This window comes from Planosporangium mesophilum, assembly GCF_016863255.1.
Classification (GTDB): domain Bacteria; phylum Actinomycetota; class Actinomycetes; order Mycobacteriales; family Micromonosporaceae; genus Planosporangium; species Planosporangium mesophilum.
The window spans coordinates 1-41,457 of the sequence record NZ_BOON01000067.1; the positions used below are offsets into that span (position 1 = coordinate 1).

The 41,457-nt window shown below is 71.0% G+C and carries 48 protein-coding genes; 17 read left to right on the forward strand and 31 right to left on the reverse strand.

Annotated elements, in window-relative coordinates; all coding sequences use genetic code 11:
• Positions 1–206: 206 nt before the first annotated feature.
• The 3 genes from rfaE2 (at position 207) to Pme01_RS28450 (ending at position 2,896) form a co-directional block, all read left to right on the forward strand.
• A complete protein-coding gene (gene rfaE2, locus Pme01_RS28440; RefSeq protein WP_168118006.1) occupies positions 207–1,739 on the forward strand; it encodes a D-glycero-beta-D-manno-heptose 1-phosphate adenylyltransferase in 1,533 nt (510 codons plus the stop codon).
• A gap of 63 nt (positions 1,740–1,802) precedes the next feature.
• On the forward strand, positions 1,803–1,973 hold the full coding sequence (locus Pme01_RS28445; protein ID WP_168118005.1) for a hypothetical protein: 171 nt from the start codon (positions 1,803–1,805) through the stop codon (positions 1,971–1,973).
• Entirely contained in the window at positions 1,970–2,896 is a 927-nt protein-coding gene (locus Pme01_RS28450) for a glycosyltransferase family 2 protein (protein WP_373315545.1), read from the forward strand. Before Pme01_RS28445 ends, Pme01_RS28450 begins: the two co-directional genes overlap by 4 nt.
• 58 nt (positions 2,897–2,954) lie before the next feature.
• Here Pme01_RS28450 and Pme01_RS28455 read toward each other — a convergent pair whose 3' ends face one another.
• Positions 2,955–4,079 (reverse strand): baeRF2 domain-containing protein, encoded by a 1,125-nt coding sequence (locus tag Pme01_RS28455; protein WP_168118004.1) that lies wholly within the window; start codon positions 4,077–4,079, stop codon positions 2,955–2,957.
• A 107-nt stretch (positions 4,080–4,186) separates the two neighbouring features.
• Here Pme01_RS28455 and Pme01_RS28460 point away from each other — a divergent pair, with 107 nt between their 5' ends.
• Positions 4,187–4,663, forward strand: coding sequence for a phosphatase domain-containing protein (locus tag Pme01_RS28460; protein ID WP_239088519.1), 477 nt, complete (start codon positions 4,187–4,189; stop codon positions 4,661–4,663).
• A 69-nt stretch (positions 4,664–4,732) separates the two neighbouring features.
• Here Pme01_RS28460 and Pme01_RS28465 read toward each other — a convergent pair whose 3' ends face one another.
• On the reverse strand, positions 4,733–5,131 hold the full coding sequence (locus Pme01_RS28465; RefSeq protein WP_168118002.1) for a DUF3140 domain-containing protein: 399 nt from the start codon (positions 5,129–5,131) through the stop codon (positions 4,733–4,735).
• Positions 5,132–5,330: 199 nt separating this feature from the next.
• On the opposite strand from Pme01_RS28465, the gene Pme01_RS28470 reads away from it, so the two are divergent.
• The 9 genes from Pme01_RS28470 (at position 5,331) to Pme01_RS28510 (ending at position 13,146) form a co-directional block, all read left to right on the forward strand.
• Positions 5,331–7,652: a chemotaxis protein CheW gene (locus tag Pme01_RS28470; RefSeq protein ID WP_168118001.1), complete on the forward strand. Its 2,322-nt coding sequence runs from the start codon at positions 5,331–5,333 to the stop codon at positions 7,650–7,652.
• A 3-nt stretch (positions 7,653–7,655) separates the two neighbouring features.
• Complete coding sequence (locus Pme01_RS28475; protein WP_168118000.1) at positions 7,656–8,102, forward strand: chemotaxis protein CheW; 447 nt, start codon at positions 7,656–7,658, stop codon at positions 8,100–8,102.
• 127 nt (positions 8,103–8,229) lie between these two features.
• Entirely contained in the window at positions 8,230–9,258 is a 1,029-nt protein-coding gene (locus Pme01_RS28480) for a hypothetical protein (RefSeq protein WP_168117999.1), read from the forward strand.
• Between the two features lie 154 nt (positions 9,259–9,412).
• The gene (locus tag Pme01_RS28485; RefSeq protein WP_168117998.1) at positions 9,413–10,573 is read left to right on the forward strand and encodes a protein-glutamate methylesterase/protein-glutamine glutaminase; all 1,161 of its coding nucleotides are present in this window, start codon (positions 9,413–9,415) and stop codon (positions 10,571–10,573) included.
• Entirely contained in the window at positions 10,570–11,424 is an 855-nt protein-coding gene (locus tag Pme01_RS28490) for a CheR family methyltransferase (protein ID WP_168117997.1), read from the forward strand. The genes Pme01_RS28485 and Pme01_RS28490 overlap by 4 nt, the downstream gene beginning before the upstream one ends.
• 6 nt (positions 11,425–11,430) lie before the next feature.
• Positions 11,431–11,817 (forward strand): response regulator, encoded by a 387-nt coding sequence (locus Pme01_RS28495; protein WP_168117996.1) that lies wholly within the window; start codon positions 11,431–11,433, stop codon positions 11,815–11,817.
• Complete coding sequence (locus Pme01_RS28500; protein ID WP_168117995.1) at positions 11,814–12,281, forward strand: chemotaxis protein CheX; 468 nt, start codon at positions 11,814–11,816, stop codon at positions 12,279–12,281. Before Pme01_RS28495 ends, Pme01_RS28500 begins: the two co-directional genes overlap by 4 nt.
• Positions 12,278–12,652: a response regulator gene (locus Pme01_RS28505; RefSeq protein ID WP_239088520.1), complete on the forward strand. Its 375-nt coding sequence runs from the start codon at positions 12,278–12,280 to the stop codon at positions 12,650–12,652. Before Pme01_RS28500 ends, Pme01_RS28505 begins: the two co-directional genes overlap by 4 nt.
• 8 nt (positions 12,653–12,660) lie before the next feature.
• Entirely contained in the window at positions 12,661–13,146 is a 486-nt protein-coding gene (locus Pme01_RS28510; RefSeq protein WP_168117994.1) for a hypothetical protein, read from the forward strand.
• Positions 13,147–13,470: 324 nt separating this feature from the next.
• On the opposite strand, the gene Pme01_RS28515 is transcribed toward Pme01_RS28510, so the two are convergent.
• From Pme01_RS28515 to flhA, 4 genes are read right to left on the reverse strand one after another with little or no spacing between them, the layout of a single operon-like run.
• The gene (locus Pme01_RS28515) at positions 13,471–13,818 is read right to left on the reverse strand and encodes a hypothetical protein (protein ID WP_168117993.1); all 348 of its coding nucleotides are present in this window, start codon (positions 13,816–13,818) and stop codon (positions 13,471–13,473) included.
• A 17-nt stretch (positions 13,819–13,835) separates the two neighbouring features.
• Complete coding sequence (locus Pme01_RS28520) at positions 13,836–14,501, reverse strand: PilZ domain-containing protein (RefSeq protein ID WP_168117992.1); 666 nt, start codon at positions 14,499–14,501, stop codon at positions 13,836–13,838.
• Positions 14,498–15,943 carry a hypothetical protein gene (locus tag Pme01_RS28525; protein ID WP_168117991.1) on the reverse strand — a complete coding sequence of 482 codons (1,446 nt, stop codon included), beginning with the start codon at positions 15,941–15,943 and terminating at the stop codon, positions 14,498–14,500. Before Pme01_RS28525 ends, Pme01_RS28520 begins: the two co-directional genes overlap by 4 nt.
• Positions 15,921–17,945 carry a flagellar biosynthesis protein FlhA gene (gene flhA, locus Pme01_RS28530; RefSeq protein ID WP_205864453.1) on the reverse strand — a complete coding sequence of 675 codons (2,025 nt, stop codon included), beginning with the start codon at positions 17,943–17,945 and terminating at the stop codon, positions 15,921–15,923. The genes Pme01_RS28525 and flhA overlap by 23 nt, the downstream gene beginning before the upstream one ends.
• Positions 17,946–18,104: 159 nt before the next feature.
• Between flhA and Pme01_RS28535 the strand changes: the two genes are divergently transcribed.
• The 4 genes from Pme01_RS28535 to Pme01_RS28550 all read left to right on the forward strand — a co-directional run bounded on the left by Pme01_RS28535 (position 18,105) and on the right by Pme01_RS28550 (position 22,151).
• Positions 18,105–19,385 carry an EAL and HDOD domain-containing protein gene (locus Pme01_RS28535; protein WP_168117989.1) on the forward strand — a complete coding sequence of 427 codons (1,281 nt, stop codon included), beginning with the start codon at positions 18,105–18,107 and terminating at the stop codon, positions 19,383–19,385.
• Positions 19,386–19,477: 92 nt separating this feature from the next.
• Entirely contained in the window at positions 19,478–20,074 is a 597-nt protein-coding gene (locus Pme01_RS28540; RefSeq protein ID WP_168117988.1) for an acyltransferase, read from the forward strand.
• A complete protein-coding gene (locus Pme01_RS28545; RefSeq protein ID WP_168117987.1) occupies positions 20,071–21,162 on the forward strand; it encodes a DegT/DnrJ/EryC1/StrS family aminotransferase in 1,092 nt (363 codons plus the stop codon). Before Pme01_RS28540 ends, Pme01_RS28545 begins: the two co-directional genes overlap by 4 nt.
• On the forward strand, positions 21,159–22,151 hold the full coding sequence (locus Pme01_RS28550) for a Gfo/Idh/MocA family protein (protein ID WP_168117986.1): 993 nt from the start codon (positions 21,159–21,161) through the stop codon (positions 22,149–22,151). Before Pme01_RS28545 ends, Pme01_RS28550 begins: the two co-directional genes overlap by 4 nt.
• Before the next feature lie 53 nt (positions 22,152–22,204).
• Here Pme01_RS28550 and Pme01_RS28555 read toward each other — a convergent pair whose 3' ends face one another.
• The 25 genes from Pme01_RS28555 to Pme01_RS28675 form a co-directional block, all read right to left on the reverse strand.
• Entirely contained in the window at positions 22,205–23,296 is a 1,092-nt protein-coding gene (locus tag Pme01_RS28555; RefSeq protein ID WP_168117985.1) for an EscU/YscU/HrcU family type III secretion system export apparatus switch protein, read from the reverse strand.
• Positions 23,297–23,378: 82 nt separating this feature from the next.
• Entirely contained in the window at positions 23,379–24,155 is a 777-nt protein-coding gene (locus Pme01_RS28560; RefSeq protein ID WP_168117984.1) for a flagellar biosynthetic protein FliR, read from the reverse strand.
• 67 nt (positions 24,156–24,222) lie between these two features.
• Positions 24,223–24,498, reverse strand: coding sequence for a flagellar biosynthesis protein FliQ (gene fliQ, locus Pme01_RS28565; RefSeq protein ID WP_168117983.1), 276 nt, complete (start codon positions 24,496–24,498; stop codon positions 24,223–24,225).
• Positions 24,499–24,511: 13 nt separating this feature from the next.
• Complete coding sequence (gene fliP / locus Pme01_RS28570) at positions 24,512–25,384, reverse strand: flagellar type III secretion system pore protein FliP (RefSeq protein ID WP_168117982.1); 873 nt, start codon at positions 25,382–25,384, stop codon at positions 24,512–24,514.
• Positions 25,381–25,800 (reverse strand): flagellar biosynthetic protein FliO, encoded by a 420-nt coding sequence (gene fliO / locus Pme01_RS28575; protein ID WP_168117981.1) that lies wholly within the window; start codon positions 25,798–25,800, stop codon positions 25,381–25,383. The genes fliP and fliO overlap by 4 nt, the downstream gene beginning before the upstream one ends.
• 12 nt (positions 25,801–25,812) lie before the next feature.
• A complete protein-coding gene (gene fliN, locus Pme01_RS28580) occupies positions 25,813–26,562 on the reverse strand; it encodes a flagellar motor switch protein FliN (RefSeq protein ID WP_168117980.1) in 750 nt (249 codons plus the stop codon).
• Positions 26,559–27,515, reverse strand: coding sequence for a flagellar motor switch protein FliM (locus Pme01_RS28585; RefSeq protein WP_239088521.1), 957 nt, complete (start codon positions 27,513–27,515; stop codon positions 26,559–26,561). The genes fliN and Pme01_RS28585 overlap by 4 nt, the downstream gene beginning before the upstream one ends.
• Before the next feature lie 107 nt (positions 27,516–27,622).
• Positions 27,623–28,060 (reverse strand): flagellar basal body-associated FliL family protein, encoded by a 438-nt coding sequence (locus Pme01_RS28590; RefSeq protein WP_168117979.1) that lies wholly within the window; start codon positions 28,058–28,060, stop codon positions 27,623–27,625.
• A 30-nt stretch (positions 28,061–28,090) separates the two neighbouring features.
• Entirely contained in the window at positions 28,091–28,993 is a 903-nt protein-coding gene (locus Pme01_RS28595) for an OmpA/MotB family protein (protein ID WP_168117978.1), read from the reverse strand.
• A 34-nt stretch (positions 28,994–29,027) separates the two neighbouring features.
• Positions 29,028–29,801 (reverse strand): motility protein A, encoded by a 774-nt coding sequence (locus Pme01_RS28600; protein WP_168117977.1) that lies wholly within the window; start codon positions 29,799–29,801, stop codon positions 29,028–29,030.
• The gene (locus Pme01_RS28605) at positions 29,801–30,097 is read right to left on the reverse strand and encodes a flagellar FlbD family protein (protein WP_168117976.1); all 297 of its coding nucleotides are present in this window, start codon (positions 30,095–30,097) and stop codon (positions 29,801–29,803) included. Before Pme01_RS28605 ends, Pme01_RS28600 begins: the two co-directional genes overlap by 1 nt.
• A 216-nt stretch (positions 30,098–30,313) precedes the next feature.
• On the reverse strand, positions 30,314–31,519 hold the full coding sequence (locus tag Pme01_RS28610) for a flagellar hook protein FlgE (RefSeq protein WP_168117975.1): 1,206 nt from the start codon (positions 31,517–31,519) through the stop codon (positions 30,314–30,316).
• A gap of 28 nt (positions 31,520–31,547) precedes the next feature.
• Positions 31,548–31,979, reverse strand: a complete 432-nt coding sequence (locus Pme01_RS28615; RefSeq protein ID WP_168117974.1) for a flagellar hook capping FlgD N-terminal domain-containing protein — start codon at positions 31,977–31,979, stop codon at positions 31,548–31,550.
• Between the two features lie 14 nt (positions 31,980–31,993).
• Positions 31,994–33,514, reverse strand: coding sequence for a flagellar hook-length control protein FliK (locus tag Pme01_RS28620; protein ID WP_168117973.1), 1,521 nt, complete (start codon positions 33,512–33,514; stop codon positions 31,994–31,996).
• The gene (locus Pme01_RS28625) at positions 33,511–34,473 is read right to left on the reverse strand and encodes a transglycosylase SLT domain-containing protein (protein ID WP_168117972.1); all 963 of its coding nucleotides are present in this window, start codon (positions 34,471–34,473) and stop codon (positions 33,511–33,513) included. Before Pme01_RS28625 ends, Pme01_RS28620 begins: the two co-directional genes overlap by 4 nt.
• Positions 34,470–34,895 carry a flagellar FliJ family protein gene (locus Pme01_RS28630; RefSeq protein WP_168117971.1) on the reverse strand — a complete coding sequence of 142 codons (426 nt, stop codon included), beginning with the start codon at positions 34,893–34,895 and terminating at the stop codon, positions 34,470–34,472. The genes Pme01_RS28625 and Pme01_RS28630 overlap by 4 nt, the downstream gene beginning before the upstream one ends.
• Complete coding sequence (locus Pme01_RS28635; protein ID WP_168117970.1) at positions 34,892–36,205, reverse strand: FliI/YscN family ATPase; 1,314 nt, start codon at positions 36,203–36,205, stop codon at positions 34,892–34,894. The genes Pme01_RS28630 and Pme01_RS28635 overlap by 4 nt, the downstream gene beginning before the upstream one ends.
• Positions 36,202–36,864 (reverse strand): FliH/SctL family protein, encoded by a 663-nt coding sequence (locus Pme01_RS28640; protein ID WP_203935937.1) that lies wholly within the window; start codon positions 36,862–36,864, stop codon positions 36,202–36,204. Before Pme01_RS28640 ends, Pme01_RS28635 begins: the two co-directional genes overlap by 4 nt.
• The gene (gene fliG / locus Pme01_RS28645; protein WP_168117968.1) at positions 36,845–37,861 is read right to left on the reverse strand and encodes a flagellar motor switch protein FliG; all 1,017 of its coding nucleotides are present in this window, start codon (positions 37,859–37,861) and stop codon (positions 36,845–36,847) included. The genes Pme01_RS28640 and fliG overlap by 20 nt, the downstream gene beginning before the upstream one ends.
• Positions 37,862–37,863: 2 nt before the next feature.
• A complete protein-coding gene (gene fliF / locus Pme01_RS28650; protein WP_168117967.1) occupies positions 37,864–39,486 on the reverse strand; it encodes a flagellar basal-body MS-ring/collar protein FliF in 1,623 nt (540 codons plus the stop codon).
• Complete coding sequence (gene fliE / locus Pme01_RS28655) at positions 39,486–39,797, reverse strand: flagellar hook-basal body complex protein FliE (RefSeq protein WP_168117966.1); 312 nt, start codon at positions 39,795–39,797, stop codon at positions 39,486–39,488. The genes fliF and fliE overlap by 1 nt, the downstream gene beginning before the upstream one ends.
• The gene (locus tag Pme01_RS28660) at positions 39,794–40,216 is read right to left on the reverse strand and encodes a flagellar basal body rod protein FlgC (protein ID WP_168117965.1); all 423 of its coding nucleotides are present in this window, start codon (positions 40,214–40,216) and stop codon (positions 39,794–39,796) included. Before Pme01_RS28660 ends, fliE begins: the two co-directional genes overlap by 4 nt.
• A gap of 1 nt (position 40,217) precedes the next feature.
• On the reverse strand, positions 40,218–40,568 hold the full coding sequence (locus tag Pme01_RS28665; RefSeq protein WP_168117964.1) for a flagellar basal body rod protein FlgB: 351 nt from the start codon (positions 40,566–40,568) through the stop codon (positions 40,218–40,220).
• A 149-nt stretch (positions 40,569–40,717) separates the two neighbouring features.
• Entirely contained in the window at positions 40,718–41,041 is a 324-nt protein-coding gene (locus Pme01_RS28670; protein ID WP_168117963.1) for a hypothetical protein, read from the reverse strand.
• A gap of 125 nt (positions 41,042–41,166) precedes the next feature.
• Positions 41,167–41,457, reverse strand: a 291-nt coding sequence (locus Pme01_RS28675; RefSeq protein WP_203935938.1) for a hypothetical protein, incomplete at its 5' end; no start/stop codon positions are given.

Sequence of the window (41,457 nt, forward strand, 5' to 3'; positions counted from 1 at the left end):
CTGGTACCGCCAGGAGCGCCTGTCCGGTTGTGAATCGGCCATATCGACGCCCCTGCTCGTAGGGCGGTGCATGGATGACGGGCGACCCCGAGCGAACGCGGCGAACGTTACCGCCGTCGCGGGCGGCGCGCACCCGGGGAACGCGACGGTTCACTGGATCTGTTCGGGGTATGCCCGGGTGGGACACCGACGACAGGAGGGCGTCGATGACGCTGACCGACCTACCCGACCGGTGGCGCGGCGCGACCGTACTCGTCGTGGGGGACGCGCTGCTCGACGGCTGGCTGACCGGGGTGCCGCGCCGTCTCTGCCGGGAGGCGCCGGCGCCGGTACTCGAGGTGCAGCACACCGTGTACTCGGGCGGCGGAGCCGCCAACGCGGCGGTCAACGTGGCCGCGTTGGGCGGGCGGGCCGTGTTGGTGGCCGCGACCGGCGAGGACCCCGACGGCGGCCGGTTACGCCGCCGCCTCGACGCCGCCGGGGTGGAGCACCGGCTGGTACCGGTACGGGGTAGGCGGACGTTGGCCAAGCGGCGGCTGGTCGCGGACGAGCAGATCATGCTGCGCTTCGACGAGGGCGACAGCGGCCCGCTGCCGGCGAAGGCCGTGACCGCCCTGGTCGAGACGGCCGCCGCCGTCCTGGACGAGGGGGTCGACGCGGTCGTCGTGTGCGACTACGGCGGGGGCGGGGTGGACGATGCCGTCCGTACCCTGCTGGTCCAGCGGCGTGACGACATCCCGCTGCTGGTCGTCGACGCGCACGACCCGAGGCCGTGGGCGGAGGTACGTCCGGACCTGGCCACGCCGAGCTTCGCGGAGGCGTGCCGGCTGCTGGAGTGCGACTCGGATGCGGTCGGCGCCCACCGGGCGGAGTGGGTCGCCGGCGCCGCCGACAAGCTCCTCGAACTGGCCGGTGCCCCGACCGTGGCGGTGACCCTCGACGCCGACGGGGCGGTGGTGCTGACCGGCCAGTTGGAGCCGATCCGCACGTACGCCCAGCCGGCGCTCGCCAGCCACACGGCCGGCGCCGGCGACGCCTACGCGGCGGCGTTCACCCTCGCTCTCGCCGCGCGGGTGCCGCTCGCCGACGCCGCCGGGATGGCGCAGTCAGCCGCGACGGCCGCCACCCGGGGCCGCGCCCCGGGTACCGCGGTCTGCGACGTGCGCGGGCTGCTGGAGACGGCAGGGGAGGCCGAACAGGCGGCGCTGTCCGTGGCCGACCTGGTCGCCGCGGTGTCGGAGCACCGCAAGCAGGGCCGGCGGATCGTGTTCACCAACGGCTGCTTCGACGTGCTGCACCGGGGCCACGTCGGCTACCTCAACCAGGCCAGGCGCCTCGGCGACGTGCTGATCGTCGCGGTGAACTCCGACGAGTCGGTGCGCCGACTGAAGGGCCCGGAGCGCCCGGTCAACCCGGCCTCCGATCGGGTCGCGGTGCTCGCGGCGCTGGCCTGCGTCGACCATGTCGTGGTCTTCGAGGAGGACAACCCCGCCAACCTCATCGCGCTGGTCCGGCCCGACCTGTACGTCAAGGGCGGTGACTACCGGCCGGAGATGATCCCGGAGGCGCCGCTGGTGCGCGAGCTGGGCGGTGAGGTGCTGACGCTGGACTACCTGCCCGACCGGTCGACCACGAAGCTGATCGGCCGCATCCGCTCCGGTGCGGCCCGCCCGGCCGCTCATCCGGCGAAGTCGGGTCACCAGTTGGACACGGCGCGCGGCCGGCGTACCCGCCCCTGACGAGGTTGCCCGGCACGACGGTGGGTAGGCGCTCCGGTAGATCCAGCTCAGCAAGGGGGAACCATGCCCAACGTCCAGCAGCCGGAGATGCGCCGCAGCGAGCATGACCCGCTGGTGACCGGCCACGCGGAGGAGACCGCACAGAGTTCGCTGCCGCAGAGCAGGGACGACCGGGCGCTGCACAAGGTGCCGGAGGACGAGCGGTCACCGTACGGTCCGCAGCCGACTAAGTGAGCGGACAGCACGGCACACCGGCCCACGGCCGGCGCTTACCCCTGCCGTCCGCCGGCTCGCGGGCACTGGACCCCGGCGACCCCGATGCGTTCGCCCGCCGCCGCGACCTGGACGTGCTGATCCCCACGCGCAACCGCCCGGTCGAGCTGACCGCCACGCTCGCCGGGCTGGCCGCCCAGGCTGCGCCGTTCGGGATCGCGGTCAGCGACCAGTCGGACGGGGACCCGTCGTGGCGGCACCCCGCGGCCGCCGGGCTGGTACGGGCGCTGCGCCACGCCGGACACCCCGTACTGCTGGAGCAGCACCTGCCCCGGCGCGGGCTGGCCGAGCAGCGCGGGTACCTGCTGTCGAGGTCACGGGCCCGCTACGTGCTCTTCCTCGACGACGACATCTGGCTCGAGCCGGGCAGCGTCTCCCGGCTGATGACCGCCATCCAGGAACTGGGCTGCGGATTCGTCGGCAACGCGCCGCACGGGCTGTCGTACGACCGCGAGCACCGGCCGCAGCAGGAGTCTTCGTTCGAGGAGTGGTCCGGCCCGGTGCTGCCGGAGCGGCTGACCGTACGGGGCCCGCAGTGGAACCGCCACACCGTGCACAACGCGGCCAACCTGCTGCACATCACCGACCGGCTGGGGCTGCGAGCGGGGGAGTGGCGGGCGTACAAGGTCGCGTGGATCGGCGCGTGCGTGCTGTACGACCGGGCGAAGCTGCTGGCCGCCGGCGGGTACGACTTCTGGCCCCGGGTACCGGCGGCGCACGCGGGCGAGGACGTGGTGGTCCAGTTGCGCATCCAGGCGGCGTACGGGGGAGCCGGGATCGTGCCCAGCGGCGCGTACCACCTGGAGTCGCCGACCACCGTCCCCGACCGCGACGTCCAGTGCTTCGACGTGATCGGAGTTACTCCCGCGGTCTTGGACACCTAGGCGACCTACGGCTCGCCCAGGTGTCCAAGATCGCGGAGACGTGAGCGGAGGACGCCGCTCAACGGTGCCTCGTGGAGGCGTCGGCGTATCGGAGCAACGCGCCCACCCCGCCGTCGAGGTCGATCTCATCGGGCGTGACGAGCACCAGGTCCGCGTCGCTCGCGGCGAGCGCGCGCAGCAGGGCCGCGTCGGCGCGTACCTGCTTCGGCTCCCGCGTACCCATCTGCCTGAGCTGGTCGGAGGTGATGGCGATCTCGTGCGGCGCCTCGCCGACCCACAGCTTCTGGGTGGACGACAGGTCGTTGATGAGCAGGGCGGTGTCGACCTGTTCGCGCTGCAGCGCGGCGACCATCGCCCCGAGCCCGATTCCGGCGGCCGCGTCGTGCCCCCGCTGGATCTTGAACTTCTCCAGTACGTCCTGGACGTGCTGGTCCGCCAGCCGCGCGATGGACTGGAGGGTGAAGTCGTCGAGCCGGTCCGGGTCGGCGCCGGGCGCGCGGGAGCCGGCTTCGCTCTCGACGTACCGCTTCTGCCACCATTCGGGCAGGTGGTCGATGAGCATGCGCCGGGCCTGTGGGTCACCCGCGATGATGAGGATCTCGGCGGCCATGGAGGTGGCCAGTTGGCCCACCGCCTCGGCGATCTCCTGGGCGTTGCGCTGCCAGGTCATCTGGGCCGAGCGCTGGAAGTGGTCCTGCGACCAGCCGCCCGCCTTGGCGCGGTGGAGCGGGTAGTCGTGGTGGCCGGCGATCTGGCCGTGCCGAGGGCTGCCGCCGATGGTCGCGCCCTCCAGGTCGGCGCCGATGCGGTTGACGACGATCCGCAGCCAGGCGACCTGCTCGCCGTAGCCGGCGATCATCGGCATGGCGTGCGGCAGCGGCCCCCAGGCCGCGACGTGGTCCCGCGGCGTGGTGACGATCGGCAGGGTCAGCGCCACCTCGCCGCGCGTGGCGAAGGCGGCCAGCCAGTACCGGCCGGGTACGGGCTGATGGTTGAGGACGGTGTTCTCCAGGGCATTGAGCGTCGGTTCGTCGGCGCCCTGCTGCGCCAGCTCCTCGCGGGCGGCCCGCCAACGCAGTTCGATGGCCTTGGCGGCGTCCTCGGTTTCGTGGCTGGCGTCGATCACGACCGACGCCCATGGGCCGGGGCGTGTGGCCAGTGGACGGAGTACGGAAAGGTGCATGGTGTACCTCCTGGTCGAGGTTCTTCGCACTTACCCTGTGCTGGCTTGTTGTCACGTGATTCGGGTATCGCCGACGGATGCCGGACACGGTCGGAGACGATGTGTCCGTGAAGCCGATAGCCGTATTCGATGTGGACGGCGTGGTGGCCGACGTCCGTCACCGCCTGCACCACGTGGCGCGCCGCCCGAAGAACTGGCGGCGGTTCTTCGCGGAGGCGGCCGGTGACACGCCGTTGGCGCCCGGGGTGGACCTCGCGAAGGAGTACGCCCGCGACCACCGCCTGGTCTGGTTGACCGGGCGGCCGGAGTATCTGCGTCCGGTCACTGAGCGGTGGCTGGCGCGGCAGGGTCTGCCGGTTGCCGAGCTGCGGATGCGGCCGACCGGAGATCACCGCCCGGCGCGCGAGTACAAGGCGGAGCAGTTGCGCCGCCTCGCGGAGACCGGTGAGGTCACGGTCGTGGTGGACGACGACCCCGCGGTCGTGTCCCGGCTGGAGCAGGACGGCTGGCCGGTGCGGCTGGCGGACTGGGTGCCGTACGCCGACTCGCTGCGGGAGGCGCAGGAGCGCGAGGGGCGTACGTGAGGCCGTGCGGTCTTTCCGGCTCCGGCGTGCCGCCGGTCCGCCGGAGCCGGAAAGACCGCGTACGTGGTGTCAGGGTGCGGTGGCGGTCGTGGCCGCGAGGATCACCTCGGCGTCGGGCCCGCGCGGTGAGTCCGGGCGCAGCGGGTCGTGGCCGAGGGTGAGCAGGGTGTCCCGCCACGGTTCGTTGACCGATTCTTCGGGTGGTGCGTTCACCAGCCGGCCCAGGACAAGCTCCGTGACGAGCTGCATGGTGGCCACGTCGTCGTCGGTGAGGTCGACGCGCCGCTTCTCCAGGATCCTCAGGACCCGCCCGCCCAGCTCGTGGACGTCGATGCCGGGCTCCGGCGCGTACGCGGCGGCTCCGTCCGGCGTCGACAGCAGCCAGTCGCGCAGCTCGGGGGACGGCATGTTGACCACTCGGTGGAAAACGTCCCACTTCTGATCGATCTCCGGGTTGCTACGAGTCATCTTTCGATCACCCCCTAGGCCGTTCTCATTACCCCGGGCCGTACCAGGTGAACCGCACCAGACGGGTGCGGGACGGTTGCGGCGCCCGCCACGCGGCGGCGGGCCCGAGGTGTGCCCAAATGAGCCAAATTCCCAGCGGGTCGTTCTCAGCTGGGTCGCGACCCTGCCGATGTGAGGGCTCGTAGAAAGGGAGGCGACCTTGGAGGAGCTCGGCGACATCGTCCAGGAATTCCTCGTGGAGAGCCACGAGAACCTGGATCAGTTGGACCGCGACCTGGTGGCGCTGGAGCAGGAGCCAGGGTCGCGGGAACTGCTGTCAAGCATTTTTCGCACCATTCACACGATCAAGGGTACGAGCGGGTTCCTGGCCTTCAACCGGCTGGAGCGCGTGACCCACGTGGGCGAGAACCTGCTCGCCCGGCTGCGTGACGGTACGCAGGTGATGACCCCGGAGACGACCAACACGCTGCTGCGCATGGTCGACGTCGTCCGGACCCTGCTGACGACGATCGAGGAGACCAGCGCCGAGGGCGAGGTGGACGTCGACGGCGTCATCGAGGCCGTCACGGCCTGCATCGAGGGCGGCAGCCCCGCTGCGCCGGCCGCGAAGGCGGAACCGGCCGCGAAGGCGGAATCGGCCGCGAAGGCGGAACCGGCCGCGAAGGCGGAGCCCGCCCCGGCGGCGAAGGCGGAGCCGGCCCCGGTGGCCGAGCCCGCCCCGGCCGTCGAGGTCGGGACGGTACCGGCGCCGGTCGCGCCGGCCGCGGCTGCGGAGGAGGACCACGCCGGCGCCGAGCCGGGCGTCGGCCAGACCCGCCGCAGCATCGCGGAGAGCTCGATCCGGGTCGACGTCGACCTGCTCGACAAGCTGATGAACCTCGTCGGCGAGCTGGTGCTCACCCGCAACCAGATGCTCCGCGCGGTGACGGCGTCGTCGGACCCGGCCCTCGCCCGGACCGGCCAGCGGCTCAACCTGATCACCAGTGAGTTGCAGGAGAGCGTCATGAAGACGCGGATGCAGGCGATCGACCATCTGTGGTCGAAGCTGCCCCGGGTCGTGCGTGACCTGTCGAGCTCGGTGGGTAAGCAGGTCCGGTTGGCGATGGAGGGTCGCGAGACCGAGTTGGACCGTAGCCTGTTGGAGGCGGTCAAGGACCCGTTGACGCACCTGGTGCGCAACGCCGTCGATCACGGTATCGAGTCTCCGGCCGACCGTCGGGCGGCGGGTAAGCCGGCCGAGGGTGTGTTGACGCTGCGCGCCTACCACGAGGGTGGGCACGTGATCGTCGAGGTAGCCGACGACGGCAAGGGTATCGACCCGGCCCGGATCGCCGAGGTGGCGATCAAGCGGGGGCTCCTGACCCGGGACCAGGTGGCGCACATGGAGCGCCGGGAGATTTTGAACCTGGTGTTCAAGGCCGGGTTCTCGACCGCGGAGAAGGTCACCAACGTCTCCGGCCGTGGGGTCGGGATGGATGTGGTGAAGACCAACATCGAGCGCATCGGTGGCGCGGTCGACGTGGAGTCGACCCTGGGTGAGGGGACGACCTGGCGGCTGACCATTCCGTTGACGTTGGCGATCATCCAGGCGTTGACGGTGGAGTGCGGCACCGAGCGGTACGCGATCCCGCAGGTCGCGGTGCACGAACTGGTGTACCTCGACGGGCAGAACGGCCGGGTCATCGAGCACGCGATGGGTGCGCAGGTGTACCGGCTGCGGGGCAAGTTGCTGCCGCTGGTGCGTCTGGACGAGACCCTGGGGCTGCCGGACTCCAGCGGTGACCGCGACGTCTATGTCGCGGTGCTGCAGGCCGAGGGCCGCAAGTTCGGCCTGGTGGTCGACCGGGTCTTGAACACCGAAGAGGTCGTGGTCAAGGCGTTGTCGTCGCGGTTCAAGGAGATCGGCATGTACGCCGGGGCGACCCTGCTCGGTGACGGTCGGGTCGCGTTGATCCTGGACGTGCCGTCGCTGGCGCGGCGCGCGCACCTCAACGTGGGCGCGGTCGACCGGGCGCAGGCCGAGATCGACGCCACCAAGGGCGGCAACGACAACGTCGACCGGCTGCTGATCGCCGGCGTGGGCGAGCGGCGGGTCGCGATCCCGCTGGACATGGTCACCCGGCTCGAGGAGTTCCCGCTGGAGCGCTTCGAGCGGGTCGGTGCCCGTGAGGTCGTGCAGTACCGCGACCAGATCCTGCCGGTGCTGCGCCTGGCCCAACTGCTGGGCGTGTACTCCGACACCGAGCAGGCGGCGTCGGTACCGGTGGTCGTGTACACCGAACGCGGCCGCAGCGTGGCGCTGGCGGTGGACCGCATCGTCGACATCGTCGAAGACGTCGTCGGCGCCCAGCGTGACTTCGGTGACGACGGGCTCATGGGCTCGGCGGTCATCCAGGCGCGGGTCACCGAACTGCTCGACGTGCGCCGCGCGATCATGGCCGCCGACCCACGGTTCGACGCCGAGGGCGTCGACACCGACGGCGGGCTCGACCTCGATCCGACGATGATGGTGGGAGCGTAGAAGATGGCAAGTCGTCAGTACGCCACGTTCGAGGTGGCCGACCAGCTGTTCGGGCTGGAGGTGGCGATGGTCCAGGAGGTGCTGTCGTTTCACGAGTACACGCCGGTGCCGCTGGCGCCGCGGTCGGTGGGCGGGCTGTTCAACCTGCGCGGCCAGGTCATCGCCGCGGTCGACCTGCGTGTGCAGCTCGGGCTGCAGCCCCGTGACTTCGAGGGCCCGGCGATGAACGTGATCGTGCGGACCCCCGACGAATCGGTCAGCCTGCTGGTGGACCGCATCGGCGAGGTCGTCGAACTCGACGACGAGACGTTCGAACCACCACCGGACACCCTCACCGGCCCCAGCCGGGAACTGATCACCGGTGCGTTCAAACTCGACGGTCGGCTCATGCTGGCCCTCGACACCGGGCGGGCGGTGCAGACCTCGATCGGGTCGGCCGTGGAGGACTGACCTGGACTCTCCGGAGGGAGGGTGTCGTGCAACAACACGACACCCTCCCTCCGGCGTTTTACGGAGAGTCACCTTGGTGGCCGATCGGGGGACGCAGCCGGTAGTGCCTCGGTTGCAGACTGGGTGCATGTACAGCCTCGTCAGCGCCCCGGTTCTCGGATTCGACCTGTCCCGCCTGCCTGGCGGATCGGCAACAGCCGATGTACTTCTCCGTGCGCTCTCGTTTACTGAGAGTGACATCGACGTCATCGCCAACTTCCGGATGGACGACTGGGACCGGCTCGGCCTGTGGCAGGACGTCGACGAGGCGGCGCGCCGGCGCCAGACCGTACGCGATCTGTCGGTGGAGCCGGACGACGCGCCCCAGACGCTCGCCCTGCTCGAGCAGGCGCCCATCGGGACCGTCGACGGGCTGCTGCGATGCGTACGCAACGACCTCCTGGACTGGACCTGGCGACCCGTCGGCCCGGGGACCCCGCCGGGTCCGCTGGCGGCGCGGCGGCCGGCCGGCACGCCTGATCCGGCCGGCACGTCTGATCCGGCCGGCACGTCTGATCCGGCCGGCACGCCTGATCCGGCCGCGGTGCCGGGTGGGACCGGTGTGCCGGGCCCGGTCAAGGCGCAGAGCGAGGCCTCCGAATGGGCCACCTCGGTGATCTGCGACGCGGTCGTCGCGGCGTACCTGTCCGACCTGCTCCCCGCTCCGACCCGGCGCAGCCTCACGGCCGGCTGGCTCGCCGCGCTGCGGTGGCTGCCGGTACGGCCGATGAATCTCGGCCCGCAGCACGACGACATCACCGCGTTGCTGGACCGGGTCCGCGCGCTGACCCCGGCCCAGCTCGTACGGCTCGGCGCCGCAGCCGAGGCGACCCGGCGCGCAGCGCCCGACTGGGCTCCGGCGGTACACGCGGCCTCCTGGGCGGTCTACGTCTCCGAGCGGGTACGGGCTGCCGCCGCCGCCCAGTTGATGCTCGTCCGGGCCGTCGACGACGCGGGGATCCCGGTAGCCGAGCGCGCCGGCGGGGCCTGGAACCTCCTCAGCGGCGCCGTGCAGGCCATCGTGGTACAGGACATCCTGGCCGCCGAGACGGTGGAGCGGCTGGTGGACCCGCTGCTGGCGGCGCTCGGCTCGATCGAGGTGACCGGAACTGAGTGATCAATCAGAGCCTGCGACGCGCCTCGCATCGTGAACTCTTGGTGATCACGGAAATGTCCGGGATGTAGTTTTCTCATCCGGTACCCCCTCCCGCCGATATGGGCGGGGAACGGATGGCCGGGCGGTGGCTGTCCCTGCGCGGGGAGGCCGCTTCGTGATCTCGGTCCTGGTTGTCGACGACTCGGTCGTCATCCGACGCCTGGTCACAGACGCCCTTGCCGAGGACCCGGAGATCCGGGTCGTCGGCACGGCTCCCAACGGCCGCGTCGCTCTTGCCAAGATTGAACAGCTCAAACCGGATCTCGTCACGCTCGACATCGAGATGCCGGTTCTGGACGGCCTCAGTACCCTCCGCGAGTTGCGGCCCCGCTTCCCGCGCCTGCCGGTGATCATGTTCAGTACGCTCACCGCTGCGGGGGCCAGCGCCACGCTGGACGCGCTCTCGGCCGGCGCCAGCGACTACGTCACCAAGCCGTCCAACGTCGGCAGCTTCGAGGAGTCCAAGCGCAGCGTCCGGGAGCAGATCATCCCCCGGATCCATGCCCTGTGCGAGCGGGGATCCGCGAGCCGGACGCGGCGCAAGACCGCGCCCCCGGCCGGTGGCTTCGCCTTCCCGCCCGCGCTGCCGGGCCTCGCCGGCGTACCGCGCCCCACGACGAAGCCCGGCGCCGGCGCGCCGGCTCCCGCGACCACCCGCCCGCGTACCGACCGGGTCGAGGTCCTCGCCGTCGGCTGCTCGACCGGTGGGCCGGACGCCCTCGCCAAGGTCCTGCAGGCGCTCCCCGCCAGCCTGCCGGTACCGATCGTGGTGGTGCAGCACATGCCGCCGGTCTTCACCAAGATGTTCGCCGAGCGGCTCAACCGCACCTGTGCCCTGGACGTGATCGAGGCGGCGGGGGAGGAGCAGGTGGTCCCCGGCAAGGTCTACATCGCGCCGGGCGACTTCCACCTCGAGGTGGTCCGCTCCGGCACGTCCGTATTGACGAAGCTGACCAGCGCGCAGCCCGAGAACTTCTGCCGGCCCGCGGTCGACGTGCTGTTCCGATCCGTCGCGAAGGTCTACGGCGGCAAGGTTCTCGCGACCGTCCTGACCGGCATGGGCCAGGACGGCCGGCGCGGCGCCGAGGTGCTGCGCGCCGAGGGCGCCGAGATCGTCGCCCAGGACGAAGAGACGTCCGTGGTGTGGGGGATGCCGGGAGCGGTGACCCACGCCGGACTTGCCGACGCAGTACTTCCCCTACCCGAGATCGCCAACTATCTCATCTCGCGTACCGCCGGAGGGCGCAGCGCACGGTCCCTGGAGGTGACCCGATGACTTTGAGTGCCCAGGAGTTCGCCTATGTCAGCGACCTGGTGCGGCGCAGTTCGGCCATTGTGCTGGAGAGCGGCAAGGAGTACCTGGTCGAGGCCAGGCTACTGCCGCTGGCCCGCCAGGCAGGCCTGCCGACCGTGTCCGAGTACGTGATGCGGGCCCAGCACCGGCCGGAGCCGGGCACCCACGAGAAGATCGTGGACGCGCTGACCACGAACGAGACGTCGTGGTTCCGCGACGGCGAGCCGTTCCAGGCGCTGACCGCCGGCGTGCTGCCCGACCTGATGCCGACGCGGTCGACCAACCGGACCATCCGGATCTGGTCGGCGGCCTGCTCCAGTGGGCAGGAGCCGTACAGCCTCGCGATGATCCTCGAGGAGAACCTGCCGGCGGGCTGGAGTTACGAGATCCTGGCCACCGACATCTCCCAGGAGATGCTGAGCCGCGCCGAGGCCGGGCGTTTCACCCAGCTCGAGGTCAACCGCGGGCTTCCGGCGAACATGCTGGTCCGCCACTTCGAGCGGGACGGGACCCACTGGCGGGTGGCGGCGAGGCTGCGTAACCACATCACGTTCAAGCGCCTCAACCTGGCGGCCCCGCTGCCGCCGATGCCGCAGTTCGACATCGTCTTCCTGCGCAACGTGTTGATCTACTTCGACGTCGAGACCAAGCGTCAGGTGCTGGCTCGTACCAGTGGCGTGATGCGCCCGGACGGCTGGCTCTTCCTCGGTTCGGCGGAGACGACCATCGGTATCGATGACCGGTTCGAGCGCATAGCCGCCGGCCGCAGCTCCGCATACCGCCTGCGTGGCACCAACATCACGTCGCCGGCCGGCGCAATGGGAAAGGGGTGATCACCAATGATTGCCTTGGTGATCGATGATTCGCGAGCGATGCGGCTGATCCTCACCCGGATCACCGGCCAGCTCGGGTTCGAGGTGTGGCAGGCAGGCAACGGGCGAGAGGCCCTGGACCTGCTGGAGGCCAGCGACGTCGTCCCGGCGGTGGCGCTCGTGGACTGGAACATGCCGGAGATGAACGGGCTGGAGTTCGTAACTGCGGCTCGATCAAATCCGAAATATCGGACAATGACCATGATGATGGTGACGACCGAGGGCGAGCAGAGCCAGATCGTACGAGCCCTGGCGGCCGGCGCCCACGAGTACGTAATCAAACCTTTTACCCCGGACGCCATCGAGGAGAAGTTGGCGCTGCTGGGCGTGTCAACGAACGGAGCCACCGCATGACCGGCAATGCACCCACGGACGAAGACCTGTTCGCGATCGCGGAGCAGGTGTGGTCGTCGTACCTGGACCTCGAGGGCACGAGCCCGCTGATCCAGATGCCTCGCACCAAGCCTTCGTCCGACGTTTCGGCCTCGGTGTCGGTCACCGGCGCATGGCGCGGGCACGTCGTGGTGAGCTGCACCATGCCGGCCGCGCGCAGCGCCGCCGCCGCCCTGCTCGGCATCGAGCTGGACGAGGCCACCGAGGACGACGTCACGGACGCGCTCGGTGAGCTGGCCAACATCATCGGGGGCAACGTCAAGAGCCTCATGCCGGAGCCGTCGGCGCTCTCGCTGCCGGTCGTCCTGGTCAACGGCAGCCCCGGCTGGCCGTCGGCCTCGGAGGTGTGCCAGCTCAACGGCGAGTGGCTGGGTGAGTCGGTCGCCGTCCAGGTCCTCGAGAGCACCAACGAGAAGGGCGCGTGACGTTACCGATGAAGATCCTCATCGCGGATGACAGCCGGGTGATGCGGCAGATCGTTACCCGTACCCTCCGGCAGGCCGGCTTCGACGGCCACGACCTCGTCGAGGCGGCGGACGGCCAGCAGGCCTACGACGCCGTCACCAACGAGAAGCCGGACCTCGTCCTGTCGGACTGGAACATGCCCGAGATGACCGGCATCGAGGTGCTACGCATGCTGCGCGCCAACGGCGTCCAGGTGCCCTTCGGGTTCGTGACCTCGGAAGGCACCCCGGAGATGCGGGGCCAGGCCGAGGATGCCGGTGCCCTCTTCCTCATCACCAAACCGTTCACCGCCGAGGCGTTTCGTGACGCTTTGGACCCGATCCTAGGATAAAGTGGGCTATGTCGTCGTTTCAGCTGCCCGTACCCAAAGACGTCCGTGACCTGTTCGAGGACCTCCTTGGGCGCCCGATCACCGTGGGCACAGCCAATCCGGTCCTCGCGGAGGATCTGAAGACGACCCTCGTGAGCCTGTACACCGACAGCACCCAGAAGCTGTGGGCGGTGGCCGGCATGGATCTGCCGTTGACGGTGTACGCCGGCGCGGCGATCGGCCTGCTCCCTCCCGGAGGTGCGCAGGACTGCGTCGACGACGGTGTCGTGACGCCGACCCAGGCGGAGAACGTCAAGGAGGTCTGCAACATTCTGACCTCCCTGCTCAACCGTGAGGGTGCTCCTCACCTCAAGCTCTACCAGGTCGTCCTGCCCGGCGAGCCGCTTCCTGGCGACGCGGCCGCGGTTCTGCAGGCGCTCGGCCGTCGTCTCGACCTGACGGTCGAGGTCGGCGGTTACGGCAGCGGCAGGCTGTCGATCACCCTGGCTGAGTGAGCCTCCCCGAACAGGTAACTCCCCGTACGGCCTGGCCGTACGGGGAGTTCCCTTGTGTTCGGACTGTTCGGTTCTTGCTCCTGCCGGTCCAGTGCCCTTGCTCGTCCAGGAGAAATGGCGGCTGTGCCGGCTCGTGGTTCGACGCCACGCGCCAGGATTTTGACGACCGCGTCGGGTGAGGCGATCGAGCTGCTGCGCCGCCACGATGAGCAGTACCGGGTGGGGTTCCCGCAGCGGTGCCTGACCGGATTGAACACCTACGACGGCGCCGTACCGGACACGTTGCTGCGAGCCTACGGCGGACGGGGCAGCGGCCGGGGGCGGTTACTCCGCCTTCTCCTCGGCCGGGGTCTCCTCCGGCGGCACCACGTCGGTGCTGCGCCGGCCCTGGACCTGTGCCATCAGCGCGGGGTTGTTGCGCGCGACCTCGAGGGCGTCCATGGCGGCCTGCTGGGCGACCTCCCGGGCCTCCGTTCGGGCCAGGGCGTCGTTGCCGCGCTGGTACCCGTTCGCCAGGCCGTTGAGCATCGCCAGCATCAGGGCCGCGACCACGACCGCGATCAGGTACCTGACGAGGGCCGTTGTGTAGTCCAGGTCGTGCAGGACGAACGCGTGGTAGAGCGCCGGGCTGTCCAGCAGCGCGGCGAGCAGGAGCGTCGACCACTTCGTCATGTCGGGACCGCCCCTCGTCAGTAGTCGTCGTCGGCGGCCGCGCGGCGGGCCAGCACCTGCTGGCGCATCACGTACCGGCGCACCAGCTCCGCCTGGCGCTCAGTCAGCTCCAGGGTCACGATCATGTCGACGGTCTTCCCGATGCGGTCGTCGATGGTCCGCAGCACAGCGCCGTCGGCGTCGAGCATGTCGTCGCCCAGCTGCACGACCGTGGTCACCGGTACGCCGTCGTCGAGCATCACCCGGTCGGGGGCGTCGGGCTTGGCGCCGTTGATCCGGAACCGTACGCCGCCCTCGCTGATGTCGCTGGCGGCGCCGGAGATCACGATGTCGTCGCGCTCCTTCGGGCGTACCCGTACCGCCTCACCACCGCCCGCGCGGACGAACCGGCGGCGCTGGTTGAGTACGGGCTCCGACTCGACGGTCAGGGACCAGCACCGCATCGGTACGCCCTCGACCCGTGCGGTCGACGTCAGCCTGGCGTCGACGACGTACCGCCCACGCGGCCCGGCGACCCAGCTCAGCTTCAGGACGGCGCCCAGGTCGGGGATCTCGACCGTCTCGTTGAACGGTGCGGCGACGACCACGGTCGCGCCGTTGATCATCTCCACCCGTGACTCGAGCTCGGTCCCCTCGTGAACAAGGCTGACCGGCGAGCTGACCTCGGGCATCGGCTCGCTCATTCCACCACCTCTTCCAACCGCCGACACAGCAGGTCAGCCCAGACATGCGGGGTTGCGACGCGACCGTCGAGCAGCGCGACGGGCACCCCCAGTTGCAGGACGGTAGCCGGGTCGCTCGTTGCCGCGCAGGCATACGCCGCGATAGCATCCACATGGCCGATATCGGCTAGTCGGCGCGCGCTATCCGCAGTCTTGCCTGTGGCGTTGACCACACCCCACACCGCGGCGGCGTCACAGCTCTCCACGATCGAGCGGGCCCATTCGGTACCGATGCCGCCGGCCGGCATGTCGACCACGACGACGATCGGCGCGTCCGCGACGCGGCGCAGCTTGGCGATCCGCTTGACCGCGTGCTCCGGACCGGTCAGTCGCCGGCTCGGGTGGATACCGGTACCCGCGCAGCTGGCGGCGGCGAGCACGACGCGGGCCGGGGCCAGGCGCAGCGACTCGCTGACCGTACGGGCCACCGCCAGCGCGTCGCGCAGCTCACCGGCGATCACGAGGACCTCACCGGCGCGTGACGGCGGCTTCGGCGCCTCGGGCAGGAGCTTGAGGACCTTGACGATCGCCCGGTACGAGTCGGCGCCGGTCACCCGTTCGCCCAGCTGCTCCGGCAGGCCCAGGTGGGACAGCACGGTCTTCAGCGGAGCGTCGGCGGGCAGCCGGACAGGCTGGTAGCGCGGGATCAGCGGGGCGTCCGGGGTGTCGGCCTCCTGGCCGGCGACGCTCGCGGTCGGAGCCACCGCAGCTTGAGCGGCGGCGTGGCCGGCGGCCGGCGGTGCCGGTGCGGCCTTCGGCGGCGTCGGTGTTGCGGCCGGGGGAGCGACGACCACGGGCGGCCGCTCCGCGGCCGTCGGCGTGGTGGGCGCGGGCATCACGGTGGTACCACCCGTCACGACCGGGACCCTCCAGCCCGGCGCCCCGAAGCCGGACAGCACCTCGGCGAATGCGTTCGGGTTGGCGCTCGGCTCGGTCGTGGTGCCGGTCGGGCCGGCTGTGGTCGTGGTGCCGGTCGGGCCGGCTGTGGCCGTGGTGCCGGCCGGGCCGGCTGTGGCCGTGGTGCCGGCCGAGCCGGCTGTGGTCGTGGTGCCGGCCGAGCCGGCTGTGGCGGCGTCCGGGGTGCCCGACTCGTCCGCGCCGAGGTGCGGCAGCAGTTGGCGCTCCTGCGCCTCGACGAGGGCGATCAGCGCGTCGGCCGGGCTGCCGGCGGCACCGGCGGCGGCAGCCGGGGCGGCCTTGACCGCCGGAGCGGCCGTGCCGGTCTCCGCGGAGTCGGCCACCTCGATGGTCAGCTCGTACCGTTCGCGGCTGAACAGGCCGGTCAGACCGGTCGGGCGAACCCGGTCGGCGGCGACGATGCGCGCCGCCGGACCGTGCTCGGCGCGGACCTGTGCCAGCAGTTCCTGGATGTCGCCACCCTCAAGCAGCAATCGAGTAGGCACCGTTCACCACTCCCACGGTTTCGACGCGCAGCGCGCTCTGGGCGATCTCGGAGTACGACAGGACGGGCAGCCGGGGTACGGCCATCTGGAGCAGGCGCCGCAGCGCCAGGCGCAGTTGGGGCGAGCAGACGACCACCGGGCTGAGGCCCCGCTGCTCGGCGGTCTCGCACAGTTGGGTCAGCTCCGCCACCATGATCTCCGCCCGGCCGGTGTCGACCAGCAGTTGCAGGCCGGCCTCGGTGGGGCGCAGCGACTCGAGCAGCGACTGCTCCAGGCGCGGGTCCAGGGTGACGACGGTGAGCGCGCCGTCGGTGGCGTACCGGGCGGAGATGGCCGGGCCGAGGGCGGCGCGGGCCGCCTCCAGCAGCGAGTCGTGGTCGGTGGCGCTCTTCGCGGTCAGCGAGAGGGACTCGAAGATGCGTACCAGGTCGCGGACCGGTACGTCCTCGTCCAGCAGCCCCTGCAGCACCCGCTGTACCTGGCCGAGGCTGAGCAGGGCCGGGGTCAGCTCCTCGACGACGACCGGGTGGGTCTGCTTGACGACCTCGGTGAGCGCCCGCACGTCCTCGCGGCCGAGCAGGCGGCTGGCGTTGGCCCGTACCACCTCGGCCAGGTGCGTGATGATGACCGAGGCCCGGTCCACCACGGTCGCGCCGGACAGGTCGGCCTGGTGGCGCAGTTCGGCCGGTACCCACTTGCCGGCAAGGCCGAAGACCGGCTCGACGCCGGCGCGGCCGGGCAGGAAGTCCAGGTTCTCGCCGATCGCGAGGACGGTGCCGGGTGGCGCCTGGCCCTGGGCGACGTCCACCCCGCTGATGCGGATGGCGTACGTCGACAGCGGCAGGTCCAGGTCGTCGCGGGTACGCACCGGCGGCATCACGATGCCCAGGTCGAGGGCGACCTTGCGGCGCAGTGACCGTACCCGGTCCAGGAGGTCGCCGCCGGCACCGTCGACGAGGTCGACGAGGTCGGGGGAGAGCGCCAGCTCGAGCGGGTCGACGCGCATCTCGCCCAGCAGCGACTCGGTCGGGTCGGCCGGCGCCGGGGCGTTCGCGTCCGCCTCGGCCGCCTCCCCGGCGGGCGAGGAGGGCATCCGCTGCGCGACGAACAGCGCGGCGCCGCCGATCAGCAGGAACGGGAGCTTGGGCAGGCCCGGGATGAGGCACAGCACCAGGGCGGCACCGCCGGCGATCCGTAACGCGACCCGGTGCTGGCCGAGCTGCTTGATCACGCTCGAGCCCATGTCGCCCTCGGTGGCCGAGCGGGTCACGATGAGGCCGGTCGCCACCGACAGCAGCAGCGCCGGGATCTGCGAGACGAGGCCGTCGCCGACGCTCAGCAGGCTGTACTTCTGGATGGCCTCGACGGGAGACATGCCCTTCTGGACCATGCCGACGACGAAGCCGCCGATGAGGTTGATCAGGGTAATGACGATGGCGGCGATCGCGTCGCCCTTGACGAACTTGGAGGCGCCGTCCATCGCGCCGTAGAAGTCCGCCTCGGCGGCCACCTCGGCGCGGCGCCTGCGCGCCTCCACCTCGTCCATCAGGCCCGCGTTGAGGTCGGCGTCGATCGCCATCTGCTTACCCGGCATGGCGTCGAGGGTGAAGCGGGCGCCGACCTCGGCGACCCGCTCCGCGCCCTTCGTGATCACGAGGAACTGGATCACGATCAGGATGGTGAAGATGACCAGACCGATCACGAGCTGGCCGCCGACCACGAAGTGGCCGAACGCGTCGATGACGTTGCCTGCGAAGCCGTCCATGAGGACCAGGCGGGTGGCGCTGATGTTGAGCGCGAGCCGGAACAGCGTCATGACCAGCAGCAGCGAGGGGAACGTGGAGAAGTCCAGCGGACGCTTCACGTACATGCTGGTCAGCACGACCACCAGCGCGCCGACGATGTTCAGGGCGATGAACAGGTCGATCAGGAAGGTGGGCAGCGGCACGACCATCATCACGATGATCAGTACGACACCCAGGGGGACGGCGAACTGGCTCAACCGGCGACCGGACACGAGACCCTCTACTGTCGGGGATAGCTATCAAGCCCGTTCCGTGGCCGTACCTTTGCCCTCCTGGCAGCCGACACATCGGCCCTGTGGTCCGTCGGGTGAGGGTTTTTCCCTCAGTACCTGCCGGCGGATGCCGATCGACGCTTCGTGTCAACGACATCGGAACCGCAGCCCGGACAGATCGTTCACGTCGGTCGTCAGCCGCTGTACAACCCCGCTGGCGACGTCGTCGGGTACGAGCTGCTCTTCCGCGGCGCCGGTACCGAGGTGGCGGCGTCGCGGCGCAACGCGTACGCCACCAGTCAGGTGATCGTGAACGCCTTCACCGAGTTCGGCCTGCCCGAACTGGTCGGCGACCACATGTGTTTCATCAACCTGACGCGCGAGTTCATCGTCGGTGAGTTGGCGCTGCCGTTCGAGCCCGGCCGGGTCGTCCTGGAGATCCTCGAGTCGGTCGAGATGGACGACGAGGTGATCGCGGGGGTCTCCCGCCTGGTGGAGCAGGGGTACCCGATCGCGCTGGACGACTTCGTCTTCGGGCTCGGCCACGAGCGGCTGCTGGGCCTCGCCTCGTACGTGAAGATCGACGTGCTCGACGGCGACGAGGATCGCATCACCTCGGTCGTGCGGGCCTGCCGGAAGTACCCGGACATCAAGCTGGTCGCCGAGAAGGTGGAGACCACCGAGCACATCATGCTGGCCCATGAGCTCGGGTTCGAGCTGCTCCAGGGGTACGCGCTGAGCCGCACCCAGGTGGTGTCGATCGCCACCCTGGCGCCGTCGCGGCTGCGCCGGCTGGAACTGCTGGGCGCGCTGACCGGGCCCGAGGCCGACGTCGACCACATCGTGTCGATCGTGACCAGCGACCCGGCGTTGACGTTCCGGGTACTGCGGGCGACGAACGCCGCCTCGGGCGGCCTGAACCGTCGCGTCTCGTCGGTGCACCAGGCGGTCGTCATGCTCGGCGGCCAGCGAATCCGGGAGTGGGTGACGCTGATGCTGGTCTCGGACATCGCCGAGGCGAGCGACGCGCACCTGTCGACCGCGATGGCCCGGGCGCGGCTGTGCCAGACGATCGCCAGCCGGCTCGACGCCTCCGCCGACTCGGCGTTCATCGCCGGCCTGCTCTGGGGCATCTCCGACGTGCTCGGCGTCCCGGTGGTCGACCTGGTCGGCCGGTTACCGCTGGCCGACGACGTGACCGAGGCGCTGGTCAACGGGTCCGGCGGCCTCGGCGAGGTGCTGTCGCTGGTGCGGGCGTACGAGGGGGCGGACGCCACGGCGCTCAGCCAGCTCAAGGTGTCCCCGGCGGACCTGGCGAAGGCGTACCTGAGCGCGGTGGGCTGGTCGGTACGGACCGTGCAGGGCGTGCTCGGTCCGCCCGCGTCGCGCCCGGGCGCTTCCGACAACGTTCCGACGCCCGCCTGACGCGGAGCCGGTACGAGGCGTCGCAGCGCGGCACGGAGTGGCGAAATGGGCAAAACAGCTCGTTTTGCCCATTTATATCTAGAATAAGCAGCGTGACGGCGACAATTTCCCCCTCCTCCGACGTCGACGAGAGCGTCGAACTCGGAGACGGCACCCGGGTCTGGCACCTGGCACAGGTCCGGGAAGGCGCTCGGCTCGGGTCCGACTGCGTGGTCGGCCGGGGCGCCTACATCGGACCGGGCGTCGTCATCGGCGACAACGTGAAGATTCAGAACCACGCCCTCGTGTACGAGCCGGCCCGGCTGGCGTCGGGGGTGTTCGTGGGTCCGGCCGCGGTGCTGACCAACGACCTCCACCCGCGCGCGGTGAACCCGGACGGCAGGCTCAAGGGCGCCGACGACTGGACGTCGGTGGGAGTCACCGTCGAGTACGGCGCCTCGCTGGGCGCCCGCTCGGTCTGTGTGGCCCCGGTCCGGATCGGCCGCTGGGCCATGGTCGCGGCCGGGGCGGTGGTGACCGCCGACGTACCCGACTTCGCGCTGGTCGCCGGCGTTCCCGCGCGCCAGCTGGGCTGGGTGGGGGAGGCGGGCGTCCGGCTGGAGCGCCTCGCCACCGGGCTTTGGCGGTGTCCCCGGACCGGGGCCACCTACACCGAGGAAGACGGCACGCTACGGGGAGATGCGCAATGACGGCTGTTACTCCGATGATCCCGGCCGCGCGGCCCATGATCGGCGCCGAGGAGCGCGCCGCGGTGGACCGCGTGATGGCGACCGGGATGCTCGCGCAGGGGCCGGAGGTGGCCGCGTTCGAGACCGAGTTCTCCGCCGTGGTCGGTGACCGGAGCTGCGTTGCGGTCAACTCGGGTACCAGCGCCCTGCTGCTCGGCCTGCTCGCCGCCGGCATCGGCCCGGGCGACGAGGTGATCGTGCCGTCGTTCACGTTCGCCGCCACCGCGAACGCCGTCGTGCTCGCAGGGGCGGAGCCGGTCTTCGTGGACATCGAGCCGGCGCACTTGTGCATCGACCCCGACGCGGTCCTCGCCGCGATCACGCCCCGCACGGCGGCGGTCATGCCGGTGCACCTGTACGGGCACCCGGCCGCGATGGACCGGCTGGCGGCGATCGCCGACCGGCACGGGTTGGCCGTGATCGAGGACGCGGCGCAGGCCCACCTGGCGACCTGGGCCGGCCGGCCGGTCGGCACGTTCGGCCAAGTCGCCGCGTTCAGCTTCTACCCGACGAAGAACATGACCAGCGGCGAGGGCGGCATGGTCGTCTGCGCCGACGAGGACACCGCGCGGCGGGTACGGCTGCTGCGTAACCAGGGCATGGAGCGCCGGTACCACAACGAGGTCGTCGGCTACAACGTGCGCATGACGGACCTGCACGCCGCCATCGGCCGGGTGCAGTTGCGGCGGCTGGCCGGCTGGACCGCGACGCGGCAACGCAACGCGGGCCACCTCTCGGCGGCGCTCGCCGAGGTGCCGGGCGTCGGCGTACCCGCGGTGGCGGACCGGGCGGAGCACGTCTGGCACCAGTACACGATCCGGGTGTCCGACCGGGACACCGTCGCGGACGGGCTGGCCGCCGCCGGCGTCGGCAGCGGGGTGTACTACCCGACCCCGGTCCACGAGCTTCCCTCGTACGGGCTGTCGATCGACCTGCCCGAGACCCGGCGGGCCTGCGCCGAGGTGCTGTCCCTGCCGGTGCACCCGGCGCTGTCCGAAGGCGACCTCGCACACATCGGCGCCGCCGTGGCGAAGGTGATGGGTTCGTGACCGCGCCGCTGCGGGCCGGTCTGGTCGGTCTGGGGATGATGGGCCGCCACCACGCCCGGGCACTTCGGGAACTGTCCGATGTGGAACTGGTCGGCGTGGTCGACCCGGGCGGCGACCGGTTCGGGGCCGTCGCCCCGGAACTGGTCGTGGCGGAGCTGGACGAACTGCTCGCGCGAGGCATCGACCTGTGTGTGGTCGCCACCCCCACCGTCACCCACGAGGCCATCGGTACCCGGTTGGCGCAGGCCGGGGTCGCGGCCCTCATCGAAAAGCCGCTCGCCCCGGACTCGGCCGCCGCGCAACGCCTGGTGGAGGTCTTCGAGCGGCACGGGGTGCTCGGCTGCGTGGGCCACATCGAGCGCTACAACCCCGCCCTGCAGAACCTGCGTGCCCGGCTGGCCAACGGTGAGCTCGGTGAGCTGTACCAGATCGTGACGCGCCGCCAGGGACCGTTCCCGGTGCGCATCGCCGACGTCGGCGTGATCTCCGACCTCGCCACCCACGACATCGACCTCACCGCGTGGGTGACCCGGTCGGCGTACCGGTCGCTGTCGGCCCGTACCGCCAACCGCAGCGGCCGTCCGCACGAGGACCTGGTCAGCGCGGTCGGCCTGCTCGGCATCGACGTGGTCGCCACCCACCTGGTGAACTGGCTGTCGCCGTTCAAGGAGCGGGTCACGATCGTCACCGGTGAGCGGGGCTGCTTCATCGCCGACACCCTCATGGCCGACCTGACCTTCTACGAGAACGGCTCGCAGCCCACGCAGTGGGACACGATCGCCAACTTCCGTGGCGTCTCCGAAGGCAACATGACCCGGTACGCCATCCCCAAGCCGGAGCCCCTGGCCACCGAGCTGGCCGCGTTCGCGGCCGCCGTACGCGGCGAGGACGCCGACGTGGTCACGCTGCGGGCCGGCCTGGGCACGGTCCGGGTCGCGGAGGCGATGAAGGAGTCCGCCCGTACCGGCGCGACGGTGGACATCACATAGTCCCCGTCATCACCGGGGGTTTGCGGCGTCACAGCCCCGTAGGCCCTCGGCGATCACGAGCGAGCAGAGGTCAGCTCCGGGCTGCGGTGCACACCCGCCGCGGAGCCGCGCGCCTTGAGCGTCATGACGAACGCGAGCACCCGGGCGACCGCGTTGTACAGCTCGGGCGGGACCTCGGCGCCCAGGTCACAGGCCTTGTACAGGGCCCGCGCCAGCGGTACGTCCTGCACCATCGGGATGCGTTTGTCGGTCGCCACCTGGCGGATGCGGGCCGCCACGGCCCCGGCGCCCTTGGCCACCACCCGCGGTGCGCCCCGGCTCGGGTCGTAGCGCAGCGCGACCGCGACGTGCGTGGGGTTGACCAGCACGACATCGGCCTTCACGAGGTCGCTCATCATCCGCTGGCGGCTCATCGCCATCTGCCGTGACCGGATGGCGCCCTTGAGCAGCGGGTCGCCCTCCTGCTGCTTGTGCTCCTGCTTTACCTCGTGCTTGCTCATCTTGATCTGCTTGCCGATGCGCCGGCGGGCCATCGCGTAGTCGGCGGCCGCCATGACCAGGCCGGCCACGGCGGCGGTCCGGACCAGGGTGAGGACGGTATCGGTGATCAGATCGAGCAGTGCCGGCAGCGGCATCGAGCCGGCGGTGACCAGACCGGGCAGCATCACGCGCAGCTGCAGGTACAGGACGATACCCAGGATCGCGGTCTTGACCGTCGCCTTGACGGCCTCCCAGCCCGCCTGCGGGCCGAACGTCTTCTTCAGGCCCGAGAACGGGTTGAGCCGTTTGAAGTTGGGTTTGAGCAGCTTGGTGGCCGGGCGCAGGCCGCCCTGCGCCGCCGTGGCGGCGATGCCGACCGCCAGCATGCCGAGCGCGAGCGGCGCGACCGTCATCGCCCCGTCCTTCAGGCCGGTGACCATGACCTTCATCGCCTTGCCCGGATCGGGATCGCTGATCACGGCGGCGGAGAGGAAGAACAGCTTCTCGGCGGTCTTCATGGTGTTGCGGACCAGCATCGGCAGCAGCATGCTCGCGATCAGCAGCCCACCCCAGGAGCCCAGATCGGGGGTACGCGGGATCTGCCCTTCCTTGCGCGCTTCCCGCTTCCGCTTCTCGGTGGGCTTCTCGGTCTTCTCGCCGCTCATGTCACCTCCCCGGGGTGCCGGACGCCGCGCGGATCGGGGCGGCGCAGCGGGCGTGACGGGGTCGACGGGCGCAGGTGCCGGTTCACGCTCCGATCGCCTCCAGGACGGCCTTGACGGACTTGTCGACGAGGCTGCCGACGGCCTGCGGGAGCATGGTCATCGCCAGGCCCACCCCGCCCAGGGTCAACATGATCTTCACCGGGAAGCCGAGGGAGAACGCGTTCAGCGCCGGCGCCACCCGGGACAGCAGCCCGAGTCCGATGTCGGCGCAGAACAGCACGGCGATCAGCGGGCCGGCGATCTGGATGGCCGACAGGAACATCTCGGCGACGCCGGTGGTGACGAGGTGCTCGAGGTTGCGCAGGGACAGCGTGCCGTCCAGCGGGAGCACGTTGTACGAGGTGGTGAAGCCACGCAGGACGAGCTGGTGTCCGTCGGTCACGAACAGCAGCGTGACCGCGATGAGGTTGTAGAAGCGGCCGAAGATGCCGCTGCCGCCGTTGCCGGCCGAGCCCATCGGGTCGAACGCGAACGCCAGCGACATGCCGCCGAACAGGTCGATCAGGTTGCCGGCGGCCGAGACCGCGGCGAACAGCAGCGCGGTCAGGAAGCCCAGCGCGGTCCCCACGACCACCTGCTCGGCGACGCTGACGACCAGCCCGGCCGTGTCGTCCAGCGAGGGCACCTTGTTCACCAGGGACGGCACCACCGGCAGCGCGATCGCGACCGAGAGCAGCGCCTTGACCTGGGCCGGCACCACGTTGGAGTTGAACGGCGGCGAGATGGTCAGCCAGGCGGCAGCCCGTACCGAGGCCAGCAGCAGCGCGGTGAACTCCGCGGCCGGAAAGGACAGGTTCATGCCCCGGCCTCGTTCCGCTCGGCCGGGCCATGAGACCCGAGGATGCCGAGCTCTCTGATTCGCTTGCTCATGCGCTCTTGATCAGGTTGGGGATCTGGGCGAACAGCATCTCCGTGAACGTGACCATCTCGTGCAGCATCCAGTTGCCGGTCAGCAGCAGCGCCACCCCGATGCCGATCGCCTTCGGTACGAAGGACAGCGTCGCTTCCTGGATCTGGGTCACCGACTGGAACAGCGACACGGCGAAGCCGATCAGCAGCGCGGTGAGCAGTACCGGCGCGCCCAGCTTGGCGGCCACGGTCATGGTCTGCAGACCGATGTGGATGATCTGGTTGTCGGTCATGAGTGGTGGGCCCCTAGCGGTAGCTGGCGACCAGGGCGGTGACGACCAGCCCCCAGCCGTTGACGAGAACGAAGAGCAGCAACTTGAACGGCATTGACACGGTCACCGGGGGCAGCATCATCATGCCCAGACTCATCAGCGAGGCCGACACGATCATGTCGATGACCAGGAACGGGATGTAGATGACGAAGCCGATGATGAACGCGGCCCGCAGCTCCGAAAGGGCGAAGGCCGGCACCAGCGTCGACAGTGGTACGTCGTCGCGGTTCTTCGGCAGCGGGCGGTCGGCGACCTTGGTGAACAGTGCCAGCTCGTCCTTGCGGGTGTGGTTGAGCATGAACTCGCGCAGCGGCTTGACACCGTCGTTGAACGCCACGCTCTGGGTCTTCTCGCCCTTGAGGTAGGGCTGCACGCCCTGCGAGTTCATCTCCGACATGACCGGGCCCATGACGAAGAGGCTGATGAACAGCGCGAGCCCGGCGAGGACCTGGTTGGGCGGCACGGTGGTCAGGCCGAGCGCGTTGCGGGTGATGCTCAGGACCACGAAGATCTTGGTGAAGCTGGTGCACAGCAGCAGCAGGGCGGGGGCGACCGACAGCACGGTCAGCGCGATCAGGACGACGATCGACTGGCTCGGCTTGCCGTTCGTACCGCCCACGTTGACGGTGACCGTGCCCTGCGGCTCGGCCGGTGCGCCTGGCGGGGTCGGCGGCGTCGGCGCCTGCGGGACGGTGCCGAAGGCCGGCGCCGTGACGAGGGCGGGCGCCGTGACGAGGGCGGGCGCCTTGACTGCCACCGGCGCTGCCGACGCCACCCCGGGCGTACCGAGCAGCAGTGCCGCGCCGACGCCGAGGGTGGCGAGGGCCAGGCGGATCGGGTGCCTCACGACTTGCGTACCGTCCGTTCGCGCAGGAACTTCAACGTCTGCTTCCAGGTGTCGACGGAGAGCGCCGAGCCGGTGAGCGGCCCGGCCGTCCCGATCGGTGCGGGGGAGTCGAGCGACTCCAGCGAGAGCGACTCCCGCTTGAGCGCCACCTCGGGCTGGTACTCCTCGATCACCGACAGCTCGGTCTCGGCGATCAGGCTCACCTGTCCGTCCGTGACGCCCAGCACCATCGCCTTGTCGGCGATCCGGACCACCGCCACCGACGAGCCGCGGCTGAGCTGCTGCCGACCGAGTACCTCGATCAGGCCGCCGCCCTTGCGGATTCCGAGCGGTTTGCGGGCGAGCTTGGCCATGCCCCACATCAGGGCGACGACCACCAGTAGCGAGAAGATGATCCGGATCGTCAGCTCGATCACGCGCGTACCCCGCTACGCCCGCTGCTCGGTGGGCGGAATGATCTCGGTGATCCGGATGCCGAAGTTCTCGTCGATCACGACGACCTCGCCGCGGGCGATGAGCTTGCCATTGACCAGCAGGTCGGCCGGCCCGCCGGCGGCCCGGTCGAGCTCGACGACGGTACCGGGGGTCAGCGCGAGCAGCTCGCGCACGCTCATGCGGGTACGCCCCAGCTCGGCGGTGACCTCCATCTCCACGTCGTGGAGCAGGTCGAGGCCGTTGCGCGTGGCGACGGGCCGCTGCGGCTCCGCCGGCGTGTCGGCCGCGCGGGCGGCGGCGGTCGCGTCGACCTTCACCAGCAGGCCCACCACCCCGTGCACCGCGGTGCCGTCGGTCAGCGGTACCAGCGCCCCACCGGCGGCGACCAGGGCGGCGAGCGCCTCGGCGGCGTCGGTGACGTTGCCCGGGTCGACGACGACCGGTCCGAGCGTGCCGGCGGCGGCCTCGATGGCCGGCCGTACCGCCTGGGTGACGTCCAGCGAGCCGAGCGGGGTGTCGCCGAGGGCGTCGACCAGGTCCTGGGCGACCACGACGAGGATCTCGCCCTCGGCCGCGCCGGCGAAGCGGGCCCGGATGGCCTGCCCCTCCAGCGAGATGGCGGAGGCGTCCTGGGTGGGGGAGGCGGTCTGCAGCGGGCTGCTCGCCGGCAGCAGGGCCACCGCGGCTTCGGCCGCCGCGAGCGCTCGGCCCAGGTCCTGCGAGGTGTTGGTGGGGGCGGTCATCGGCGGTCTTCCTCCTTGGCGGGTGCCACGACGAGGCAGGCCAGGCGGGAACCCTGGGTGCCCGGCACGGCGTGGGCGAACGTCAGGCCGGCGGTCGTGACCGCGAGCGGCTGCGTGGTCGGGTGGTTGAGCGTGACGACGTCACCGGGGCGCAGGTTGATCAGGTCTTCGGGGCGCATGCGCATCTGCTGGAAGCGCACGGCCACGTCGAGCGGGACGCTCTCCATGCCGGCGACGAGGTTGCGGTGGGCCGCCTCGCGGGCGGCGCGCTGTGCGGGGCTGAGCTGGACGTCGTTGCGGTCGCCCTGCAGCTTCGGGAAGATCATGCCGAACGGCAGGCAGATCGTCATGACGCACTCCTCGGCACCGACGCGCATCTCGAACGAGGCGACGATGACCGGGTCGGAGGCGCCGCCGGCCTGGACGAACTGCGGGTTGTACTCGATGCCGGTCAGCTGTGGCCGGGTCGAGGCGATCCCCTCGAAGGCGTACCGAAGCTCACCGAGCATGCGGTCCATCAGGCCGTTGAGCAGCGGTGCCTCGATCTCGGTCAGCGGCCGCTCCGGCTGCGGTCCACCGGAGCCGCCGAGCATGTGGTCGATCGAGGTCATCGCGATGGCCAGGGAGAACTCGGCGATCGCGGTGCCCGGCAGGGGCTCCATGCTGAGCTTGGCCACGATGGTCGGGCTCGACAGCGACGAGATGTACTCGTCGTACGTGAACTGCTCGATGGAGATCAGTGTGACCTGGGACACTGCCCGCAGGCTGGTCGTCAGGATGGTGGTGAACTGCCGCGCGAACGTCTCGTACGCGATCTGAAGCGTCCGGATGTGTTCACGGGACAGGTTGGTCGGGCGTCGGAAGTCGTACGGCTCCGGCCCGGCGCTCTTGCTCCGGCGGTTGATGCGGCCGGCGGTGCGGGACGGGCCGGCCATGGACGACGCTTTGGTCACGTCGCCACCATCGGCCGACCCGGGCCCGGCTTGAGAAAACCGTGTCAGGTGATTGGGTGGTACCCGGTATCCGGTAGGTGGGCGTCACGCTAATCGCATGAAACGGGCTATTGCATCACAAATTCCGTAAAGTACACGTCCATGACATGACCCTCGTACGCCTCGTTGATCTTCTTGCGCAGCTCGGCCTTGGCCTTGTCGCGGGCCTCGTTGGAGGCCAGCTCGGCGAGCGGCCGGTTGCTGAACTGGGAGATGGCGATGTCCAGCGCCTTGCTGCCGTCCGGCTCCTCGGTGGCGTCCAGCGTCGCCTGCAGGGACAGCTTGAGCTTGAGGAAGTGCCCGTCGGCCAGGTTGAGCGTGATCGCTTCCAGGGCGACGACCTTGCCCGGCTCCGGTGCCTTGGGTGCGCTGGGTCCGCTGAAGAACGCGAAGTACCCGCCGGCACCGCCGCCGAGCAGCACCACCACCGCGGCCACGATGATGATCAGCATCTTCTTCTTCGACTTCTTCGGCGCCTCTTCGGCGGCCTTCTCTTCCTTAGCCATGATCTTTCCTTCGTTCGCGCGGGAGCGGGGTCAGTTGGGGCCGGCTGCCGACGGCAGCAGCGCGCGCTCCGCGGGTGGCAGCGTGGACAGGACGACGATGTCGACGCGCCGATTGAGCTGCGGTGCCCTGGGGTCGCTCGGGTCGTACAGCGGCCGTTCGCCCGCGAAGCCGGAGACCGACAGCCGCGAGGACGGCAGGTGGCCGTTGTTGATCAGGTACCGCGCCACCATGGAGGCGCGGGCCGACGACAGTTCCCAGGCGCTGGGGTAGTTCATCGTCGGTACCGGAAGCTGGTTGGTGTGCCCGTCCACTTCGATCTTGTTCGGGAGCGGGGTCAGCGCCGGTGCCACCGAGTCCAGGATCCGTCGGCCCGCCGCGAGCAGGTCGGCACGGTCACCGGCGAAGATCACCTCGCTGGTCACGATCGTGACGACCAGGCCGCGCTCGTCGATACCGAAGCGGATGGCCTCCTGCATGCCCTGCCGCTTCGCCGCCTCGAGAATCTGTTGCTTGATCTTCTCGAGGTTCGCGACCTCCTGCTGCGCGGATTGCTGCATCCGCTGCTGGCGGGCCCGGTCGGCGTCCTGGACGGCCTTCTGCAGCGCCGGGTCCTGAGCCTGCTGGGGCTCGGCCGGGATCTTGCCGACCCCGGCCGCGACATCGATGGCGCTGCTCGAACCGCCCGCGGTCTGCACGGAGTTGTTGGTGCCCGACATGATCGCCGGGGCGCCGAAGCCCTTGGCCAGGCCGTCGCGCAGCGCGGTGAACTTCTTGGCGTCGACCGAGCTCATCGCGAACAGTACGACGAAGAGCACCATCAGCAGCGTCAGCATGTCCGCGTACGTGACCAGCCACCGCTCGTGGTTCTCGTGCTCCTCCTCGTGCCCGCCGGACCTCTTGTGGTGACCCTTGGACGCCTTGTGGTTGCTCATGCCGGCGCCTCACGCGGGGTGCGGCCGGCGCGCATCAGGCGGCCTTCTTCTTGGGCTCGGCCGAGCCCGGCGGCAGCAGGCTGCGCAGCTTCTGGGCGACGAGACGCGGGTTGGCGCCGGCCTGGATGTTGATGATGCCGGCGATCACCAGCTCCATCTGGTTGCACTCGACCTCGGATACCCGCTTGAGCCGGTTGCCGATCGGCAGCCACATCACGTTGGCGGCCAGGATGCCCCACAGGGTGGCGACGAACGCCGCCGCGATCATGTGGCCGAGCTGTTCGGGCTGGCTGAGGTTGGACAGCACGTGGACCAGGCCGATGACGGTACCGATGATGCCGATGGTGGGCGCGAAGCCGCCCATGTCGGTGAAGATCTTCGCGCCGGCCTTGTCGGCCTTGCGCTTCGCGTCGACCTCGCCCTCCAGGATCTCGCGCAGCTCCTCGGAGTCGGTACCGTCGATGGCGAGTTGCAGGCCGCGCTTGAGGAACGGGTCTTCGACGTCCTTCATCGCGTCCTCGAGAGCCAGCAGACCCTCGCGGCGGGCCTTCTCGGCCAGCTTGACCATCGTCTCGACCAGCTCGTCGGGCTTGCCGGGCTTGGCGACGAACGCCTTCTTCAGCTGGTTGATGAAGCCGGTGGTGTCGCGCATGATGCCGCTGGCCATGCCGACGCCGAAGGTGCCGACGAACACCAGGATCAGCGGTGCCGGCAGCATGATGTGCGAGATCGGCGTGCCCTCGAGGGTCATCGCCATGAAGATGGCGGCGAACGCGACGCCGACACCGATGAGGCTTGCCGGATCCATCAGCGCTCCCTGCGGTGAAGCTGGACGACGTTGGTTGGGTCTTCGCCCTCGGCGCCCTCGTCGGGTACGGGCTCGCGGTGCGCCTCCGCGGGCTGGCCGACCATCTGCTGGGCGTCGGCGACCACGGACGCGCGGTACCGTCGGATCAGCGCGACCAGTTCGGCCAGCGACTCACTCACGACGTACTTCGTGCCGTCCACCAGCGTGATGACCGTGTCGGGCGTGGAGTCGGCGCGTTCGACCAGGTCGGGGTTGAGCGCGAAGACGGGGCCGTTCAGGCGCGTCAGGAGTATCACGGTGGTCCGTCCTTGGAGCGGGTGGTCGGGCGGCGGCCCCGCCGCGGCTCGTGGCCGGCGGCGCGACAGTCTGGGGACCCATCCTTGGGTCTGCCGGTAACATCGGCGGATTTGGGGACGGGCTGAGGGATTGTCGGCCGATACGGACGCGGGGGCGGCGAACCGGCTGACGGGCAACCGGCTCACCACCCCCGCAGGCGTGGCGGCCCGAGGCGACTAGCGCTTGAGGTTCACCAGGTCGTTGAGCAGTTCGTCGGAGGTGCTGATGACCTTCGAGTTGGCCTGGAAACCGCGCTGGGCGATGATCAGGTTGGTGAACTCCTGGGCGAGGTCCACGTTGGACATTTCCAGGGAGCCGCCCTGCAGGTCGCCCCGGCCGCCGCTGCCGGCCGTGCCGAGCTGCGGCGCGCCCGAGTTGACGGACGTGCGGTACATCGAGCCGCCGGCCTTCTCCAGACCGGGCGCGTTGTTGAACGTCGCCAGGGCGATCTGCGCGAGCGGCTGCTTGAGTCCGTTGGAGAACACCCCGACAAGGGTGCCGTCCGGCGAGATCGTGAACGACTGGAGCGAGCCCATCGCCGAGCCGTTCTGGCTCAGCGCGGCCACCGTCGACGAACCGGCGTAGTTGGTGACACCGGACAGGTCGACGGTGACGGCGCCGAAGCCGACGCTGGTCGGGCTGGTGCCCGTCCGCTTGCCGGCGCTGTCGAACTCGAGGGTCGTCGTGCTGGGCGTCCCCACCCCGTCGCTCACCGACACGTCCCAGCCGGCCACGGCCGGGGGCGTCATCGTGGCCGTGCTCCTGGTGAACGTCACGGTCAGGTTGACCTTGTTGCCCTGCTGGTCGTACGTGGTCATCGACATGGCGATGGGCGTGGTGCTCGTGGTGTCGCCCGGCAGGTTGCCGCCGACCTCCATGCCGGTCGTGGCGACCGGCGGGAGCAGGGTGCCCATCGGCAGCGTCACGTCTTCCATCGGCTTGTTGGTGTCGACGACGCCGTTGGTCGCGGTCCAGCCCTGCACGACGCCGCCGCCCGGGCCGACCAGGGTGCCGTTGCCGTCGAAGGAGAACGCGCCCGAGCGGGTGTACAGGTTCTCGGCGCCATTGCGGACGACGAAGAAGCCGTCACCGCTGATCATCAGGTCGGTGCTGCGCCCGGTGTTCTGCGCGGCGCCCTGGCTGAAGTTGGTGGCGATGCCGGCCACCCGTACGCCCAGGCCGACCTGGGCCGGGTTGGTGCCGCCGACGCCGCCCTGCGGCGCACCGGCGGCGCGCAGCATCTGGCTCAGCGTGTCCTCGAACACGCTCTGCGAGGTCTTGTACCCCGCGGTGTTGACGTTGGCGATGTTGTTGCCGGTCACGTCCATCATCGTCTGGTGGGCGCGCAGGCCGGTGATACCACTGAACAGGGAACGGAGCATGGTGCCTTCCTCGGTAAGGGGATGCCGGTCAGCCGGCGGTGCTGCTGCTGCGGACTTCCTTGACGGAGGACAGCGGTACGTCCGTGTCCCCGACCCTGACGGTCGGGTTGCTGCCCGTGAACGTTGCGGCGGTGACGACCCCGGTCGTCTCCGTGCCGTCGGCGCCGACGTAGCTGACGGTCTTGCCGACCAGATTGCTCGCTCCGAACTGGAGCTGTGCGGCCACCAGCTGCTGCTGGGCGTCGGCCAGGTTGGTGAGCTTCTCGAGCATGGTGAACTGCGCGGTCTGAGCCATGAACGCGCTCGGGTCGCTCGGGCTGCTCGGGTCCTGGTAGCGCAGCTGCGCGACGAGCAGCTTCATGAAGTCGTCCTTGCCCAGTTCGCCCCCCGTCTTACGGGTGGACGTGGGCGTCAGCGCACCACTGGTGATGTCGCTGATCGGGCTGATGGGACTGCTCACGGGACTCCTTCGGTCTACACGTGCAGGTCGAGGCCGGCGCCTCGATGGCGGGGGGCGTTGTCGGCGACCGGGCGGGAATGCCGCTCGGTACGCTCGTCGCCCCCCGGCCCGGTGCGGGTACCCGGCTGGTCGTCGCGGGTGTGCCGGCCCGGCGTACCGCCGTGGCCGGGTGTGTCCCGCGACACGTCCAGCGAGCTCGAACCGAACCCGGAGGCCTGCAACTCCTTACGCAGCTCGGGAAGTGCCGCGCGCAGCGCGTCCCGGGCGGCGTCCGTCGCGCCGGCGAAGTGGACATGGATGTCCCCGCCGCGGACTTCCGCCGTAACCCTGATCGGCCCGAGATCGCCCGGGTTGAGGTGGATCGTCAACCGATGTACGCCGTCCGGACCCTTCTGCAGCGGAGCCAGGCGCTCGGCGAGCTGGGTCGCGTGCGTCGGCGGGGTGGCCGGCGCGGCGGCCGGCGGCAGGGTCGGGGTGACGGCCGAGGTGGGCGCGGGCGCGGCGGTGGGCATGGCGCCCGAGGCGGCGGCCAACGCATCGGTCGCGGTGGCGCCGGCCGTCGGCGTCGCGGCCGGGTCGTCGCCGTCGCGGCTACGGCCGTCCCGCTCGCCGCTCGCCGGTCCGGCCTGGGGGGCGGGTCCGACCGGCGTCGGGGTACCGGTGACGGCCGGCCCGGCCGGCTGGGCCGGTGCCGTGTCCGCGGCGACGGGCCGGGTGGGCTGGGTGCCCGTCGCAGCCGGCGATCGGCCGTCCGTCGCCTGGGCGGCCGACGCCTGAGCGTCCGTCGTGGGTGCGGCGGTCGGTCCGCCCGACGCCACCGACCCGGCCGGGGTCGTGGGCGCGGCCGGCGTGGCGACCGTTGCCGCCGTACCGGTAGCCGCTGCCGCCGGGGTCGTCCCGACGCCCGCGGCCATGCCGAAGGCAGGGGCAGGTACACCGGCTGTGCCGGCTGCATCGGCCGCGCCGGCGGCCGGCACCTCGCCGGCACCCGGCCAGCCCGCGGTGGCTCCGGCCGTGGCCGGGCCGCCGCCGGCGGCCACCCCGCCGACGCCGGTAACGCCGGCAGCACCGGCGGCCTCCACCGAGGCGCCGCCCTGTACGCCCGCCATCACCAGCCAGGCGACGGTCGCCGCCGTAGCGGCGGTCGCCGCGGTCGCGGCCGTGGCGGCGTCCGCGTCCGTCCGGTCACCCGGCAGCCTGTGGCCGGCCCGGTCGCCGGGGACGGTGCCGCCGACAGTCGGGTCTCCGGGGCCCGGGGCCGTACCGTCGGCGTCGGGTGCGTCGGCGTCGGCTCGCCCGCTGCGGCGGGCGTCACCGGCCGGGTCAGCCTTCGACCGCCCGTCCGCCGCAGGCCGCGGGTCAGCCGCGGACCGTGGGTCCGCCTTCGGCCGCGGCTCCGCCTTCGGCCGCGGCTCCGCGGCGGCGCCGCCGACCAGCGCCGAGAGAACCGAGTTGAACGCGTCGTCCCTGGCCGGCGCGGCCTTGCCTGGCGTCGGCGTACGGGTGGCCGGCGCGTTGACCGGAAGTACCGTCACCACTGTCCCTTCCCTCCCAGGGCGGCCATCGCGGCCTGGACCTTGGGTACGTATGCCTGGGTCTCCGCGAACGGCGGGATGCCGCCGTACTTGCGCACCGCCCCGCCGCCGGCGTTGTAGGCGGCCAGCGCCAGCGGCAGCGAGCCGAACTCGCGGATGTTCTTCTGCAACAGCCGGGCCGCGCCGTCGATGGCCTGCGCCGGGTCGAGCGGGTTCACGCCGAGGCCACGGGCGGTGGCGGGCATGATCTGCATCAGGCCCTGCGCGCCGGCCGGGCTGACCGCGCGCTGGTTGTAGCCGGACTCGACCTTCGCCACGGCGGCGAGCAGGGTCGGCGGCAGGCCGTACTTCGCGGAGGCGCCGGCGAACAGGTCGGCGTACGGTACGTCGGCCGCGCCGGCCGTGCCGGACAGCGAGGACGGGCGCAGCGCCGGCAGGACGGACGGGGCGGCGTCCGGCAGGACGCGCCGGATCGCCGTCGGCGTCGCGTACACGTTCTGGATCTTCACCACGTCGCCGGGCTTCGGCGCGGCGATCATCTTGCCGTCGCCGATGTAGATCGCGATGTGGTCGACGGGGGAGTTGAACGCCAGCAGGTCGCCGGGCTTGGCCTGGGCCAGGCTCGCCACCGGCTGACCCTCGCGCGCCTGGTCGGCAGCGATACGCGGCAGCTTGATGCCGAGGTCGCCGTAGGCGCGCTGGACCAGTGAAGAGCAGTCCAGCCCCTTCGCCGGGTCGTTGCCGCCGAACACGTACGGGACACCGAGGTACTTGCGGGCGGAGGCGACGACGGCGTCACCGGTCACCCCACCGGCCGAGGCGGAGCCGTCGGCGCCCTGGACGGCGCCGAGGGCCTCGGCGAAGGCGACTCCGCTGGTGGCGGTGGTAGCGGCGGTCCGGTCCAGGCCGAGCTGCGACCGGATCTGCTGGATGCGCGTCGTGACGTCGACAAGCGTCATCGCGTACGGTTCCCCCCTCGGTCGCGGCTACTGGTCAGGTCGTCGGCCTCGAGCTGCGCGGCGGCCTCCTCGGCGGCCCGTTCGGCCTCGGCGTGGCGCTCACCGAGCTTCTCGACGACGCGCCGGCGGGTGGCGGCGTCGGTCAGCTCCGCGGCGCGCTCGTCCACGGCGCCCGCGGCAACGGCCACAGCCGCCACAGCGATGGCGAGTTCGCCCGCCATCGCCTGGTTGGCCCACATGGTGGCGGCGAACGCGAGGCCGTTCGGGGAGTCGGGGCGGGGACGCGCGCCGATCGCGGCGTCCATCCGGCGTACCCGCTCCGCGGCCTCGGCGGCCTCCTGGCGGGCGTGCAGCAGCCGGCCGCGCGCCGAGTTCTCCTGGGCGTGCCGGGCTCGCAGCACGCTGCTCAGCCGGAATTTCATAGTCCCGCCTGAAGGATCATGGCCAGGGCGTTCCACGCCTCGGCAGCCGTGGTGGGTTCTTCCAGGTCCTGCCGCAGGAACGTGTTGATCGCCGGCATGAGCGCCGAGGCCCGGTCGGCGTCCGGGTTGGTACCCGTCACGTATGCGCCGATCTCGACCAGCTCGCGGACGTCGCGGTACGCCGCCAGCATCCGGCGCAGCTCCATGGCGGCGGCGCGCTGCTCGCGGCTGGTGACCGCGTTCGCCACCCGGGAAACCGACTCCAGCACGTCGATGCTGGGGAAGTGGCCGGAGGTGGCGAGCTTGCGGGTCAGTACGACGTGGCCGTCCAGGATGGACCGCGCCGCGTCGGCGATCGGCTCGTTGTGGTCGTCACCGTCGACCAGCACGGTGTACAGGCCGGTGATGGTGCCGACCGCGCCCGGCCCGGCCCGCTCCAGCAGGCGGGGGAGCAGGGCGAAGACCGACGGTGGGTACCCGCGGGTGGCCGGCGGCTCGCCGGCGGACAGCCCGACCTCGCGCTGGGCCATCGCGGCCCGGGTGAGGCTGTCCATCATCAGCAGGACGTCGCGGCCCTGGTCGCGGAACCACTCGGCGATGCGGGTGGCCACGAAGCAGGCGCGCAGGCGTACCAGCGGGGGCTGGTCGGAGGTGGCGACCACCACCACCGAACGCGCGAGCCCCTCCGGGCCCAGGTCGTTCTCCAGGAACTCGCGTACCTCGCGACCACGCTCGCCGACCAGCGCGATCACGCTGATCTCGGCCTCGGTACCGCGGGTGATCATCGACAGCAGGCTCGACTTCCCGACGCCGGAGCCGGCGAAGATGCCCATCCGCTGGCCGCGGCCGGCCGGGATCAGGGTGTCCATCGCCCGGACGCCCAGCGACAGCGGCTCGCAGACCCGGCCGCGGGCCAGGGCGTTCGGGGCCGGCAGGTCCACGCCGACACGCTCGCCGCCGAAGAGCGGCGGGCCGCCGTCCATCGGCCGGCCGAGCCCGTCGAGTACCCGTCCACGCAGGTGATCGCCGACGGTGACCTGCAGCGGGCCGCCGCTCGACACGACCGGGTTGCCGGCGCCGATGCCGTCCAGCGGGCCCAGCGGCAGGCAGGTGAGCCGGTCGCTGTCGAGTGCCACCACCTCCGCCGGCACCTGGGCGCCGCCGGTCGTGATGGAGACGAGGTCCCCGACGCTGCCGGAGATGCCGCGGACGGTCACCGACAGGCCCAGTACGCTCTCGACCCGTCCGGCGGCGAGCGGCTTGGCGGCGGTGGTGGCGGCGTGCAGCCGCTGCTCCAGGAGCGCCGTCACAGTCCCAGTACCTCCCGTACCCGGGCCAACGCGGGCGCGATCCGGGCGTCGATCGTGGTGGCGTCGCACTCGGCGACCGCGTCCCCCGACTGGAGGGTGGGATCGGCGACGAGCGTGACCGTGCGTCCGTCCATCTGAACGGACCCGAACTGCCCTCCGGTCACCGTCGCGTGATCGCTCGGGTGCAGCCGTACCGTGATCGGCCGCCCGGCCGGGGCGAGCGCGAGGGCCCGCGCGACGGCGTCGCGGCCGGGGTCGGTCGCCATCGCCAGTTCGCGTCCGAGGATCGCCTCGGCGAGGGTGAACGCCGCGCCGACGATGAGGTCCTCGAACTCGGCGGCGGCCGGCACCATCTGCCGCTCCAGGCCGGCTGCGGCCCGGGTGACGGCGGCGATCGCCTGCTCGACCCGGAGGGCCTGCATCTCGGCCTGCTCGCGTACCTGTGCCGCGGTCCGTTCCCGGCCGACCCGGGCGGCGACCTCTGCCTCCCGGCGGCCCTGCGCCCAGCCGGTGGCGTACCCGGAGGCCTGCGCCTCGGCGCGCAGCCGGTCGGCCACCTCGTTCGGCAGGGTGGGCTGCTCGCGCAGGTCGACGTCGAAGCGGGCGGCAGTCACCGCCCGCTCGCCGCGGACGACCGTACTAGGCCACGAATTCGTCATCGTCACCCCGCCTGATCATGATCTGGCCCGACTCCTCGAGCGTGCGGATGACCTGGACGATCTTCGCTTGGGACTCCTCGACCTGCCGCAGCCGTACCGCGCCGAGCATCTCGATCTCGTCGAGCAGGTTTTCGGCGGCGCGCTCGGACAGGTTGCGGGTGACCTTGTCGCGGACGTCCTCGCGGACACCCTTGAGCGCGGTCGCCAGGTCGTTCGTCTCGACCTGCCGCAGGACGAGCTGGACCGCGCGGTCGTCGAGGCTGGTGATGTCCTCGAACATGAACATCTTCGAGCGGACCTCGTCGGCCAGCTCGGGGTCCCGGGCTGCGAGGCCCTCCAGGATCAGCCGCTCGGTGGCGCGGTCGGCGCGGTTGATGATGTCGACCAGCGGCTGCAGGCCGCCGACGGCGGACAGGTCGCTGGGCTGGAGCACCGAGGAGAGCTTGCGCTCCAGGGTCGCCTCGACCTGCCGGATGATGTCCGGCGAGGTCCGGTCCATGACCGCGATGCGGTGGGCGACGTCGGCCTGCAGCTCGCCGGCGAGGCCGGACAGGATCTGCGAGGCCATCACGGCCGGCATGTGGGCCAGGACCAGCGCGATGGTCTGCGGGTGCTCCTCCTGTACGAACGACAGCACCTGGCGCGGGTCGGCCTTCTGGAGGAAGCCGAACGGCATCTCCACGAACGCCGCGGAGAGTCGGTTGACCACCGCCTCGGCCGCCTCCCGGCCGAGCGACGCCTCCAGCAGCTCCTTGGCGTAGTCCATACCGCCCTGGTGGGCGTACTTGTTGGCCACGGCCATGTTGTGGAACTCGTCCATCACGGACCCGGCGGTCGCGGCGTCGATCGTCCCCAGCCGCATGATCTCGGCGGTGATCTCCTCGACCTCGGCCTCGCGCATCTGCGCCAGGACCTTCGCCGACTGCTCCTTGCCCATCTGGACGAGCATGATCGCGGCCTTGCGGACCCCGGAGATCTGAGCGGTCTCGGTTGTCATCGTCAGCTCCTCCGGTCCGCGAGCCAGCCGCGCAGCACCTGGGCGACCTCGTCAGGCTGCTGCTCGACCAGGCTGCTGATCTCCCGCTGTCGCAGCTCGCGCTCGGCGGCGGCTTCCTCGTCGTTGGGGCCGCCGCCCGGTGTGATCGCCAGCCGCGCGGTCTCGCCGCCCTCGGCCTCCAGCGCCGCGCGGGCGTTGGCCAGCTCGAGCTGCAGCCGCTCCTCGTTGGCCGAGGCGATCTCGGCCTGCAGGCGGCGGAGCCGCTTGTTGCGACGCCGGGACCGCAGCCAGGCGAAGAACATCAGGAGGAGGATCGCGGCGACGATCCCGCCGGTCTTGGCCAGCGAGTACAGCCGGTCCTGCTCCTCGGCCTTCTTGGCGTCGGCCAGCGCCTTGGCGTTGGCGTCGGACGCGGACTTGTCGAACGGGACCGTGCTCAGCGCGATCGTGTCACCGCGGGCCGCGTCCAGCCCGACCGCCGACGACACCAACTGCTGGAGCTGGGCCTCGTTCGCGCCCTTGGCGGTGGCGCTGTCGAGCATGACCGCCACCGACAGCTTCCGTACCGAACCGGGCGCGGACTTGCGGGTCTCGGTGACCATGCCGACCGCGTTGTTGCGGGTCTCCGACTGCGCGTTGTACCCGTTGTTGGCGCCGCCGGTCCCGCCGGGCACCTGGATGTTGTCCGGGCCGAGGACGCCGGCGCCCATCGTGCCGTTGCCGGTGTACGTCTCGGTCTTCTTGGTCTCGGCCAGCGGCGGCGTGTTCGGGTCGGCGACGTACTTCTGGGTCTTGGTCTCGGTCTGGTCGAAGTCGAGGTCGGCGGTGACCTGCACGGCCGCGTGGCCGGGACCCACCACCTGGTCGAGCATCTGCTGCAGCGAGCTGCCCATGCGCTGCTCGAACGCCTGGGTCTGCTGGGTGCGGGCGTCCGCCGCACCGCTGGCGCCGGCGGCGTCGTCGGTGGAGAGCACCTTGCCGTCCGCGCCGACCAGGGTCACCTTGGACGGCTCCAGGCCGGGCACGCTCGACGAGACGAGGTGGACGATCGCCTGCGCCTGCGGCGACGACAGCTTCCCGCTCGGCCCGGTCTGGACGAGGACCGAGGCGGTCGGCTTCTGCTGGTTGTCGGCGAACACGTCCTTGGTCGGGATGGCCAGGTGGACGGCGGCCGACTGGACCCCGGCGATCGACTTGATCGTCTTGTTCAGCTCGCCCTCGAGCGCCCGTTGGTAGCCGACCTGCTGCATGAAGTCGCTGGTCATGACGCCCTGCTTGTCGAGCAGTGCGTACCCGGTGTCGGCCTGCGCCGGCAGTCCGGCGCCACTGAGCTTGATCCGCTGGGCGTACACCTGGTCCTGCGGCACCGTGATCGTCTGGCCGCCGTTGGTGAGCTGGTAGGGCACCCCGTCGGCGTTCAGCTTGTCGACGATCGCGCTGGCGTCGGCCGGTGCGAGGTTGTTGAACAGCGGAGCGTACGTGGGCTGCGCGGCCCAGGTGGAGAAGAAGTAACCACCGACGGCGAGCGCGACGACCGCGAAGATGGAGATCGCCCGCTGGCCGGGGGTGAACGACTGGAAGGTCTCGACGACGCGACGGAGTACGGCGGTAACGCGATCACGCATCAGGCCTGCATCCTCATGATCTCGTTGAACGCCTCGAGCGCCTTGTTACGGACGGCCACGGTGAGCTGGGTGGCCAGGGACGCCTCGGTACTGGCGATCATGTACTGGGCCGGATCGGCGAGCGTGCCCGTCGCCGCCTGGACGGCGAGGTCGTCGGCCTTGCTCTGTACCTGCTGGAGGTTTTCGAGGCCGCGGCCGAGCGCGGCGGCGAAGTCGGAACCGGACGCGGCCGCCGGTGCGGCCGCGGCGGTACCCGACAGTGGCAGGGCGGGAGTGATGGCGCCGATCGCGTCGATGCCTGGAATGCTCATGAGTTCTTCCCCAACTGGAGAGCGGCCTCGTACGCGGTCTTCGCGCGGTCGACCACGCTGAGATTCGCCTGGTAGCCGCGCTGGGCCATCATCATCTGGGCCATCTGGCTGCCGAGGTCGATGTCCGGGTAGCGGACGTAGCCGTTGGCGTCGGCGAGCGGGTGCTCCGGCTCGTACACGAGCCGGCCCTCGGCGTTGCCGCTCAGGACCGTGCCGCCGACCGCGACGCCGGCGCCCTGGCCGGTCGTGGAGTCGGCCTGGGCCTGCGCGATGACGTAGCGCGCCTGGAACGCGGAGCCGCTGGTCGGGCTCGCGTTGTTCATGTTCGAGAGGTTGTCGGAGACCGCGTCGAGCCACTTGCGGTACACGGTGAGGCCGGTACCGGCGATGCCGATCGCGCCGAAGGTGGGCAGGCTCATCTCACGCCGCTCCCTTGATCACGCTGGTCAGCAGCCCGAACTTGCTGTTCATCGCGTTCAGCGCGAGCTGGTACCGCAGGCCGGTGTCGATGCCGGAGATCGTCTCCTCGTCGAGGTTGACGTTGTTGCCGTCCAGCCGGGTCGGCTCCAGCGAGCGAGCGATGGAGGGCGCCACGCCGGCGGGGTCGTCGCCGTTGGAGACGGCGGCACCCAGGGCCTGCTCGAAGGAGACCTTGCGGGCGTGGAAGTTGGGCGTCTCGATGTTCGCGATGTTGTCCGCGATGACGCGCTGGCGCAGGCTGAGCGCGGAAAGCGCGGTGCGCAGGGTGACGGACGTGACGTCGTCCAGCATCGGAGGCTGCTCCCTTCGGCGACGGGGAATGGGTCGCCGGTCCGTGGCGAGAAGTTGAGCGCTCCGTGCTCGGACATCTCATCGGCAGGGAGCGCAGGGCTTGAAAGGCTTCCCGGTTGCCAACCGGGTGCGGTGACGCCGCCGACGTCTCATCCGACGTCGGCGGCCCACCGGGTCAGGGCGAGCACGGCGGCCGCGGATCCGGCCGCCGCGACGCGCAGCTCCGCGGGCAGAGCGACGGCGTCCCGTTCGCCGTAGAGCACGATCTCGGGTAGGGCGGTGGGTGGCGCGACCGTCGCGACGATGCCCGACAGCGCTTCGCTGAGCTTGGGAGTGATCTTGTCGACCCCGCGTACGACGAGCGCGAGTTCGGCACCGTCAGCGGCGCCCACGATCTCCAGCGCGGTGGTGAGCACGACCGCGCCGGACCGGGTGAACCGCTCCGGGTCGATCTCGACGACAACGCGTGCCACGTCGGCCGATGTCCGCTGGTCGTTGTTCACGCCTGTCCTGTCGGCTGGCGAAAAGGGCACCTGAGGACTTCGGTGGGTGGTGTGTCCCCTGGCGTCCGGCTCGCGCCCCGAGCGCCGGCGTCGGGTCAGGCCACGCCGGCGGGCTCGATGGCTGCTGCGATGGTGGGGGCCAGCTGCCGCAGCTCCTGGAGCACCCGGTCGTTCTCGTCGTCGGGTACGGCGCCGAGCGCGTCCTCCAGAAGGGGCATCGCGCGCTCGTCGGAGAACAGCTCGAACGCCATCGCGGCCGCCAGGACGCGCTCACGGGGGGACCGGCCGGGATTGCCGGCCAGTGCCAGCAGCGCGCAGTCCGTCGCGAAGCCGTGCTCGCGCAGGCGTACCGCCCACTCCATGGCGCGCATGAGCGGCAGGCGCCC

What these genes read in the sequence shown, in the direction of transcription:
- rfaE2 (WP_168118006.1), top strand. Translation starts at nt 207, where the DNA reads ATGACGCTGACCGACCTACCCGACCGGTGGCGCGGCGCGACCGTACTC.
- Pme01_RS28445 (WP_168118005.1), top strand. Translation starts at nt 1,803, where the DNA reads ATGCCCAACGTCCAGCAGCCGGAGATGCGCCGCAGCGAGCATGACCCG.
- Pme01_RS28455 (WP_168118004.1), bottom strand. Translation starts at nt 4,079, where the DNA reads ATGCACCTTTCCGTACTCCGTCCACTGGCCACACGCCCCGGCCCATGG.
- Pme01_RS28465 (WP_168118002.1), bottom strand. Translation starts at nt 5,131, where the DNA reads ATGACTCGTAGCAACCCGGAGATCGATCAGAAGTGGGACGTTTTCCAC.
- Pme01_RS28475 (WP_168118000.1), top strand. Translation starts at nt 7,656, where the DNA reads ATGGCAAGTCGTCAGTACGCCACGTTCGAGGTGGCCGACCAGCTGTTC.
- Pme01_RS28480 (WP_168117999.1), top strand. Translation starts at nt 8,230, where the DNA reads ATGTACAGCCTCGTCAGCGCCCCGGTTCTCGGATTCGACCTGTCCCGC.
- Pme01_RS28490 (WP_168117997.1), top strand. Translation starts at nt 10,570, where the DNA reads ATGACTTTGAGTGCCCAGGAGTTCGCCTATGTCAGCGACCTGGTGCGG.
- Pme01_RS28495 (WP_168117996.1), top strand. Translation starts at nt 11,431, where the DNA reads ATGATTGCCTTGGTGATCGATGATTCGCGAGCGATGCGGCTGATCCTC.
- Pme01_RS28500 (WP_168117995.1), top strand. Translation starts at nt 11,814, where the DNA reads ATGACCGGCAATGCACCCACGGACGAAGACCTGTTCGCGATCGCGGAG.
- Pme01_RS28510 (WP_168117994.1), top strand. Translation starts at nt 12,661, where the DNA reads ATGTCGTCGTTTCAGCTGCCCGTACCCAAAGACGTCCGTGACCTGTTC.
- Pme01_RS28515 (WP_168117993.1), bottom strand. Translation starts at nt 13,818, where the DNA reads ATGACGAAGTGGTCGACGCTCCTGCTCGCCGCGCTGCTGGACAGCCCG.
- Pme01_RS28520 (WP_168117992.1), bottom strand. Translation starts at nt 14,501, where the DNA reads ATGAGCGAGCCGATGCCCGAGGTCAGCTCGCCGGTCAGCCTTGTTCAC.
- Pme01_RS28545 (WP_168117987.1), top strand. Translation starts at nt 20,071, where the DNA reads ATGACGGCTGTTACTCCGATGATCCCGGCCGCGCGGCCCATGATCGGC.
- Pme01_RS28555 (WP_168117985.1), bottom strand. Translation starts at nt 23,296, where the DNA reads ATGAGCGGCGAGAAGACCGAGAAGCCCACCGAGAAGCGGAAGCGGGAA.
- Pme01_RS28560 (WP_168117984.1), bottom strand. Translation starts at nt 24,155, where the DNA reads ATGAACCTGTCCTTTCCGGCCGCGGAGTTCACCGCGCTGCTGCTGGCC.
- fliQ (WP_168117983.1), bottom strand. Translation starts at nt 24,498, where the DNA reads ATGACCGACAACCAGATCATCCACATCGGTCTGCAGACCATGACCGTG.
- fliN (WP_168117980.1), bottom strand. Translation starts at nt 26,562, where the DNA reads ATGACCGCCCCCACCAACACCTCGCAGGACCTGGGCCGAGCGCTCGCG.
- Pme01_RS28590 (WP_168117979.1), bottom strand. Translation starts at nt 28,060, where the DNA reads ATGGCTAAGGAAGAGAAGGCCGCCGAAGAGGCGCCGAAGAAGTCGAAG.
- Pme01_RS28595 (WP_168117978.1), bottom strand. Translation starts at nt 28,993, where the DNA reads ATGAGCAACCACAAGGCGTCCAAGGGTCACCACAAGAGGTCCGGCGGG.
- Pme01_RS28600 (WP_168117977.1), bottom strand. Translation starts at nt 29,801, where the DNA reads ATGGATCCGGCAAGCCTCATCGGTGTCGGCGTCGCGTTCGCCGCCATC.
- Pme01_RS28610 (WP_168117975.1), bottom strand. Translation starts at nt 31,519, where the DNA reads ATGCTCCGTTCCCTGTTCAGTGGTATCACCGGCCTGCGCGCCCACCAG.
- Pme01_RS28625 (WP_168117972.1), bottom strand. Translation starts at nt 34,473, where the DNA reads ATGACGCTTGTCGACGTCACGACGCGCATCCAGCAGATCCGGTCGCAG.
- Pme01_RS28630 (WP_168117971.1), bottom strand. Translation starts at nt 34,895, where the DNA reads ATGAAATTCCGGCTGAGCAGCGTGCTGCGAGCCCGGCACGCCCAGGAG.
- Pme01_RS28640 (WP_203935937.1), bottom strand. Translation starts at nt 36,864, where the DNA reads ATGACGAATTCGTGGCCTAGTACGGTCGTCCGCGGCGAGCGGGCGGTG.
- fliG (WP_168117968.1), bottom strand. Translation starts at nt 37,861, where the DNA reads ATGACAACCGAGACCGCTCAGATCTCCGGGGTCCGCAAGGCCGCGATC.
- fliF (WP_168117967.1), bottom strand. Translation starts at nt 39,486, where the DNA reads ATGCGTGATCGCGTTACCGCCGTACTCCGTCGCGTCGTCGAGACCTTC.
- fliE (WP_168117966.1), bottom strand. Translation starts at nt 39,797, where the DNA reads ATGAGCATTCCAGGCATCGACGCGATCGGCGCCATCACTCCCGCCCTG.
- Pme01_RS28660 (WP_168117965.1), bottom strand. Translation starts at nt 40,216, where the DNA reads ATGAGCCTGCCCACCTTCGGCGCGATCGGCATCGCCGGTACCGGCCTC.
- Pme01_RS28665 (WP_168117964.1), bottom strand. Translation starts at nt 40,568, where the DNA reads ATGCTGGACGACGTCACGTCCGTCACCCTGCGCACCGCGCTTTCCGCG.